Genomic DNA, 54754 nt, shown 5'->3' with positions numbered 1-54754 from the left:
TGTGCCCGGTTCGATGGTGAGCTGGTAGAGCGACAGATGCTCGGTCCCGAACGCGAGCGCGCGCGTCAGCTCCGCTTCCCACGCCGCAAGGTCCTGGCCGGACCGGGCGTAGATCAGGTCGAAGCTCACCCTCGCGAACGCCCGCTGCGCCGTATCGAGCGCCGCCAGCCCCTCCGCCACGTCATGCGCCCGGCCGAGGAAGGCGAGCGCCGCATCGTCGAGCGCCTGCAGCCCCAGCGAAATGCGATTGACCCCGGCCCGCGCCAGGTCACCGAACCGCGCCGCCTCGACCGAGGAGGGATTGGCCTCCAGCGTGATCTCGGCACCGTCCGCGAATCCCCAGGCCGCATCGGCCGCCTCCAGCACCGCCGCCACCGTCTCCGGCGGCATCAGCGAGGGCGTGCCGCCGCCGAAGAACACCGACCCCAGCCGCCGTCCCGGCAGCAGCGCCGCCTCATGGGCGAGGTCGGCGAGCAGCGCTTCCCGCCAGCGCGTCTGATCGACCTCGTCGCGGACATGGCTGTTGAAGTCGCAATAGGGGCATTTCGACACGCAGAACGGCCAATGGACGTAGAGCGCGAGCGGCGGGGCGGGGATCATGTCACGCGCGATAACGATCGGGCAAAGATCGGGCAAAGCCGATCCTGCTACCGGCCGGCACCGACGTGTCCGTTCGGGAGTATCTCATGCGTTTTCGTCCAATCCTCATCGCCGCCGCCTTGGCCGCAGCCAGCCCGGCGGTGGCGCAGACCGACCACGATTCGGCGGTCTGGGTCAACGTCACCGCGATGGGATCGATCGACGACCGGCTGGTCTATTTCGCGGAGGTGCAGCCGCGCGTGACCGACGACGTCTCCCGCCTGTCGCAGCTGCTGCTGCGCGGTGCGATCGGCTACAAGCTCACGCCGGAGATCACCCTCTACCAGGGCTATGCCCATATCGAGGAGCCGAGCGGCGCCGGCATCCCCGGCCGCAACGAGGAGCGCAGCTTCCAGCAGCTCAGCTGGTCGTTGCACAAGGCGGGCCGCTCCGACCTGTCCTCGCGCACCCGGTTCGAGCAGCGCTGGCGCTCCGATGGCGGCGGCATGGCGCTGCGCCTGCGCGAGATGCTGCGCTATGAGCACGCGTTGAGCGATCGCAAGCGGGGTGTCGCCGCGCTGGTGTGGGCGGAAGGCTTCTGGGGGCTCAAGTCGGGCGGCTGGGCGGTGGAGGAATTCGACCAGCTGCGCAGCTTCGTCGGCGCGGTCATTCCATTGCCGGGCAAGTCGACGCTCGAGGCCGGCTACATGAACCAGCTCCGCGATGCTCCCGGCGGGCGGACCAACGTGGCGCACATCGCCTCGCTGACCGCCTTCATTCGCTATTGAGGAGTTGCCGGACGTTCATGCGGCCCCGATTAGGGTCGCGGTGATGATCGGGCGGAAGCTGACCCTTGTCCTGACCGCACTGCTGGCGGCCTGCTCGTCGGAAGCGCCGCCGCGTGTCGTCGAGCCGCGTCCGTTCGAGGGCAATGCGCCGCGCGGGCAGGCGCTGCTGCAGCGCGCGGTGATGACGATGCACAACGCCGCGCGCGCCTCGGTCCGCCAGCCGCCGCTCGCGTGGGACGACGGGCTTGCCGCCGATGCCGCCGCTTATGCGCAGGAGATGGCGCGCACCCGCCGGTTCGAGCATTCGCCGCAGCCGCGCGGGAACCCCAATCAGGGCGAGAACCTCTGGACCGGCACGCGCGGAGCCTATCGCTATGACGAGATGGTCCAGCACTGGCTCGACGAGCAGCGCAACTTCGTGAACGGCCCGATTCCCAACGTCAGCCGCACCGGCCGGTTCGGCGACGTCGGCCATTACAGCCAGATCATCTGGTCGCGCACCACCCGCGTCGGCTGCGCGATGGCGTCCAACCGCCGCGACGAATATCTGGTCTGCCGCTATCTCCCCGCCGGCAACATCTACGGCGAGCGGGCGCTGCCCTGACTCGAAGCTCCTCCCCGGCACGGGGAGGGGGACCGCCGCCGAAGGCGGTGGTGGAGGGGGCCCACCTCGACGGAATCGCTTGCGGAGAGCCCCCTCCACCAGCCTACGGCTGGTCCCCCTCCCCGTGCCGGGGAGGAGCTTGATTCTAGAACACCGCCGCCACCAGCTGCCGGAACGCGTCGGCGCGGTGGCTGATCGCGTGCTTGGCGTCCGGGTCCATCTCCCCGAAGGTCTGCTCATGGCCGTTGGGCACGAACATCGGATCATAGCCGAAGCCCTTGTCCCCCCGCGGCGGCCACACCAGCGTGCCGTCGACGCGGCCCTCGAACCACTCGACATGCCCGTCCGGCCAGGCGAGCGCGAGCGCGCAGACGAAATGGGCATCGCGCGGCGGATGAGGCCCGGTCGCGGCGATGTTGCGCTCGACCAGCTCCATCGCCACCCGGAAGTCGCGGTCCGGCCCCGCCCAGCGGGCCGAGAAGATGCCGGGCTCGCCGCCCAGCGCCTCGACGCACAGCCCGCTGTCGTCCGCCAGCGCCGGCAGCCCCGACAGGTCGGCCGCCTGCAGCGCCTTCAGCTCGGCATTGGCGACGAAGGTCGTCCCCGTCTCCTCGGGCTCCGGCAGGTCGAGCGCCTTGGCCGAGACCGGCTGCACGCCATAGGGCCCGAGCAGCGCCTCGATCTCGCGCACCTTGCCGGCATTGTGGCTGGCGATCACCAGCTTGCCCGGCCGGAGCTTGCGGATCGCCTGGGGGGCGTCGCCTTCGCCGCTCACCGTCCGGTCGCCTTGTCCTGGGCCGCGAAGATCTGCGTGCAGCCGATCCGCGCGAGCCGGAGCAGCCGCAGCAGCCCCTCCTCGTCGTAGCAGGCACCCTCGGCGGTCGCCTGCGCCTCGGCGATCTTGCCGTCGTCGAGCAGCACGAAATTGGCGTCGGCCTCGGCGGTCGAATCCTCGGGATAGTCAAGGTCGAGCACCGGCACGCCCTGATAGATGCCGCAGCTCACCGCGGCGACCTTGTGCTGGATCGGATCGACCGCGATCAACCCGTTCGCCAGCAGCTTGTCGACCGCGAGCCTCAGCGCCACCCACGCGCCCGAGATCGAGGCGGTGCGCGTGCCGCCATCGGCCTGGATCACGTCGCAGTCGAGCGTGATCTGCCGCTCGCCGAGCAGCTTGAGGTCGGTGACGGCGCGCAGGCTGCGGCCGATCAGCCGCTGGATCTCCTGCGTGCGGCCCGACTGCTTGCCCTTGGCCGCCTCGCGCTGGCCACGGGTATGGGTGGCGCGCGGCAGCATGCCATATTCCGCCGTCACCCAGCCCTCGCCCTTGCCGCGCAGGAACGGCGGCACGCGCTCCTCGACGCTGGCGGTGACCAGCACCCTGGTGTCGCCGAAGCCGATCAGCACCGATCCCTCGGCGTGGCGGGTGAAGTTCGGCTCGATGGTGATGGCGCGCATCTCGTCGGGCGCGCGGCCGGAAGGTCGCATGGAGGTCTCCGTATCAGTTGCTGCGGCCCTAGACGGCGGGAGCGCAACGCGCCAGTGTCGGCGGATGATCCGAAAGTTGCTTCTGCTGCCGCTTGCCGCCTGTATCTCGGCGGGGGCGCGGGACGACATCGGCCCGCCTGTACCGATTACCTATTCGCGCAGCGGATGCGAAGGCACCTGTCCGGTCTTCGAGGTCACGGTCACCGATCGATCCGGCGTGTTTCGCGGCCGCTATTTCACCCGGGTCAGGGGCGAGCATCGTTTCGCCTTCACGCCGGAACAATATCGCAACTTCGCCGCGGTGCTGGCGCCGTACCGACCCAAGGGCATGCGCTTGATCCTCGCCCGAACGTCCGGTTGCCGCAACGCGCCTACCGATCTCCCGAGCGTCAACGTTCAATGGGGCGAGCGTGACCGGCTCGGATTCTACACCGGTTGCCGAGGTGCGGCGAACGCGCGCATCGGAGCCGCCCTCGGCCGGGCGGAAGCGATCCTGCCGATCGCCGACCTGGTCGGCCCACGTTGAGACCTGCGTCGAGCTATCCTAGATTCAATCCCATGACCCCCTCGATCACCGACCTCACCGATCGCGCGCGGGACGTGTTCCGGCTGGTGGTCGAAGCCTATCTGGAGACGGGCGCGCCGGTCGGATCGAAGACGATCTCGCTGCTGCCGGGGCTCAACCTCTCGCCTGCCTCGATCCGCAATGTCATGCAGGACCTGGAGGAAGCGGGGCTGCTCGCCGCGCCGCATACCTCCGCCGGGCGGATGCCGACCGAATCGGGCCTTCGCCTGTTCGTCGACGGCATGATGCACGCCGTCGCGCCCACGCCCGAGGAGCGCGCCGCGATCGAATCGCGCGCGTCGAACACCGGCCCGATCGAGGAAGCGATCGCCGCCACCACCGCCGCGCTTTCCGGCCTGTCCTCCTGCGCCGGCCTGGTGCTGGTGCCGAAGCGCGAGCCGGTGCTGCGCCAGTTCGGCTTCGCGCCGCTCGGCCAGGGCCGAGTGCTCGCGGTGCTGGTCGGCGAGGACGGATCGGTCGAGAACCGCGTCGTCGACCTGCCGCCGGGCATGACGTCCTCCGCGCTCGAATCGGCCTCCAACTACCTGAGCGCCGCGCTCGCCGGCCGCACCCTCACCGAGGCGCGGCGCCTGATCACGCGCGAGATCGCGGAGGAGCGCGCCCGGCTCGACCGCTTCACCCGCGCGCTGGTCGAGCGCGGCCTCGCCGTGTGGAGCGAGGACCCCGGCCATCGCCCCGTGCTGATCGTGCGCGGCCAGGCCAACCTGATCGATCCGGCGGCCGCCGCCGACCTCGACCGGGTGCGCGGCTTGCTCGACGAGCTCGAGGGCAAGGAGGAGATCGCCCGCCTGCTCGACAGCGCGCGCGAGGCCGATGCCGCGCGCATCTTCATCGGATCGGAGAACAAGCTGTTTGCCCTGTCGGGCTCGTCGGTGATCGCCCAGCCGGTTCGCGCGTTGGACGGTCAGGTGGTCGGCGTGGTCGGCGTGATCGGCCCGACGCGGTTGAACTATGCGCGCGTCGTGCCCATGGTGGATTTCACGGCGGCGACACTGGCGCGCCTGCTCGGTTGAATTTTTGAAAACGGACGCAATGAACGACGAGACCAAGAACCAGTCCCCGCCGAACGGGGAAGAATTGACCGCGGAAACCGTGGACCTGCGCGAGGAAACCGCGGAGGCCGCTCCGGAGGTCGCCGATCACGATCAGGTCGCCAAGCTCGCCGAGGAACTGGCGGAGGCGAAGGCGGCGGTGCTCTATGCGCGCGCCGATGCGCAGAACTCGCTGCGCCGCGCGGAGAAGGAGCTGCAGGACGCGCGCGCCTATGCAGTCACGGCGTTCGCCCGCGACCTGCTGTCGGTCGCCGACAACCTCGCGCGCGGCCTGGCGGCGATTCCCGCCGAGCTGCGCGAGGACGAGAAGCTCAAGGGCCTGGTCACCGGCATCGAGGCGACCGGGCGCGAGCTCGACAACGTCTTCGCCCGCCACGGCATCGCCAAGATCACCGCGATGGGCGAGAAGCTCGACCCCAATCGCCACCAGGCGATGCTCGAGATCCCGAGCGCGGACGCCGAGCCCGGCACGATCGTGCAGGAGATGCAGGCCGGCTATATGCTCAAGGACCGCCTGCTCCGCCCGGCGCTGGTGGGCGTGGCCAAGGCGGCGGATTGATCAAATTAGTCGTCATGCCGGACTTGTTCCGGCATCCACGGTGCCGCAAGCTCAGACATTGGCGATAGGTGGACCCCGGCCCAAGGCCGGGGTGACGCCGAACTTGTGGCGCGCATCGCGTACAATCTCTATCTCGAAGCCATGTCCCGCTTCGAGCATGTCCCGCACCGCCGCGCGATCATCGACCGTCGCGCCATCGCCGATGCGCTCGCCGCGCTGGAGGCAAAGGACACCGCCGCACTCCGCCGCGCCGCCACCGATCGCCTGAAGCAGGCGCTCGACGCCGGCCGCGCCGAGATCGCGCGGCGCTTCGCCGAACACCCCTCGCGCGGACTGGAAGCGGCGGCGGCGGGCGCTTTCCTGATCGACCAGATCCTGCGGCTGCTGTGGGACTTCACCGTCCAGCGGCTCTACCGCAACACCAATCCCACCGCCGCCGAGCGGATGACGCTGATCGCGGTCGGCGGCTACGGTCGCGGCGAGATGGCGCCGCATTCGGACGTCGACATCGGCTTCCTCACGCCGTGGAAGCAGACCGGCTGGTGCGAGCAGGTCATCGAATCGATGCTCTATTCGCTGTGGGACATGGGGCTGAAGGTCGGCCATTCCTCGCGCTCGCTCGACGAGATGGTGCGCGAGGCGAAGAAGGACGTGACGATCCGCACCGCGCTGGTCGAGGCACGCTACGTCTGGGGCGACACCGACCTCTACGAAGAGGCGGCGCGCCGCTTCAAGGCGGAGGTCGAGGCCGGCACCGCGCGCACCTTCATCGCCCAGAAGCTCGCCGAGCGCGACGAGCGCCATCGCAAGATGGGCGACAGCCGCTACGTCGTCGAGCCCAACGTCAAGGAGGGGAAGGGCGGCCTGCGCGACCTCCACACGCTCTTCTGGATCGGTAAGTACATCCACAACGTCGGGAGTGCCGCCGAACTGGTCGACAAGGGCCTGCTCACCCGCGCCGAATACCGCCAGTTCCATCGCGCCGAGAATTTCCTGTGGGCGGTGCGCTGCCACCTTCACCTGATCGCCGGCCGCGCCGAGGACCGGCTGACCTTCGACCTCCAGCGCGAGATTGCCGAGCGGATGCGCTATTCCGACCGGCCGGGGAAGCCGAAGGTCGAACGCTTCATGCAGTTCTATTTCCTGCAGGCGAAGGTGGTCGGCGACCTGACCGGCGTGTTCCTGGCGCATCTCGACGAGCAGTTCGCCGCGCGCGGCCGCCGCTTCTTCAACCTGCCGACGATCCGCCGCCGCCCGCGCAAATTGAAGGGCTTCGTCCTCGACCGCGGCCGGCTCGCGCTGCCGCGCGACACGTTCTTCGTCGAGGACCCGGTGCGCCTGATCGAGATGTTCGCGCTCGCCGAGCAGCACGGCCTCGAAATCCACCCGCTCGCCATGCGGGCGGCCGCGCGTGACGCCAAGCTGGTCGACGACGTCCGCAACGATCCGCGCGCCAATGCCCTGTTCCTCGACCTGCTGACGTCGAAGCAGAGTCCCGACATGGTGCTGCGCTGGATGAACGAGGCCGGTGTGTTCGGCCGCTTCGTGCCCGATTTCGGCCGCGTGGTCGCGCAGATGCAGTTCGACATGTACCACCACTACACCGTCGACGAGCACACCATCCGGGCGATCGGCCTGCTGGCCGCGATCGAGCGCGGCGATTCCAAGGACGACCACCCGCTCTCGACCGGCCTGTTCCCGCAGATCGTGGCGCGGCGCGCGCTCTACGTCGCGGTGCTGCTCCACGATATCGCCAAGGGGCGCGGCGGCGACCATTCGATCTTGGGGGCCGAGGTCGCCGAGCGACTCGGCCCGCGCTTCGGCCTTACGCCTGCGGAGACGGAGACGGTGGCGTGGCTGGTCCGCTATCACCTGCTCATGTCGGCGACCGCGTTCAAGCGCGACCTTTCCGACTTCAAGACCATCCTCGACTTCGCCGAGCAGGTGCAGAGCCCGCAGCGACTGATGATGCTGCTGGTGCTGACCATCGTCGACATCCGCGCGGTCGGCCCCGGCATCTGGAACGGCTGGAAGCGCCAGCTCCTCCACAATCTCTACGAGAGCGCCGAGGAGGTGCTGCGCCTCGGCCACAAGCAGCGCGGCCGCGGCGAGCGCATCGCCGCCAAGCAGGCCGATCTTGCGGCGGCGCTCGACTGGGATGGCGGACGGATGGCCGAGTTCGTCCGCCGCTTGCCCGAAAGCTATTGGGTGGCGGAGCCGCTCGAGGTGCTGGAGGCCAATGCCCGTCTCGTCGAGCGCGCCGGCGGCGAGCAGCTGTTCATCGACGCGCGTCCCGATGCCGATCAGGGCGCGACATTGGTGACGGTCTATGCCGCCGACCACCCCGGCCTGTTCTACCGCATCGCCGGCGCGATCCACGCCGCCGGCGGGAACATCATCGACGCGCGCATCCACACCACCCGCGACGGCATGGCCCTCGACAACTTCCTCGTCCAGGATCCCTTAGGCCGCCCCTTCGACGACGCTGGCCAGCTCGGCCGGATCAAGACCGCGATCACCGAGGCGCTCGCCAACCGCTTCAAGCTCAGCGACCGGCTCAAGGCCAAGCCGCTGCCGCGCCCGCGCGCCGACGCCTTCCCGATCGAGGCGAACGTGCTGATCGACAACAACGCCTCGAACCGCTTCACCGTGATCGAGGTCAACGCCCGCGACCGGCCGGCGCTGCTCCACCATCTCGCGCATGCCTTGTTCCAGTCGCGCGTGACGATCCGCTCGGCGCACGTCGCCACCTATGGCGAACGGGCGGTCGATACCTTCTATGTCACCGACCTCATCGGCGATAAGATCACCGCCGCCGGCCGCATCAAGGCGATCGAGAAGCGGCTGCTGGCGGCGGCCGAGGGCGACGGAGCGCTCGATATCGCCGCCTGACAGGGGAGAGAGACGATGCCCGTGCTCGGAATCGGTGGCTTCTTCTGGCGCGCCCGCGATCCGGATGGCCTCGCCACCTGGTACAAGGAGCATCTCGGCGTCGGCGCCGGCTGTGCCGCCGACGAGGCGGGCGAGCCCAGCGAATGGGCTTGGCAGGTGCAGGGCGGCCCGGTGGTGTTCCAGCCGTTCGGCGCGGCGACCGACTATTTCGCGGCGGACAAGCAGTTCATGCTGAACCTGCGCGTGCGCGACCTCGAGGGGATGCTCGAACAGCTCAACGCCGCCGGGATCGAGATCGTCACAAAGGACGAATGGGACTCGCCCGAGACCGGCAAGTTCGCCCGCATCCACGATCCCGAAGGCAATGCGATCGAGCTGTGGGAGCCGCCGGCCTCCTGATCCTTCCAAATCGGCCGCGGCATCCCACCTGAGGCGAGCGGCCGCCGTCCGGCGGTCCTTCCAGGTGGAGACAGGACATGGAATTCCGTCAACTCGGCCGCTCGGGCCTCAAGGTGCCCGTGCTCAGCTTCGGCACCGGCACGTTCAACCGCGACCATCAGTTCTTCAACACCTGGGGGCACACCGACGTTGCCGAGGCGACCCGGCTGGTCGACATCTGCCTGGAGGCGGGCGTCAACTTTTTCGACACCGCCGACATCTATTCGGCGGGCACTTCCGAGGAGATCCTGGGCGAGGCGCTCTAAGGCAAGCGCGACAAGGCGCTGATCTCGACCAAGGCGACTTTTCGCACCGGCGATGGCCCGAACGACGTCGGCTCCTCGCGCTACCACCTGATCCGCGCGTGCGAGGCGAGTCTCAGGCGGCTCGGCACCGATCATATCGACCTCTATTTCATGCACGGCTTCGACGCGATCGCGCCGGTCGACGAGACCTTGCGCGCGCTCGACGACCTCATCACCAGTGGCAAGATCGGCTATATCGGCGCCTCCAATTTCTCCGGTTGGCATCTGATGAAGTCGCTGGCGACGTCGGAGCGCTACGGCCTCGCGCGCTACGTCGCCTACCAGGGCTATTACTCGCTGATTGGCCGCGACTACGAATGGGAGCTGATGCCGCTCGGGCTGGACCAAGGCGTCGGCCTGATGGTGTGGAGCCCGCTCGGCTGGGGCCGCCTCACCGGCAAGATCCGCCGCGGGCAGGACCAGAGTGGCCGCATCGCCTCGGGCGGCGCGGTCGGCGGCCCGCCGGTCGACGACGAGTATCTCTATACGGTGGTCGAGGTGCTGGAGGCGATCGCCGGCGAGACCGGCAAGACCGTCCCCCAGGTCGCGCTCAACTGGCTGCTGAGCCGACCGACGGTGGCCAACATCGTGATCGGCGCGCGCAACGAGGAGCAGCTCAAGGCCAATCTCGGCGCGGTCGGCTGGTCGCTCACTACAGAGCAGATCGAGCGCCTCGACGACGCCAGCCGCCGCACGCCCGCCTATCCCTACTGGCACCAGATGGACTTCGACGCCCGCAACCCCAAGCCGACGCGGTGGTAGGGGGCCCGACGGATATCAGGTCGCACGCCGAAGCGGTCGTCGCGATGCGACGGCCGCGACCAGCAGCATCGGAACAGCCGGGTTGAAGATCTGGATCGCGATAAGGACGGTCTCGCTGATCCCGCCGGCCAGATACGCCTTGAGCGAAAGCATGAGCACGGCGTGGATCAGGATGCCGCCAAGGAGAGTCGCGGCCACGGCCAGCCCTCCGAGGTCCGGTCGGCGCAGCGCGATCCGGAAAGTCCAGATCGATAGCGGCAGGAACAGAAGGACTGCGGTAACGAGGCCCGGATTGTAGCTGCCGCTCGCTATCGCCGGCCCCAGATGCGCGACAGCGTTGACGGCCGGCACGCTCAGATAGCTCAATGCGATCGCCGGCCAGCGGCGCCCGAGCAAGGCGGAGATCGGGCCGGCCAGCCAGACCACCGGAATATTCACCGCGGCAATGAAGGCGTCCGGGATCGGGCAATGTGTCGCGTCCGCGAAGCCGAATGTGGCGCAAAGCGTGCTACGGAAGGCATAAGGCATGCCTCGCGCATCGATGCCATGCTCCTCGAACTGATGAAGCAGGTAGGCCGCGGTGGCCGCCCAGGCGAGCCAGCTCATGTCCCTGGTCCGCGGCTCTGCGCGGTCGCCGCGTAGATCGCCGAACAGCAGGGCGGCGAGCAGCGCCGCGGCGACGCCAAGCCCTAACCAAGGCCAAAGATGGGAAAGCGAAGACATGAGGCTACGGCCCGGCGTCAACGGGATGGACGGCCGAGCTCACCCCTACCGCTTCTGCCACACCCGCACGTAATCCACCTCCATCCGCGCCGGAAAGGCGGCCGGATCGATCCCTTGGTCCGCACCCCAGCCACCGACCGCGACATTGAGGATCAGATACTGCGGCTTGTCGAACGGCCAGGTCGCAGAGTCGCCCTTATGGTCGTTGTCGAAGCGCATGTAGGCGCGCCCGTCGACGCCGATCAGGATGCGGTCGGCGGTCCAGTCGAGTTGATAGGTGTGGAAGGCGGTGCACGCGTCCGGCACCTGCGCCTCGGCGGTCTTCTGCGTCTTGGCGACGTGGTTGTAGGCCTTGGTATGCACCGATCCGTGGATCGTTCCCGGCGTCTGGCCGACATGCTCCATGATGTCGATCTCGCCGAGCCTGGGCCACCCGGCGCCTGCGTCCGACCCTAGCGTCCAGATCGCCGGCCAGTTGCCCTTGCCGCAGGCGAGCTTCGCGCGGACCTCGAAGAAGCCGTAGGTCCAGTCGGCGACGCCCTGCGTGAACAGCTTGGCCGAGCTGTAGTCCTGCCCGCCATAGTCGGCCGCCTTGTCGACCCGCTCCTTGCGCGTCTCGATCACGAGATGGCCGTCCTCGACCCGCGCATTCTCGCGCCGGCCGGCCGCATAATATTGCAGCTCGTTGTTCCACCAGCCCTCGCGGTTGCGCGAAGTGTCGTAGCGCCATTTGGCGGGATCGGGCAGGCCGGGTGTGTCGAACTCGTCGGCCCACACCTGGACATAGTCCTTCGGCACCGCGATTCGCTCGTCGGTCGCCGCGGGGGCAGGGGGTGTGGCGATCGTCTGGGCGGCGGCGCCCGCGGGCGGCAGCATCGTCAGCGCCGCCGCGAGCCGCCACCGCAGCCGCATCACTTCGGCGCCAGCACCATCAGCATCTGGCGGCCTTCCATGCGCGGATAGCTCTCGACCTTCGCATCCTCGGCGGTATCGTCCTGGACGCGCTTCAACAGGTTCATGCCGAGCTGCCCGTGCGAAAGCTCGCGACCGCGGAAGCGCAGGGTGACCTTCACCTTGTCGCCCTCGCCGATGAACTTGTGGATCGCCTTCATCTTCGTATCATAGTCGTGATCGTCGATGTTCGGACGCATCTTGATCTCCTTGATCTCCTGCGTCTTCTGCGACTTGCGCGCGGCATTGGCCTTTTTCTGGGCCTCGTATTTGTACTTGCCGACATCGAGGAACTTGGCGACCGGCGGATCGGCGTTCGGCGACACCTCGACCAGGTCGAGGCCGAGCTCCTGCGCCTGCTCGATCGCTTCGCGCGTGTACATTACACCCAGGTTCTCGCCCTCGTGGTCGATCACGCGGACCTTGGGCGACTGGATGAATTCGTTGAACCGGGGGCCGTTCATCGGCGGCGCCTGCAAAGGCCGGCGCATCATGGGAGGACGGATAGGTATTGCTCCTGCATTAGTTTCCAGACCCGTAAATATAGTCGCGGACGACGGCTTTTGAAAGCCGCTCAGCCACGACCCGCATGCTTCATGTGGATGAGCGGATAGGGACGGCCCAGCGGGCCGGTCTCCGGACGCCGGAGGTGGGCGAATCTCGGGGTCTTTCCGACTTGGATTGAAGCGCCGTTCGTCCCGAGCGAAGTCGAGGGACATTTTACGTGACGGACTGTCCCTCGACTTCGCTCGGGATGAACGGTCAAGAATGGCGATTCAACCAAGTCGGAAAGACTCCAGCTCAACCTTCATCGGGCGAGGTCCGGCGCCTTCGCCTCCGCGACCAGCGCCGCGACGATGTCGTCGAGCTTGACCACTTCCTGCCGCTCACTGCCCAGCCGGCGGACGGCGATGGTGCCTTCCTCCGCCTCGCGCTTGCCGACGACGAGCAGCGCCGGGACCTTCGCCACCGAATGCTCGCGCACCTTGTAGTTGATCTTCTCGTTGCGCAGGTCGGTCTCGACGCGGATGCCCGCCGCCGCCAGCTTCGCCGCGACCTCGCGGGCATAGTCGTCGGCGTCGGACACGATTGTCGCCACCACCGCCTGCACCGGCGCCAGCCACAGCGGGAAGCGGCCGGCATGATGCTCGATCAGGATGCCGATGAAACGCTCGAAGCTGCCTAGGATCGCGCGGTGGAGCATGATCGGGCGATGCCGCTCGCCGTCCTCGCCGACGTAGCTCGCGTCGAGCCGCTCGGGCAGCACCGTGTCGGTCTGGATCGTTCCGACCTGCCACGTCCGCCCGATCGCGTCGGTCAGGTGGAACTCGAGCTTGGGCGCGTAGAAGGCGCCTTCGCCCGGCAGCTCCTCCCAGCCGAATTGCTCGGTATTGCGCCCGGTCGCCGCCACCGCGTCGCGCAGCGACTGCTCGGACCAGTCCCACATCTCCTCGCTGCCGAACCGCTTGTCCGGGCGCAGCGCCAGCTTGATCGCATAATTCTCGAAGCCGAGATCCTTGTAGACCGTGTCGAGCAGGTCGATGAACTTCGCCACCTCTTCGACCAGCTGGTCCTCGCGCACGAAGATATGGGCGTCGTCCTGCGTGAACTGGCGCACGCGCATGATGCCGTGGAGCGCGCCGTGCGGCTCGTTGCGATGGCAGCAGCCGAACTCGGCCATGCGGATCGGCAGGTCGCGGTAGCTCTTGATGCCCTGGCGGAAGATGAGGACGTGCGCCGGGCAGTTCATCGGCTTCAGTGCCATCAGGTCGGCGGTGCCGCTGAAGATCGCCGCGTCGTCCTCGGTGTTCGGGATCTCGTCGGGCACCACGAACATGTTCTCGCGATACTTGCCCCAGTGGCCCGACTGCTCCCACTGGCGCGCGTCCATCAGCTGCGGCGTCTTGACCTCGGCATAGCCGCCCGCGTCGAGCCGGCGGCGCATGTAGGCCTCCAGCTCGCGCCAGATGATGTAGCCGTTGGGGTGCCAGAACACGCTGCCCTGTGCTTCCGACTGGAGGTGGAACAGGTCCATCTCCTGCCCGATCTTGCGGTGGTCGCGCTTGGCCGCCTCCTCCAGCATATGGAGGTGCGCGTCGAGCTGCTTCTTGTTGAGCCAGCCGGTGCCGTAGATGCGCGAGAGCATCGCGTTCTTCTGGTCGCCGCGCCAATAGGCGCCCGACACGCGCGTCAGCTTGAACGCTTGCGGATCGAGCTTCCCCGTCGAGGCGAGGTGCGGCCCCCGGCACATGTCGAGCCAGTCGCCGCCCGACCAATAGACCGTCAGTTCCTCGTCGTCGGGCAGCTCGGCGGCCCATTCGGCCTTGAACGTCTCGCCCTGCTGCTTCCACCGCTCGATCAGCTGCTCGCGCGTCCACACCTCGCGGCGGAGCGGCTTGTCGGCGGCGATGATCCTGCGCATCTCCGCCTCGATCGCGGGCAGGTCTTCCTCGGTGAAGGGCCGTTCTTTCGGCGCAAAGTCGTAGTAGAAGCCATCGTCCGTCGCCGGGCCGAAGGTGATCTGCGTGCCCGGGAACAGGCTCTGCACTGCCTCGGCCAGCACATGCGCATAGTCGTGCCGCGCGAGCTCCAGCGCATCCTTCTCGTCGCGGCTGGTGACCAGCGCGAGCTGGGCGTCATGGTCGAGCGGGCGCGTGATGTCGCGAAGCTCGCCGTCGACCCGCGCCGCGATCGCCGCCTTGGCGAGGCCGAGGCCGATCGCCGCGGCGATGTCCGCCGGCGTGGTGCCGCGCGCGACTTCGCGCACCGAGCCGTCGGGAAGCGTGATCTGGAGCGTGTCGTTCATCATGTCGTCCTGCGAATCCGGCGTGCCTAATGCACTGGCGAGCGCCCGGAGTGAAGCGGCAGGAACGAGAGGATGGGCGCCGGCTCCTCCCGTTCCCCGGGCGGAGCCTTCGGCCCGTCGGTCAGCGCTGCGTGCCCGAGCCGAAGTCCCCCCGGAGAGCCGGGGTGGTGCTAGTCTCGGTCAGGGCGAGCGGGCGCTGCATGGGACTGATATAGCGGCGCCCCTCAGGCTTCGCCAGCAGTCCTGTTCTCGAGCTGCCAGCCGATGCTCCTCCACAGCTGGTCGGTATGCCCGACGATCGCCTCCAGCATCGCCTTTGCCTCGGGGGTCGAGGCGTCGAGCTTGCCGAACCCGGCAATGGTCTCGCGCCGCAACCGGTCAGCATTCTCGACGGCGTTGGGATCGGTCGACAGCAGCGACAGCCACGCGCCTTCCACCGCAACGCGCAAGGCGACGATCTGCGCATGGAGTTCGGCGATTTCATTCATGGCGGCATTCCTTTCGTTCGCTTGGCCCCGTCACGTCTGGGCCAGCGCGAGTCAAGCACGGGAGAGCGTCATAAGGCCGGCTTGTCGCACTGTCCGAAGCTTCGATTTCCTTCCGCGCGCAATCGCTGCCACATCTGCGGCAATAGAGGAGAGGCAGCATGACCGAAGGTAACGAGGTGATCCTGCGGCGCTGGTCGGCGCGCATCCGCACCGCCGACGAGCGGGCCTATGCCGACTATATCCTCGCGACCGGGCTCGACGACTATCGCGCGACGCCAGGCAACCTTGGTTACCAGATGCTGTTCCGCGCGCTCGGCGACGGGACGAGCGAGGTGACGACATTGAGCTGGTGGACCTCGCTGGCGGCGATCGAGGCGTTTGCCGGGGCGGACCCGACGTTGGCGCGCTACTATCCCGAGGACGACCGTTTCCTGCTCGACCGTCCCGAGCGCGTCGAGCATCACCGCGTGGCGGCGGGATCTGACGTGGTGACGCTGGCGGGCGGATGATAAGCAGCACTACCTGCCGACTCGACGGAGCCATGCCATGCCGGACACGCCCCCGCGGGCCAACGTCACCGCGATCATCCCGTGCAACGATCTCGACGCTGCGGAGGCGTGGTGGAACCGCCTCGGCTTCAGCCGCCCGGCGGATCAGGGCTATGACGACTATCGGATGCTCTCGGACGGCGAAGGCGGCGAGGTGCATCTCAACCAGGCGGTCGAGGGCTGGCTGGTGCCCGGCCGCAATCCCTTCGGCGTCTACCTCTACACCCCGCGCGTCGACGCGATCGCCGTGGCGATGCGCGACGCGATCATCGAACGCGAGAAGCGGCCAACCCGCAAGGAATGGGGGATGTACGAGTTCGCCCTCAACGGCCCCGACGATCTATTGGTCCGGATCGGCTGGCCGAGCGAGCTGATCGCAGCTAGGCCACCCCGAACGGCACCACCATGTTGAGCGCCGCATGGCCGATGCTGGCGCGCCCCAGATAGGGCACGCCCATTTCCTTGCACCAGCGCTCCATCATCTGCTCCAGCGTCTCGCCGAACTCGACTTCGGTGTCGCCGTCGGGCACGTCGGTCACCGCGCCGAGCCGCACCCCGGCGATGCCGCGCAACTGCGTGGCGTTGGCCATCTGGAACAGCATCCGGTCGATCCGGTAATAGGATTCCGATACCTCCTCGAGATAGAGGATATGGTCGGTGAGGTCCGGCACCCACGGCGTCCCCAGCATCGCCGTCAGGATCGCGAGGTTGAATGCCGCCGCCGGCCGCCCGTCGAGCGTCGGCTCCAGTACCTTGCGATCGCGATCGACCAGCCAACCGAGCGCCCGCCCCACCGGCACCCCGCCGCTCGCCTCGCTGACGTTGGAGGCCATCGGCCCATGCACCGGCTTGCCGATCCGTCGAGCGTAGAGTGCACCCAGCATGAAGCCCATGTCGGAAAAGCCCATGTAGCTCTTCTCGCGCGCCGCCGGCCCGAGCTGCGGCATCACCGCCTCGAGAATTCGGTTGGAGCCATAGCCGCCGCGCGCGAACCAGATCGCGTCGACGTCGGGATCGTTGGCGTATCTGAGGAAGGTCTCGGCCCTGAGCGCGTCCGGCCCGGCGAAATGCCCCTCCACCACGAAGCATTGCGGATCGAACACCAGCTCGACCTGTGGATAGTAGAGCGCCGCGAATGCCGACACGCGCGCGGCCCCGGCCTGGCTGATCGACCGTGCGGGGGCGCAGACCGCGATGCGCATTCAGGTCACCTTCCGTTCGACACCAATGCGGCAAGCCTCCCTTGCCCTTGACCGGCGGGACGGATAGCCCGCGCTGATGCTTTCCGGCAAATCCTTCTTCTTCGTCGGCGTCGGCGGCTCGGGCATGATGCCGCTGGCGATGATCCTCGCAGGCCGCGGCGCCCGCGTCGCGGGATCGGACCGCAGCCTAGACCAGGGCCGAGTCCCCGCCAAGTTCGATGCCTTGCGCACGCTCGGGGTCGAGCTGTTCCCGCAGGACGGCAGCGGCATCGTCTCGCCCGATCAGACCGTGGTCGCCTCGGCCGCGGTGGAGGCGACCGTGCCCGACATCGTCGCGGCCGAACGGGTCGCCGCCCCGCGCATGAGCCGCGCCGAGCTGCTCGCCGGCCTGTTCAACCAGGCGGCGCTCCCGATCGGCGTCGCCGGCACCAGCGGCAAGTCGACCGTCACCGGCATGATCGGCTGGATCCTCCACGCCGCCGGCCGCGATCCCACGGTGATGAACGGCGCGGTGATGAAGAACTTCGCCTCGCCGGATGCGCCCTTCGCCAGCGCGCTGGTGGGGCAGGGCGACGCCTTCGTCAGCGAGGTCGACGAGAGCGACGGCTCGATCGCGCTCTACCAGCCCAGGATCGCGGTACTCAACAACGTCAGCCTCGATCACAAGTCCTTGGACGAATTGAACGACCTGTTTGCCGCCTTCATCGCCAAGGCGGAGGTCGCGGTGATCAACACCGGCAACGCCGAGGCCGCGCGCCTCGCCATGACCTTACCGCGCAACCGCCTAATCACGGTGGCGGTGGAGCAACCGGCCGACCTCACCGCCGGCGACATCGCGGAGGAGCCGTTCGCGATCGCCTTCGACCTCACCGAAGGGGGCGAGACGGTGCGCGTCCGCCTGGCTGTCCCCGGTCGCCACAACGTCGCCAACGCGCTTGCCGCGATCGGCGGCGCGCGGGCAGCAGGCATTCCACTTGCCCATGCGGCACAAGCGATCGCCGGCTTCACGGGCCTGCGCCGTCGCTTCGAGCTGGTCGGCGCGGGCGGCGGCGTCGCGGTGATCGATGACTTCGGTCACAACCCCGACAAGATCGCCGCGACGCTGGCGACGCTCCACGCCTTCCCCGGCCGGTTGCTCCTGCTGTTCCAGCCGCACGGCTTCGGCCCGCTCAAGGTGATGCGGCGCGAGCTGGTCGAGACCTTCGTCACCGGCCTCGCCGCCGAGGACGTGCTGGTGCTGCCCGACCCGGTCTACATGGGCGGCACCGTCACCCGCGAGGTGACCAGCGCCGACATCGTCACCGACGTCGCCGCTTCGGGCCGCCATGCCCTCCACATTCCGGATCGCGCCGCCGCCGCCGCGCATCTGGTCGCCGAGGCGCGGCCCGGCGACCGTATCGTCGTGATGGGCGCGCGCGACGATACGCTGAGCCTGCTCGCGGCGGACTTGGTCGAATCGCTCCGCGGCCGCGCCGATTGAGAGGGACTCGCGCCAGCTCTTGGTCTAATCTGTTCCGGCTGGATCAGGAGGCTCACATGCGATTCCCGATACTGCTTGTTGCCGCGCTGTCGATCCCTGGCGCGGCCGTCGCCCACCATGGCTGGAGCAGCTACGATGCCACCAAGGTGGTGAAGATCACCGCCCCGCTCGCCAATGTCTCCTGGGGCAACCCGCACGGCGGGGGCAAGGTGGCGTACCAAGGCAAGACCTGGGACGTAGTGCTTGCGCCGGTCGCTCGGATGGAAGCCCGCGGGCTTACCCGCGAGATGCTGGCGAACGGCAAGCCGGTGACGCTCGAAGGCTATCCGCGCAAGGACGGCACGCCGGAGATGCGGATCGAACGCGTCACCGTCGCCGGAAAGACGGTCGAGCTGCGCTAGTTGCTCGAGAATTTCGCCGCATCGATCGAGGCCAGCGCCTTCGGCATGGCCGCGCGGGAATCGGCGTGGCTCTATCCGGCCGCCAACCTCGTTCACCTCCTCGGTCTCGTCTGCCTGGTCGGCGGCATCGGCGTGGTCGATCTGAGGCTGGTCGGCGCTTTCCGCACGCTGCCGCTCGCCACCCTCTCGCGAGCGCTGACTCCGATCGCGATTGCCGGCCTCCTGATGCTGGCGGCGAGCGGTCCCGTCCTGTTCGCAGCGGACGCTACCGCCCTGATCCGATCCCCGCGCTTCCTGACCAAGCTCACGCTGATCGCCGTCGCGCTCGCCAACGCATTGGCCTTCCGCTTCTGGTGGCGAGCCGGGGAGACGCCGTCCTGGCCTCTGCGGATGCTGGCGGGCGCCTCGCTCCTCCTCTGGCTCACCGTCGCCGCCCTCGGCCGCCTGATCGCCTACGCGTAGGCGGATTAGAGCAGCTGCAGTGCTCCTGCGAAAGCAGGAGCCCAGGCCACAAACGTGCCCATGGTCAAGGCTCCTGCTTTCGTAGGGGCAGGATTCCAACTCGACCTCGTTTTGCTTTGACGTGCAAGCTTTTCAAATTGCAAAGTGTGCTTGACATAATTCGCGCCGGTGAGTAAAGCATCCTTGTCAGAAATTACAGGATGCTTGTCATGCGCTTCTCACCCGCCCAGAAACGGTACAATCGAACGATCCTGCTGCTGAGCAGCGCCTATGCGGTGCTGCTCGTCGGCGCCGTCTATCTCCTGTCGCGGCATCTCGTGTCCGGTCCGCTGGCCTATGTAATCGGCGTCCTGCCCGCGCTGCCGGTCACCGGATTCTTCCTCGCGATGGGACGTTACCTCTTCGACGAGAGCGACGAATATCTGCGCGTGCTGCAGGTGAGGCAGCTGCTGGTCGCGACCGGCGTGATGCTCGCGGCCTCGACGATCTGGGGCTTTCTGGAAGGGTTCGCGCTCGTGCCGCACGTCGTCGCCTATACTTGGCCGATTCTGTGGCTCGGCGGCCTGCTGCTCGGCGCCTGCGTCAACAGGCTGACGCTGCGAGGCCGCGAATGAGGAACCGCCTCAAGGTGCTCCGCGCCGAGTGCGACTGGAGCCAGCAGGATCTCGCCGACCGGCTCGGCGTCTCGCGCCAGAGCGTCAACGCGATCGAGACCGGGCGCTACGATCCCTCGCTGCCGCTCGCCTTCAAGATCGCCGACGTCTTCGGGCTCGCCATCGAAGCCATCTTCGTCAATCCCGCCAAGGAGACCGACCAATGACCCCCGCCGCCAAGGGGCGCCTGATCGCGGCGATCGCGCTGCCGTTCCTGCTGTTCAACGCCTTTCCCAACCACAGCGATTCCTTGCGCCGGGCAGTAGAGGCCCTCCTCGCCACAAAGTGAGTTGACGCTTTCCCGCCGCTCGGCTCCAACGAGCGGCAAGGGGGAATCGCGATGGACATGCAGCAGGGGACCGCGCCGCACAGCGCCTTCGAATTCCACGGCGACTGGCGCGAGTTCGCGCCGATCGCCTTCACCAACCTGCTGCTGACGATCGTCACGCTCGGCATCTACGCCTTCTGGGCGCGTACCCGCGAGCGGCGCTACCTGTGGAGCCGCACCCGCTTCATCGACGATCGGCTCGAATGGACCGGTACGGGACTGGAACTGTTCGTCGGCTATCTGATGGCGCTGCTGTTCTTCCTGGTTCCGTTCGCGCTGCTCAACCTGCTGCTGCAGGGCATGGTGTTGCGCGGCCACCCGGGCGCGGCGGGACTGCTGGTCTTCCTGCTCTATCTGCTGCTGCTCTATCTGGTCGGCGTCGCGATCTTCCGCGCCATCCGCTACCGGCTCAGCCGTACCTTCTGGCACGGTATCCGCGGCGGCAGCGATACGCAGGGGCTCGCCTATGGCTGGCAGCATCTCTGGCGCACGCTGCTCGGCTTCCTCGCATTCGGCCTGATGGTGCCATGGTCGATGACCAGCTTGTGGAACCGGCGCTGGCGCGAGATGAGCTTCGGCCCCTACCGCTTCGAGGCCAACGCCGACTGGAACCACATCATCGGCCGCTATCTGATCTTCTATCTGGTGCCGATCGCATTGTTCGTCGGCCTGTTCCTGATCGGCATGATGACGGCAATGACCGTCGGCTCCAGCCGGGAGCCGAGCGTGATGGCGATCGTGCTGGCGACCGTCTTCATCCTCGGCTTCTACGGCCTGCTCGGCGCGGTCGCGCTGTTCTTCTACTCGGCCTATTACCGCGAGGCGGTCGGCGCGCTGGAGCTGGGACCGCTCGCCTTCGACTTCACCGCGCGGACCAGGGACTGGATCCTCCTGTTCCTCGGCAATATTGGCCTCGTCTTGGTGACGTTCGGCGTCGGCATGCTGTTCGTGCCCTACCGCAACTGGAAGTTCTTCATCACCCACATCGAGGCCTATGGCGAGCTCCACCTCGACGAGCTGACGCAGTCGGAGACGCGCGCGCCGACCCAGGGCGAAGGGCTGCTCGATGCGTTCGACGTGGGTGCCTTCTGATGAAGGCAGGCGATGTCGGCGCCTTCTGACGCGGCGGCCGTCTGGCATTACGACGGCCTCAGCGCCATCCGGCGTGAGGCGCTGCTGGTGCCGGACGGGGCGAGCTTCACGCTGATCGAGGGCGAGGGCGCCGTCGGCCCCTTCGCCTTCGCCGACCTGGTCGGCCACGGCCGCATCGATGGCCGCCACCAATATGGACTGAAGGGCCGCCCCGGCTGGCGCATCGCCGTCGCCGAGCCGATCCCGTCCGCGGTGCTGGTGCGGCTGCCCGGCGAGCAGCGCTACGGCGGGATCGTCGACAGACTCGGCCTCGTCTACGGCACGCTGATCTTCGCCGGCATCGCGGCTCTGGCGCTGCTCGGCCTGTCCTTCGCTCCATCGGTCGCGGCGCGGCTGATGCCGCCAGTGATGGAGCGGCGGCTCGGCGACCTGATGGTCGGCGACTTCGGCGGCCGCACCTGCAAGGCACCCGCCGGCGCCGCCGCGCTCCAGGCGCTGACCGACCGGCTCGGCCCTGCGGTGGGCGATGCCGACATCCACGTGGTCAACGTACCGATCGTCAACGCGGTGACATTGCCCGGCGGCCATGTGCTGATCTTCCAGGGTCTGCTCCGGGATGCCAGGTCGCCCGACGAGGTCGCCGGCGTGATCGCGCATGAGCTCGGCCACGTCGCGCACCGTGACGTGCTGGCGTCGCTGATCCGCCAGCTCGGGCTCAGCGTGGTGCTGGGCGGCCTCGACGGCAACGTCGGCGGCTACACCAATGCGCTGCTCTCCGCCGGCTACAGTCGCAGCGCGGAGGCGAGCGCGGACGCCTTCGCGATCGATGCGCTGAGAGAGGCGCAGGTCTCCCCCCTCGGCACCGCCGCCTTCTTCGACCGGCTCGGCAAGGGGGAGGCGAAGCTCGGCACGTCGCTCCGCGTGCTCGGCTATCTCTCCAGTCATCCGCTGTCGAGCGACCGCCAGCGCCTGTTCCGCGCCAGCGCGAAGGGCGAAGGCTACCGCCCCGCGCTCGATGCGCAGCAATGGGCGGCGCTGCGCACCATCTGCACGGCCGATCCCGACGTCAGCAAGTCCGAGATGCGATTTTAGGCCCCAATTCCTCCCCGAGCTTGCTCGGGGAGGGGGACCAGCCGAAGGCTGGTGGAGGGGAAGAATCCTGCCGTTGCGCATTTCCCCTCCACCCCGCGATTTCATCGCGCGGTCCCCCTCCCCGAGCAAGCTCGGGGAGGATTGAGCTCACGAAATCGCTGTCCTACGTGGGCACAGCCATGACCGAACGCCAGCTCGCCCATCATCACACCCCCGGCGCCGGCCCGACGGTGATGTTCCTCCCGGGCTATGCCTCGGACATGAGCGGCACCAAGGCGCTGGCGATCGAGGACTGGGCACGTGCTAAGGGCCGGGCGTGCCTGCGCTTCGACTATTCCGGCTGCGGCGCCAGCCCGGGCGCGTTCGAGGACGGTACGCTCGACATCTGGCGCGACGACGTGCTGTGGCTGATCGACCATGTCCTCGAGGGGCCGGTGGTGCTGGTCGGCTCGTCGATGGGCGGGTGGATCATGCTGCTGGCGGCGCTCGCCCGGTCGGATCGCATCGCCGGCCTGGTTGGCATCGCCCCGGCGCCCGACTTCACCGACTGGGGCTTTACCCAGGAGCAGAAGATGACCCTGCTCGCCGAAGGCCGGCTGGAGCAACCCTCTCAATATGCGCCCGAGCCGACCGTCACCACCCGCGCCTTCTGGTCCTCGGGCGAGGCCAACCGGCTGATGCACGGGCCGATCGCCATCGACGCGCCGGTCCGCCTCGTCCACGGCCAGGCCGATCCCGACGTGCCCTGGACGCTGAGCCTCGACCTCATGCGCCTGATCCGTTCACCCGACGTGCAGGCGACCTTCGTCAAGGACGGCGACCACCGCCTCTCGCGCGAGAGCGACATCGCGCTGATCCTGCGTACGATCGAAGGCCTGCCATGATCCTGCTGCCGCTGCTGCTCCAGACGGTCGCGCCGGTCGAGACGCCCGAGGCGCGCTTCGACCGCTGCGTCGATCTCGCCACCGGCAGCGATCCGGGGCAAGGCGCAGCCGAGGCGTCGGCGTGGCGTCTGGCGGGCGGCGGCTTCCTTGCCCGCCAGTGCCTCGGCATGGCCTACGCGCGCTCGGGCAATTTCGCCGGTGCGGCAGGCGCCTTCTCCGAGGCGGCGCACGAGGCCGAGGTCGCGCACGACGCCCGCGCCGCCAATTATTGGGCGCAGGCGGGCAATGCGTGGCTGGCGGCCGGTGATCCGGTGAAGGCGCGCACGGCGCTCAACGCGGCGCTTTCCAGCGGTATGCTCACCGGCCTGCCGCTCGGTGAGGCGCAGCTCGACCGTGCCCGCGCCGCCGTCGCCTCGGGGAACCTCGCTGCCGCACGCGAGGACATCGACAAGGCGCTGGCGAGCGCCGCCGACGATCCGCTCGCCTGGCTGCTCTCGGCGACGCTGGCGCGGCGCATGGGCGATCTCGACCGCGCGCGGAAGGACATCGGCGAGGCGCTCAAGCGTTCGTCGGACGACGCCCAGGTCCAGCTCGAAGCAGGCAACATCGCCGCCGCCGCGGGCGACGAGACCGGTGCAAAGGCGGGCTGGCAGAAGGCGGCCGAGCTGGCGCCGGACAGTCCGGCAGCCACGGCGGCACGAAAGGCGCTGGAGCAGTTCGGCGCGAAATAACTCCGTCATCCCGGCGAAAGCCGGGATCTCGTGTCGCATTCCTGTCTCCGCCTGAGATCCCGGCTTTCGCCGGGATGACGGCGACATTATCTGACCTCTCGAGGTCACAGGAGGCGCGCAGCGATGAAATATCTCCACACCATGATCCGCGTCGCCGATCCCGACGCGACGATCCGCTTCTTCGAGCTACTGGGACTCAAGGAGGTCCGGCGCATGGAGAACGACAAGGGCCGTTTCACCCTCATCTTCCTCGCCGCGCCCGAGGATATGAACGGCCCCGGCGAGCGCGCCCGCGCCGAGGTGGAGCTCACCTACAACTGGCCGCCCGAAAACGGCGAGCCCGAACGCTATGCCGGCGGCCGCAACTTCGGCCATCTCGCCTATCGCGTCGACGATATCTACGAGACCTGCCAGCGGCTGATGGACGCCGGCGTCACCATCAACCGCCCGCCGCGCGACGGCCATATGGCGTTCGTGCGCACCCCCGACGGCATCTCGATCGAGCTGCTCCAGGACGGTGTGCTGGAGCCGGCCGAGCCCTGGGTGTCGATGCCGAACACGGGCGAGTGGTGATGGCGCGCTGGCCCGACCGGCGCTTCCTCGACCTGACCGGCGCCGCGGTGCCGATCGTGCAGGCGCCGATGGCGAACTCCGGCGGCGTGGCTCTGGCGGCGGCGGCGCTGCGGGGCGGTGCGCTCGGGTCGCTGCCCTGCGCGATGCTGACGCCGCAGCAGCTGGTGGTGCAGGCGGCGGAGCTGCGCGATCAGGCCGAGGGGCCGATCAACCTCAATTTCTTCTGCCACGAGCTGGTGGAGGCCGACGACAGCGCGTGGCGCGAGTTGCTGGCACCCTTCTATGCCGAGGAAGGCGTGGAGCCGGGCCCGCCGCCGCCGCTCCGCCGGCCGTTCGACGCGGCGATGGCCGAAGCGGTCGAAGCCGTGCGGCCCGAGGTGGTGAGCTTTCACTTCGGCCTGCCCGCGCCCGATCTCCTCGAGCGGGTGCGGCGGGCCGATGCGGTCGTGCTCGGCAGCGCGACGACGGTGGACGAGGCCCGCTGGCTCGCCGATCGCGGCGTCGACGCGGTGATCGCGCAAGGGGCCGAGGCCGGCGGGCATGCGGGCTGGTTCCTCGACGGCCACCGCCCGACGCCGCTTGCCGACCTCCTGCGCGGCATTCTCGATACGGTTTCGCTGCCGGTGATCGCCGCCGGCGGGATCGTCGACGCGCAGAGCGCGGCTGAGGCGCTGACCGCCGGAGCGAGCGCGGTGCAGATCGGCACCGCTTATCTCGCCACGCCCGAAAGCAGCGTCAGCGCGCCGCACCGGGCGCTGCTCGGCACGCCGGTCGAGACCGTCTTCACGACGCTCTTCTCCGGCCGCCAGGCACGGGGCATCCGCAACCGGCTGATCGAGGTGCTCGGACCGACGCACCCGGCTGTGCCCCCGTTCCCCCACGCCTCCGCGGCGCTGGCCCCCCTTCGTGCCGCCGCCGAAGCCGGCGGGCGGGGCGACTATTCACCGATGTGGGCTGGCGCTGGCGTCGCCCGGGCCCGTGCCGAACCGGCCCAGGCCCTCACCGAACGGCTCGCCGCCGAAATCCTCGCGCTTCTGGAGACCGCATCATGACCGACCTCGAGATCGTCCGCGTCCCCGCTTTCGACGATAATTACATCTGGCTGGTCCATGACCCCGCGTCGAACGAGACGCTGGTGGTCGACCCGGGCGATGCCGCCCCCGCGCTGGCTGCGGCGAAGGAGCGGGGCTGGACGATCACCCAGATCTGGAACACCCACTGGCACCCCGATCACGTCGGCGGCAACCAGGCGGTCAAGGATGCGACCGGCGCGCTGGTTACCGGCCCGGCAGCGGAGGCGGCGAAGATCCCGACGCTCGACCGCACCGTCGCCGAGGGCGATACGATGAAGCTCGGTGCCCATGTCGCGAGGGTGCTCGACACGCCCGCCCACACCGCCGGGCACATCAGCTACGTGTTCGACCAGGACGGCCTGCTCTTTCCCGGCGACACCATCTTCGCGATGGGCTGCGGCCGGCTGTTCGAGGGAACGGCGGCGGACATGTACGCCGCCATGCGCAAATATGCCGCGCTGCCGCCGGAGACCCGGGTGTTCGCGGCGCACGAATATACCCAGTCCAACGGCCGTTACGCCCTCGTCGCCGAGCCCGACAACGAGGCGATCAAGGCGCGCATGGTCGAGGTCGACCGCCTGCGCGCGGCGGGCGAGGCGACGTTGCCTACCACTATCGGCGAGGAGCTTGCCACCAACCCCTTCCTGCGCGCATCATCGCCGGAGGAACTGGGCGAGCGCCGCGGAGCGAAAGATGTTTTCCGCGGTTGACTCCGTCATGGTTCACATGGGGACCATGGAGGTTGTGATGAAACCGATTGCCCTGTGTTGCTTACTTCTGGTTGCCGGCTGCACCGCCACGGCCGAGGACGTCGCCCGTGCCGATGCGGCCCAGGCGCGCGAGCAGGCACGGCTCGACAAGACGCTGGCCGGCTATGAGGCCGGCAAGCCGCAGAGCTGCATCAACCCGTTCGGCAATTCCAACGTCTCGATCTACGGCGAGACTTTGCTGTACCGCGACGGGAGCCGCTATTGGCTCAACAAGCCGACCGGCGGCTGCTTCGGCCTGAAGCGCGACGACATCATCGTGACGAAGAGCTACGGCGGCCAGCTCTGCCGCGGCGACATCGTCCGCACCGTCGATCGCAGCAGCGGCTTCCCGAGCGGCGCTTGCTCGTTCGGGGATTTCGTGCCCTACACCAAGCCGCGGAGCTAGGACGATGCGCGCCGGGTTGCTGATCGCACTCGCCCTCGCCGGCTGCGCGGGCGACCAGGAGCGCGTGGCGAAGGCCGAACGGCGCGAGGCGAGCGAGCTTGCCTCGCGCCTGGAGGGCCGCGTGGCGGGCAAGGCGGAGCGCTGCGTCGACGTGCAGCGGCTCCAGGGGCCGCAGCCCTATGGCGGCAGGACGCTGATCTACAACGACGGCTCGCGGCTGTGGCGCAACGACGTCATCGGCCAGTGTCCGGGCCTGTGGGGTGATCCGGTGATCATCGCCGACGTCTACGGCAGCCAGCTGTGCCGCAACGACCGTTTCCGCACCGTCCAGCGCGGTGGCGGCAATATCCCGTCGGCATACTGCCGCCTTGGCGACTTCACGCCCTACACCAAGCCTTAGAGGACATAGCGGCTGAGGTCTGTGTTGCGGGCGATACCGGCGAGCTGGCTGTCGACATAGGCCGCGTCGATCGTCAGCGTGGCGCCGGCGCGGTCCTCGGCGTCGAAACTCACTTCCTCGAGCAGCTTCTCCATCACCGTCTGCAGGCGGCGGGCGCCGATGTTCTCGACCTCGGCATTGACCTCGGCGGCGATCCGGGCGACGGCGCGGATGCCGTCCGGGGTGAAGTCGATCGTCACGCCCTCGGTGCCGATTAGCGCCTTGTACTGCTCGGGCAGCGAGGCTTTGGTGTCGGAGAGGATCGCGATGAAATCCTCCTCCGTCAGCCCCTTCAGCTCGACGCGGATGGGAAGGCGGCCTTGGAGCTCGGGCAGCAGGTCGCTCGGCTTGGCGACGTGGAAGGCGCCCGAGGCGATGAAGAGGATGTGATCGGTCTTCATCGGCCCGTATTTGGTCGCGACGGTGGTGCCCTCGATCAGCGGCAGCAGGTCGCGCTGGACGCCCTCGCGGCTGACCGAACCACCGCGCACGTCCGAGACCGCGATCTTGTCGATCTCGTCGAGGAAGACGATGCCGTTCGCCTCCGCGTCCGCCAGCGCGGTGCGGCTGACCTCGTCCTGGTCGAGGCGCTTGTCGGCCTCCTCCTCGACCAGCTTGGCCCAGGCGGCGGGGACGGGGAGCTTGCGGCGCTTGAGGTTGCCCTGGCCGAACGCCTTGCCCATCATCTCGCCCAGGTTGATCATGCCGACCTGGCCGCCGCCGGGGATCTCGAACGGCATCTGCGGCGCGGCCTCCAGCTCGACCTCGATCTCGGTGGCGTCGAGATGCCCCTCCTCGAAGCGCTGGCGGAAGGCAGTGCGGGTCGCCTCGCTCGCGCCCTTGCCGGTCAGCGCGTCGAGCAGGCGCGCCATCGCCGCCTCCTCGGCCTTGTCCTTGACCGCGGCGCGGCGGCGCTCCTTCTCGAGCCGCACCGCCTCCTCGACGAGGTCGCGGGCGATCTGCTCGACGTCGCGGCCGACATAACCGACCTCGGTGAACTTGGTCGCCTCGACCTTCACGAACGGCGCGTCGGCGAGCTTCGCCAGGCGGCGGCTGATCTCGGTCTTGCCGCAGCCGGTCGGGCCGATCATCAGGATGTTCTTGGGGCTGACCTCGTCGCGCAGGTCCGGCGACAGCTGCTGCCGCCGCCAGCGGTTGCGCAGCGCCACCGCGACGGCGCGCTTCGCCTCGGCCTGGCCGATGATATGCTCGTCCAATGCGCGGACGATGGCTTTGGGGGTGAGGTTGTCGTTCATTCTCTTTCCGTCGCCCCGGCGGAGGCCGGGGCCGCTATGCGATTGGGTATTCCGCGAGCAACGTGGTGCTCAGGTCTCGCTGTCGAGCGTCTCCATGGTCAACCGGTCATTGGTATAGACGCAGACGTCGGCGGCGATCGCCATCGCCTTGCGGCAGATCGTCTCCGCGTCCTGCTCGTAATCGACCAGCGCCCGCGCGGCGGCGAGGGCGAAGTTGCCGCCCGATCCGATCGCCGCGACCCCGCCCTCCGGCTCCAGCACGTCGCCGTTGCCGGTGATCACCAGCGTGACAGCCTTGTCGGCGACGATCATCATCGCCTCCAGGTTGCGTAGGTACTTGTCGGTCCGCCAGTCCTTGGCGAGCTCGACTGCGGCGCGCAGCAGCTGGCCCTGGTGCCGCTCGAGCTTGGCCTCGAGCCGCTCGAACAGGGTGAAGGCGTCGGCGGTCGCGCCGGCGAAGCCGCCGATGACGCTGCCGTCACCGAGACGCCGTACCTTCTTGGCGTTGGGCTTCATGACGGTCTGGCCCTGGGAGACCTGGCCATCGCCGATCACCACGACGCGGCCGTTCTTGCGCACGGAGAGGATGGTGGTGCCGTGCCACACCGGTGTAGTCCCGCTCATGGCGCCGGATATGGAGCGGCCCCGATTGCAATCAAGGCTTCCCACGAACGGCGTAGCGGCGCATCGTTGCTCCAGCGACTCGAACAGCAAGGGGACTTCGAGATGGCTACGACACCTCCACCTGCTCCGACACCTGCGACCGGCGGCATCATCGACCGGATCAAGAACATCCTGCTCTCGCCCAAGCCCGAATGGGACCGGATCGATGCCGAGCCTATGACCGAGAAGGGCATCTTCACCGGCTGGGTGCTGCCGCTCGCGGCGATCGGGCCTGTCGCCGGGCTCATCGGCAGCCAGCTGTTCGGCTACGGCTACGGCGTCGTGTTCAAGCCGTCGCTGCTGGGCAGCCTGAGCTTCGCGATCGTCTGCTATGTGCTGGCGGTGATCGGCGTCTGGGTGCTGGCGAAGATCGTCGATTGGCTGGCGCCCAATTTCGGCGGGACCCGCAATCCGGTCTCGGCGCTGAAGGTGGTCGCCTTCTCCTATACCGCCAGCTTCGTCGGGGGCATCTTCGGCCTGGTGCCGATGCTCGGCATCCTCGGCGTCCTGTTCGGCCTCTACAGCCTCTATCTCCTCTATCTCGGCCTGCCGCGGCTGATGAAGGCGCCGCAGGACAAGGCGCTCGGCTACACCGTGGTGACGATCCTGTGCGCGATCGTGCTCTATATCGTGATCGGCGCGATCGCGACGACGGCCACCGCCAGCTTCATGGGCCCGGCGATGCTCGGAGGCGCCACCACCGCCGGATCGGTCGAGCTGCCCGGCGGCGGATCGGTCGACCTCGGCAAGCTGGAAACCGCCGCCAAGCAGATGGAAGCGAATGCCAATGCCGCGCAGGCAGCGGCGGCCGCCGGTGCGGCGGGCGCGGCCACGGTCAAGCCGATCGATCCCAATGCGCTTCAGGCGCTGCTGCCCACTGCGGCGGCGGGCTGGAACCGCACGGCGATCGAAAGCGCCAGCGCAGGCGCGGCCGGCGTCGCCGGATCGAACGCCAAGGGCGACTACAGCCGCGGCGACGACACCGCCCAGCTGTCCGTCACCGACATGGGAGCGATGGGCGGGCTCGCCGCACTCGGCAGCGCGTTCAACGTCCAGGCCAACCGTACCACCGAGACCGGCTTCGAGAAGACCGGACAGGTCGACGGTCGCATGACCACCGAGAAATGGGACAGCGGGTCGCGACATGGCGAATATTCGACGGTGGTGGCGAACCGGTTCGTCGTGTCGGTGGAAGGGGAAGCGGATAGCCTCGATACGCTGAAGGCGCTGGCGGCGACGGTGAATTTGGGGACGCTGGAGGGAATGGCGAAGTAAAAAGATCCTCCCCGGCACGGGGAGGGGGACCGCCGGCCGCAGGCCGGTGGGGGAGGGGGCCCAGCCACGGACGAAAAACCGATGTGGCGGGCCCCCTCCACCATTCATCTGCGACGAATGGTCCCCCTCCCCGTTCCGGGGAGGATCTTTTTACTTCTCCACTCCCTTCATCTTCCCCCATTGCCGGGCCACGGTGTAGCCGAGGTAGCCGGTGGCGAAGAGCGTGTAGAGCGGCTCGGGGATGCCGCTGAGATAGCCGTTCATACCCTTGGCGATCGCCTCCGCCGTCGCCGGTCGTATCGCGGCGATCAGCCCCATCGGGATGCTCCACAAGAGCAGCGCGTACATGACGTAGAGGAAGCTCGGCCGCGCCCGGCTGGTCCAGGGGTCGGCCGACTGCGCCTCGGCGAGCACCGCCGCCATCTGCGCCTTGACCAGCTCCATCTCCTGGCTGCCTTGGAGCTTCAGCAGCTCCAGCTTGGCGGCGTCGCGCGCCTTGGGGTCGGGGATGATCTTGTCGATGAGGCCGGCGACCGGCCCGATGAGTCCTTCGAGAATGCCCATTGTCCGCTCCGAATGTTGACCGCGGTTGATCCGAAAATGTTGACTAAATTGACTCGAGTGACGGTTGTCGGCGGCACCGCGGAAAGCCGCCGAAAGTCACGAAAGTCGCGCCTGCTTCGCGTACGCGCGCGCGAGTCACGATGAACCGATCCGGTTCGCGAGCCAGCCGTAGAGGAACGCCTCATTGGCTGGCCGGCGTTCGGCGAGGCTGATGTAATATTCGCCTTGCAGCGCCTCGATCGCCTTGAGCAGCACCGCTTCCCCCGCCGCGCCGCGCGTATCGATGAAGCCGGCGAGCGCGGTCAGCGTGCGGGGGCCGATCTGTCCATCGACCGCGATGTCAGGGTAATCGCTTCCGTTGCGGTTGAGCGCGTTGAGCGCGCGCTGGAGAAAGCGGGTTGCAATCGCCGGCCCCATGTTGACGCCGGTGTCGAACAGCTCCGCCGCCACGCGCTCGGCATGATCCGCGACGCGATCGTAGCCTGGCTGGGTCCAGTAGGTGCGGCGGTAGATCGCCGCGGCCTGCTCGCGCGGGAAGCTCCGCATGTCGCCGGCGTAGCCGTGCTGCCGTGCGGTCGCCTGGGTAATGCCCCAGCGAGTCGGACCGCCGCGGTCGGCGGGGTGGTCGGAATAACCGCCCTCGCGGGCGATGACGTCGTCGATCAGTTGGTCGATATCCATATGCGCCTCCTTCGAGTCGCAGATAATAACCAAATAGGTTCAATGTAGGAAAGCTGTTTTGACATGCGGGCTCGCGGGCTGAGCGGTGCTAGCCCGTATACGCATGGAGAGGGGGAAGGTTCGGAAGGAGGAGCTTGTTCACGCAAAGGCGCGAAGGGAGGAAGAAGTGAATTGGTTCACGCGGAGACGCGGAGGACGCGGAGATACGTCGCTGGCCGCACGCTCAGCCGCGCCAGCGGCCTTCAGGCTTGGTGCTTGCCGCAGGCTGAAAGGTCTCGCTGACGCGAGACGGGGACTACAGGCGAGACATCTCTGCGTCCTCCGCGTCTCCGCGTGAACAAAACTTCTTCTCTTCGCGCCTTTGCGTGAACCAATTCCTACGCCTTGACCGGCGGCGCATCCTCCCAACCGCCGCCGAGTGCCTTGAACAGCGTGATCTGCGCGTCGGCGATCTGGGCATCGATCAGGGCGAGCTCGGCCTCGGCCTCGGCGAAGGTGCGCTCGGAGTCGAGCAGGGCAAGGCTGTCGATCTGACCCTCGCGCTGCTGGGCGCGGGTGATGCGGACCGCGACCTCGGCCTCGTTGCGCGCCGCCTGGAGGGCGGTGCGGCGGTCGAGCATGTGCGCATAGCCGGTGAGCGCGGTCTCGGTCTCTTCGAGCGAGCGCAGCACGGTGCCGTCGAAGGTCGCGAGCGCGGCCTGGGTATCGGCCTCCGCTCCGGCGATGCGGGCGCGGGCGCGGGCCTGGTCGGTGAAGGACCAGCTGATCAGCGGGCCGAGCAGCCAGCGCAGGGGGCCGGCGCCGAACACGTCGCTGATGTTAGGGCCGGTCGAGCCGATCGAGGCGCCGAGGCTGATGCGGGGATAGAGGTCGGCGGTGGCGACCCCGATGCGTGCGGTGGCGGCGGCGAGGCGGCGCTCGGCGGCGCGCACGTCCGGGCGGCGGGCGAGCAAGGCGGCGCCGTCGCCGACCGGGATCGGCTTGTCGAGGCGGAGCGTCGCGGTCCGCGCCTTGGCCACGTCGGGGAGGTCCGCCGGCGCGCGGCCGGTGAGCGTCGCCAGGCGGAACAGCGCGGCGTCGCGTTCGGCGGCGATCGAGGGCACCTCGGCCTGGCGCTGGTTGCGCAGCGCCGCGATCCGCGCGGTGTCGAGCCGGGTGGTGAGTCCGACCTGGGCGCGGCGGTCGGTGAGCTTCAGCGAACGGTCGAGCAGGCTGACGATGCGCTCGGCGACCGCGAGCCGCTCGGCGGCGCTGGCGGCGTCGGCATAGGCGCGCGCGGTCTCGGCGACGACCGAGACGCGCACCGCGTCGGCATCGGCCTGGGCTGCGGCGACGTCGCCCCGCGCCGCCTCGACGTCGCGGGTGATGCGGCCGAACAGGTCGACCTCGTAGGAAACGTCGAGCCCGCCGTCGAGCAGCCAGTCCTCGCGCTTCACCCCAGGCCCGGTCTGAATCTCGGGCAGGCGGCGGTAAGTGGGATTGGCGCTGACGCCGACCTCGGGCAGGCGATCGGTGCGCACCTCGCGCAGCGCCGCGCGGGCGCGGGCGAGACGGGCGACCGCGACGCGCAGATCGGTGTTGGCGGCGAGCGCGTCGGCGATCAGCCCGTCGAGGACGGGGTCGTCGTAGAGCCGCCACCACTTGCCCTCGACGGGCGCGGTGGTGACCGCGGGCGTGTTCGTGGAGACGAACTTGCCCGAGGCGGTCTGCGGCGGGGTGGGGGCCTTGTAGTTCGGGCCGACGGCGCAGGCGGCGAGCGCGAGTGCCGAGGCTGTTGCGAGGAAGATACGCATGGTTTGCATCCTGCTTTCTCGATCACCCTCACCCTTCCCGCCGCCTACGGCGGCGGGCCCCTTCCCTCTCCCAGCGGGAGAGGGAGGGAGGCGCCGAAGGCGCCGGAAGGGTGAGGGCGACTGCTGGTTCATTCCGCCGGCTGGAGTTCCGCACCGGCCGTGTCGCCGCCGCGCTTGCGAGCACGCGCTATACGGTCGCCGATCGTGCGGCAGACGACGTAGAAGGTGGGGGTGTAGATCAGGCCGAACACGGTGACGCCGACCATGCCGTAGAACACCGCGGTGCCGAGCGCCTGGCGCAGCTCGTAGCCGGGGCCCGAGGCCCAGACCAGCGGCACCACGCCCAGGATGAACGCGAAGCTGGTCATCAGGATCGGGCGCAGGCGCGTGCGGGCCGCCTCCACCGCCGCTTCGACCACGGTCGCGCCGCGCTCCTCGGCCTGCTTGGCGAACTCGACGATCAGGATCGCGTTCTTGGCGGCGAGCGCGATCAGCACGATCAGGCCGATCTGGGTCAGGATGTTGTTGTCCATGCCCCGGAGGTTCACGCCCGCCATGGCGGCGAGCAGCGTCATCGGCACGATCAGGATGATCGCGAGCGGCAGCATCAGGCTCTCGAACTGCGCCGCCAGCACCAGGAAGACGAACACCACCGACAGCGCGAAGATCAGCGCGGCGATGTTGCCGGCCGCCTTCTGCTGGAAGGCGATGTCGGTCCACTCGGTGGTGAAGCCGCTCGGGAGCCCGGTCGCGAGCCGCTCCATCACCGCGATCGCCTGGCCGGTCGAATAGCCGGGGGCGGTCTCGCCGTCGACCTCGACCGCGGGGAAGAGGTTGTAGCGGGTGACGCGATAGGGGCCGGTCTTGTCGACGAAGGTCGCGACCGCGCCGACCGGCACCATCTCGCCGGTGTTGGAGCGGGTCTTGAGCTGGGCGATGTCCGACGGATCGTCGCGCGCCGCCGCCTCCGCCTGCGCGGTCACGCGGAAGGTGCGGCCGAGCAGGTTGAAGTCGTTGATGTAGGCGGAGCCCAGATAGACCTGGAGCGCCTCGAACACGCGGCTCGGTGGCACGCCCAGCATGTCGGCCTTGGCACGGTCGATATCGGCATAGACGCGCGGCGTGGCGGTGTTGAACAGCGTGAACACGTTGGCGAGCTCGCGCTGCTGGTGCGCCTGGCCGATGAGCTGGCCGGCGGCCTGCTCCAGCGCCTGGTAGCCGGCGTCGCTGCGGTCCTGCACGATCATGCGATAGCCGCCGCCGTTGCCGATGCCCTGGATGACGGGCGGCGGGATCACGAACACGAACGCGTCGTTCACGTCGGCGAGCGCCGCGCGCATGTCGTTCTCGATGTTGCGCTCGGTCCGGTCGGTGCCGGCGCGCTCCGAGAACGGCTTGAAGGTGATATAGGCCGCGCCCGCGTTCGACGCCTGCGTCTGCGAGGCGCCGTCGAAGCCGGCGAACATCACCGCCGCCTCGGTGCCGGGCACCTTGAGCAGCTTGTTCACCACCTTCTTCAGCACCGCGTCGGTCTGCTGGATCGAGCTGCCGGGCGGCAGCTGGATCGCGGCGAGGGCATAGCCCTGGTCCTGCGCGGGGACGAAGCCGGCAGGGGTCGCCCAGAAGATCGCGCCGGTGGCGAGGATCAGCGCGGCATAGGTGGCGAGCGCCGACTTGGGCGCGCTGGTGATGCGGTGGGTGAGGCGCGAGTACCAGTTGCTCAGGCGATCGAAGCCCTGGTTGAAGCGGTCGCCCGCCAGCCAGGCATAGCGCCGCCAGCCGGACGCCGGCGCCTCGGTCGCGCGCGGACGCAGCAGCAGGGCGGCGAGCGCGGGCGACAGAGTGAGCGACAGGATCAGCGAGATCACGGTGGCGGTGGCGATCGTCACCGCGAACTGGCGGTAGAACTCGCCGGTGATGCCGGTGAGGAAGGTGGTCGGCACGAACACCGCGCAGAGCACCAGCACGATCGCGACCAGCGCCGCCGACACCTCGTCCATCGACTTGTGCGCGGCCTCGCGCGGCGACAGGCCGTGCTCGAGGTTGCGCTCGACGTTCTCGACGACGACGATCGCGTCGTCGACGACGATGCCGATCGCCAGCACCAGGCCGAACATCGACAGCGTGTTGAGCGAATAGCCGAGCCCGGCCAGCATCGCGAAGGTGCCGATCAGCGACACCGGGATGGCAACGATCGGGATGACCGCGGCGCGCCAGCTCTGGAGGAAGACGATGATGACGATGACGACGAGGATCATCGCCTCGAGCAGCGTCTCCTGCACCGCGTGCATCGATTCGCTGATGAACTCGGTCGGGTTCCAGATGATGCGGTATTCGAGGCCCTTCGGGAAGCTCTTAGCGGCTTCCTTGAGCTGGGCTTTCACTCCCTCGGCGGCGGCGAGCGCGTTGGTGCCCGGCCGCTGGGTGACGCCCATGATGATCGAGTCCTGGCCCGAGAGATAGGCGTTGACGCCATAGTCCTCGGCGCCGAGCTCGACCCGGGCGACGTCGCGCAGGCGGGTGATCGCACCGGTGGGATCGGTGCGGATGATGATGTTGGCGAACTCGTCGGCGGTCTTGAAGCGGCCCTGCGTCTCGACGTTGAGCTGCTGCGCGGCGCCGGTGTCGAACGGCGGCTGGCCGACCACGCCGGCCGCGACCTGCACGTTCTGCGCACGCAGCGCCGAGACGATGTCGCCGCCGGTGAGGTTCAGCTCGGCCGCGCGGCCGGGATCGATCCACACGCGCATCGCGAAGTCGCGCGCGCCGAACACCTGGACGTCGCCGATGCCGTCGACGCGGGTCAGCCGGTCCTTGAGCTGGGTCAGCGCGTAGTTGGAGACGTAGCTGCGGTCGAGCGAGCCGTCGGGCGACAGCACGTTGATCGCCATCAGCCACGACGGCGAGGTCTTGCGGACCACGACGCCCTGGCGGCGTACCTCCTCCGGCAGGCTCGGCTCGGCGAGTGCGACGCGGTTCTGCACCAGCACCTGCGCGGTATCGAGGTTGGTGCCGAGCTTGAAGGTGACGGTGATCGTCAGCCGCCCGTCGCCGGTCGACTGCGACGACTGGTAGAGCATGTTGTCGACGCCGTTGATCTGCTGCTCGATCGGCGCGGCGACGGTGTCCGCGACGGTCTCGGCCGAGGCGCCGGGGTAGTTGGTGGTCACCGTCACCGTCGGGGGGACGACGTTGGGGAATTGCGAGATCGGCAGGCCGAAATAGGCGAAGGCGCCGATGATCGTGATGATGATCGCGATCACGCCTGCGAAGATCGGCCGGCGGATGAAGAAATGACTGAGACGCATGTCGGGTCTCCTCGGCCCGTCGCGGGCCGGAAAGGGGCGTAATTGGGCGCGGGCGGGACGGCGTTCCGAGCGCAGTCGAGGCGGACGTAGGGCGCCGTCCCGACTGCGCTCGCCGCGGACGGCCGGGTGGGTGGGCCCGGCCGTCCGCTATCCCGTGCCGCTAACCCGCGAGCGTCGCCTGCGAGGCGGCGGGCTGCTCGACCGCGGCGTCGGCGCCGGCGGGCGCCGGCTGCGGCTTGATCGTGGTCGGCTTCACCGTGACCTTCGCGCCGGGCTGGGCGAACTGGATGCCCTGCAGGATCACCTGGTCATTGGGGGTGAGGCCGGAGCGGATCACGCGCAGCCCGGCGACGACCGGGCCGGGCTCGACCGGCTTGGCGGCGACGGTGCCGTCCTTGCCGACGACGAACACGACCTTGCGCGCCTGATCGGTGCGCACCGCCGAATCCGGGATCAGCAGCGCGCGCGTCGTCCCGCCCTGGGCCAGGCGCATGTTGCCGAACATGCCCGGCGTCAGGAAATAGTCGGGATTGTCGATCACCGCGCGCACGCGGACCGTGCCGGAGTGCGAATTGATCGCATTGTCGGTGAAGTCGACACGACCGTTCCAGCGATAGGTCGGCTCGTCCTGCAGCCGGACCTGCACTTCCTGCGCGGCCTTGCGGTCGGCCTGCCGGTCGCGCTGCGCCTTGAGGTACAGGGCTTCCGAGCTGTCGAAGGCGAAGTAGATCGGGTCGAGCGCGTTGATCGTGGTCAGCATCGTGCCGCCGCCGTCGCTCGCCGAGACGAGGTTGCCCGGATCGATGCGGCGGTCGGAGATGCGGCCCGTGATCGGCGCGCGGACCTGGGTGAACTCGAGGTCGAGCGCGCGGCTGCGCACCCGGGCCTGCGCCCCGGCCAACGCCGCGCGGGCGGCGCGGACGCGGGCATTGAGGCGGTCGATGTCGCTCTTCGACACCGCGTCGTCGGCGAGCAGCCGGTTGGCACGGGATAGGTCGGCCTCGGCGAGCGCGAGGTCGCTCGACGCGCTGGCGACGCCGGCGCGCGCCTCGGCGAGCGCCGCCGCGAACGGGCGCGGGTCGATGGTGAAGAGCAGCTGCCCCTGGCGGACGATCGCGCCGTCGGTGAAGTGCACCGCGGTGACCTGGCCGGAGACGCGCGGACGCACCTCGACGCTGCGGCTCGCCTCGAAGCGGCCGACATAGTCGTCCCACTCGTTGACGTCGCGTGCCAGCGGCGTGGCGACGGTGACGGTGGGCGGGGGCGGCGCCGCCGCGGCGGGCGGGCTCTGCTCGAAATAGGCCACGCCGGCGCCGACCACGGCGACGGGGAGCGCGATGATCGCGAGCCGCTGCCACAGCGGCCGGTCGGCGATGCGGCGCGCCGGCAGCGGCTCGCCCTCGGTGGTGTTGATCGGGGAAACCATGTTCATCGGTGAGCCCTTCGGTTGCGCGCGGCGCGCGCGACGCTGATGCTGTCGACCAGCAGTTCGTAGTGATCGAGGGTGAAGCCGGCGGCGACGAAGTCCCGGACGTCCTCGCCGGGCACGGTGTAGCCATAATGCCAGCTCAGCACCGCCATGCGGCGCAGCGCCTCGAGGCGGGGATCGGCGAGCTGCGGGTTGGGCCGCTCGCCGAATAAAGTGCCGAGCGCCGCCGCGACGCGCCCTGGGGTGCGCAGCGTCGACAGGCTGTCACGCTCGGCTAACGCCACCACCGACCATTCGAGCGCGGAAAAGCCCGCGCTGCGGTCGACCGGCTTGGGGGAGGTCCGGTCACGGACGGTGGTGACGAAATCGGTGCCGCCGGTTTCGGCGAAAGCGACATAGGCCATGCTCATGTCTCCCTTGTCCTTGTTCGAGGCGCGCAAACGCCTCCCCATCGCCGCGGCGAGGCCGGCGGCGTCAGTTGCCCATGCGAATCTGTGCGGCGAGAGGCGCAGCTTCCCCCTGCGCAGACAGGCTCGAAGCCTGCCGGTCAGCCGACTAAATCAATACCTGACGAGCGATTGCGTCGGGTCCGTCAGGGTCCGGCGCGAACCGCGAGAATATGGCAGTAGCGCATCGCTTGTCCCTTTGTCGGGGCGTTCCCCTATCAGGAGGGGCCGGCCCGAAGGGACAGCTCCACCTTCTATACTGTGCAGTATAGAAATCCCGCTGCGCTGCGTCAACCGCTTTTTATACCGGTCGATAAATTTTGTCGAGGGGTGGGGTGAAGGTGAGGTTTTTTCCCCTCCGTCACCCCGGCCTTGGGCCGGGGTCCACTCATCCGCGAACACTGAAGAAGAGGAGCTTGCTGCACCGTTGAAGCAGGAGCAGCTACAACGTCAGCTGAGGCACTGTGGACCCCGGCCCAAGGCCGGGGTGACGGAGGGAGGGAATGGTGGGCTGGGATATCACGTCGCTGTCGGCGGAGGATCGTTGCACGGCCACATCGCCATGCTGGTCTCGACGAGCTTCTCGAGCTCGGCGCGGGTGGCGCCGGCGCCGGCTTGCACCGCCATGCCCTGCATGATCGCATAGAGATGGCTGGTGATGCCGGCCGGGTCGATGTGGGCGGGAAGGTCGCCTTCCTCCCGGGCGCGTTTCATACGCTCGACCAGCGCCAGCTTGGCGATGTTGCCGCGCTCCAGCACCTCGTGGCGGATCGATTCGGCTTCGGCGCCGCAGGCCACCGAGCTGATCACGCCCAGGCAGCCGCGCGGCTCACAGCTGCTGGTCTGGTTCTCCAGGCTTCCGCGCAGCATCGATTCGGCGACCTCGCGCGCGGTCGGCTTCTCAAGCGACTGGCCGACATAGGCCATCTTCTCGCACTCGTAGAGATCGAGGGCCTTGCGGAACAGCGATTCCTTGTTACCAAAGGCGGCGTAGAGGCTGGGGCGGGTGATGCCCATCGCCTCGGTCAGATCGGTGAGCGAAGCACCCTCATAGCCCTTGCTCCAGAACACGCGGAGCGCGGCGGCCAGGGCCTCATCGACGCAGAATTCGCGAGGACGGCCTTTGTGCGGCGTGCTCTGCGGCGTCGCGGGCCGGTCAGCGGTGATGGTTTCCATAACGAGCGGTATATAATGGAAACCATAAAGAAAGTCCAGCGCTTACCCGGATTCGGGACGAACCGGGAACGATAGCTTCCTAATGAACCACTGGACGCTACGGCACCGCAGCCCCCGTAAGGGAGCTGCGCGCCGTAAGGGCTTATATAATCAGAAGCTGAAACCTGCCGAGACCTTGATGGTGCGCGGCGGACCATCGGTGCTGTAATCGTTGGCATCGAACGCGCGACCGGGCAGATTCTGCAGGCGCGTGCCGGTGAGCGCATCGAATCGGTTGTAGTTGCGGTCGTTCAGCAGGTTGATGACGTCGACGCGGAACCGCAGCCGGGTCTGGTCGGTGATGAAGCCCAGCGGAACGTATTTGGTCAGCGACACGTCCAGCTGACGATAGCCCCAGCGGTCGCCGTTGCCGTCGACCTCGGTAGCGACGACGTCGCGCTGCGGCGGCGTGCCGACGGTATCGACGAAGGTCTTGAGGACCATCGGCGAGGCGATCTGGAACTTGGCCGCGAAGGTCATGTCGAACGGCAGGTCCGCAGTACCCGCGACGACGATGCGATGCTTGCGCACGCCCGACGAGGCGGTGAACGGATAGTCGTCCATGCTCGGGTAATCGAGGCTGAACAGCTGGCCGAACTCGCGGTTTTCCTCCGCCTTGGTGTAGGTGTAGGTCGCGTCCAGGCTCCAGGGCGACTCGCGCGTGTAGCGCTTGGTCAGCTTGAGATAGGCGCTGTCGGCGCGCGTCTCGAGGCCGTTGGTGCCGATGATGATCGAGCCGTAGCCCGGCGGCGCGAAGCCGAACGGCGATTCGGGTGATCCGCTTGCCGGGAAGAAGGTGCCGTCCGGCCGCCGGTTGCCGAGCAGATAGACGAAGCCGTCCTTGCTCGAGACATGGCTGTAGCCGGTCTCGAGGTCGAGCAGGTTGAAGCGGCCGCGGATGCCCAGGCTGAACTGGTCCGAATAGGGCATCTTGAGGTCGTTGTTGATGAAGCGCAGCTCGCGGGCGCCGCCGCCGGGAACGCCGGCGAGCAGCTGCGCGCGGCCCTCCGCGGTCAGGTAGACGGGGTTCCATGGCAGGCAGGTCGGGCTGGGGCTCGGCGAGCAGGTGTTGTCGGGATCGCCCGTGTTGAAGTTGAAGGTGCGGGTGGCGTACAGGCCCTGCGCCAGCTCCTGCTGGATGAAGTCGAACTGGGTGCGGTCGTAGGACCGGCCGTAGCCGCCGAAGATGGCGAAGCGGCCGGCATCGTCGAGCTCATAGGTGAAGCCGAGGCGCGGCTGCCACGCCCCCTTGAACGCCTTCCGCTCGCTGCCGGTCGAGATATAGTCGCGGATGTCGTAGTTGGTGTTCAGCAGGTTCGGATAGAGCGGCTGGCCGTCCGCACCGGTGGTGACGCCGGTGACCAGCGCGGCGATCGCCGGGTCGGTGACGTAATTGAGGTAGGCGGGCGTGCGCTCGTAATCCCAGCGCAGGCCGAGGTTGAGCGTCAGCCGGTCGGTGACGTCCCAGTCGTCCTGGATGTAGAGGCCGAGCTGGAAGTTCTTCGACCGGATATGCGGATCGCCGTCGCCGACCGGCGCGGAGAACTGCAGGCGGTAGGGGACCTGGTCGTTGAACGCGGTGCCGCCGTTCGGGTCGTAGGTGACGTTGTAGTAATAGAGCGGGTTGAGCCCGCTTTGCTCGAAGGTGTTGAGCGTCACCCACTTCGCCTTGACGCCGACCTTGAACGTATGCCCCTGAAGGCCGGTGTAGGTGAAGTCGTCGGAGACCTGCCAGCCCTTCTGACCCTTGTCCTGGAAGTTGTTGCCGCCGCCGAAGCGCAGGATCTCGCCGGTTCGTACGATCGAGCCGTTCGTCGGGTCCGGAACGCGCGCGTTGAACAGCGTGACGATGCCGTCCTGAGCGGGCCGCGGATTCCACGTCACGTTCTCATAGGCGACCTTGAAATCGTTGATCCAGGTGTCCGCCGTGTGCTGCCAGCGGGCGAGGCCGCGCCATTCCTTGACCTTGGTGATGCTGCGCGTGTCATAGGCGTTGAGGCCGCTGTTGAACTGCTCGTCGTCCTCGTTGCGGTATTTGAGCGAGAATTCGAGCAGGTCGTTGCTCGTCGGCTCGACGTCGATCTTGCCGAAATAGAGATCCTCGTTGAACTCCTTGTTGTAGGAGCCGAAATAGCCGCGATACTCCTCCGGGAAGAAGGAGACCGGCAGCGACATGCCGGGCGACACGTCGCGCGGCTCTACGCGGCGCTTGCCTTCATAGGTCACGAAGAAGTGCGCGACGTCCTTGACGATCGGACCGCCCAGCGCACCGCCGAACTGCATGTCCTTGCTCTTCACCTTTGCGGGATTAGCGCCGAACAGCTCGATCGGGCGGTAATCGCGCAGATCCTGGTTGGTGAAGTCGATGAAGCCTTCGCCGTGGAATTCGTTGGTGCCCGACTTGGTGGCGGCGGTGATCGCGACCGAGCTGACCTGGTCGAACTCGGCCTTGTAGTTGGAGCTGATCACCCGGTACTCGCCGATGGCGAGCTGGGGGAAGGGATTACCCGAGCTGGTGTCCTGGCCGGTGACGCCGTTCTTGAGGACATAGTCCTTCTGCCCGACGCCGTCGATGAACACGTTGACCGAGTTGCTGCCCTGCGCGCCGCCCTGGACGCGCGAGTTGCCGCCGGCGTCGGTGATGAACTGCACGCCCGGCGCGAGATCGGCGAAGGCGAGGAAGTTGCGGTTGATCTGGGGCAGCTGGTCGATGAGGCGCTGGGTGATGGTCACGCCGACTTCGCCGCCCTCCATGCTGCGGATACGGTTGCCGGTGACGATGATGTCGTTGGCGCCGGCCGGGGTTTCGGGCGTTCCAGGCGTTTCCGCGGCGGGCGGCGGCGCCAGGTCGAAGTCGAAGCTGGCGCTCTGCCCGACCGCGAGCGTGAACTCGTCGGTGGAGCGGTTGCCGCTCGGCGTCACCACCTCCAGCCGATAGCGGCCGGGGCGCAGCGACGGGAAGTTGTAGCCGCCGTCGGGCGTCACCGCCGCGGTGCGGCGGAAGCCGGTGGCGACCTCGATCGCGACCACCTGGGTCGGGGCCGCGCCCTCGGCGACGCCGGTGATGCGGCCGCGCAGCGAAGCGTTGTTGACCTGGGCGTGCACGGGAACGGCCGAGACCGCCGAAAGCGCGCTGCCGACCAGCAGCGCCGCCGCGAACCGCGTCAGTCCCCCGCGCGCCGCGCCGCCGTTGCACCGAAATCCGATCATGGTCTCTCCCCTTTGATGTCCGGCCTTGAAACCGGTTACATGTCGTGGCTGTCATCTGCTTGGTCGGCGTTCGCGTCAAGACGCAATTTGGCAACAGGCCGCTGCGCCGCCACGCTCTGTGCCGCGTGCTGGCGCGGCCGGTCCGGCAGGATCGCGAGGAACTTGCCGAGGCGGCCGCGGCGATAGGTCAGCGCCTGGTAAAGGGCGAGGCTCGCCTTGGCCCAGAGCCGATAGCCCGCGAACCAGCCCGTGCGCCTGGACAGGGCGAACAGGCGACGGCTCCAGCGGCTGATCGCGGCGCGCATCCGATAGACGAGCCTGCGGCGGAGCGGGAGGCGGCTCTTGGACGGTGCGACACGTTTGCGCGGGACGAGGCCGGTGCGGTGCCAGGTCAGGCGATAGGCAAGGCCCTCGCGCCGGTGCCTGAGGCCGGCATCCTGGGTCGCGATCACGAAGGCGGCGTCGACCGGTTCGAGCCGCAGCCGGCCGGCGGCGCGGCCCTGCTCGATCATCCTGCGCAGCTTTGGCGTGCGGACCACTACGACGTTGGTACCGCGCCCGTCAGATGAATAGGGCTCGACCCAGGCGTCGCCGAAGGCGATGTCGGCGGTCTCCGCCGTCACGTCGTCGCAAAAGTCGCAGGCCGAGTTCTGGAAGAAGCCGGCGCCCCAGTCGCCTTCGGCCAAATGCCACCAATCGCGGTTGACGCTGCGGCCGTCGCGGAGCGTCAGCTCGGCGTTGTACCAGTTCGCCGGGCGCTCAGGCCATTTGCGGCGATAGTCGATGCCGGCGACCTCCGCCGGCTCGACGCCCATCTGCCGGGCGAAGCTCTCGACCATGCGCGCGCTCTTCATGTGGCCGCAGAACAGGCCGAGCGTTGCGGCGATGCGATCGGCGAGGACGGGATCGGCGGCGCGCTGGAGGTGGACCGCCTTGATGAAGCAGGGGATGCCGACGACGGCATAGCGGCCGGGCACCTCGCGGATCTCGCGCAGCACCCCGGAGAGCTCGATCGGATAATAGCGCGACTTGGCACCTTCGCGGACCGCGTTCTCGGTGCGCGAGATGCGATAGCGGAACAGCCGGCCCTGGGCCTCGGGATCGGCCGCGACGACATGGGCGACGCCGTCGACGATGCCCTGCCGGAGCAGCTCCGCCGCGACCCAGCTGACCAATCCGCCCGAGCTGCCGTTCATGCGGAACTCGCCCTCGCCGGCATGGCCGACATAGGCCGCCTCGAACCGGCCGACCGCCGGATCGTGGACCAGAGCGGAGGGGAAGCGATCGGCGGCGATCTCGTCCTCGTTGCGGGCGGCGGGGGAGAAGGGGCAGGTTCGTGCCAATCGTTCGCTCGGCGATCGCATTATCGATCGTGGAGCGCGAGGCTTCAGCTGGCCGTAGCGGTCCCACCCCATGCGCGCCTCGCCCGCCGCCGCGCAGCCGCCGCAGCCGATGCACAGGCCCGATGCGACGATGTCGTGACGGCTGACAGGGGCGGTCACGCCTCCCCCAGGGCGAGGTCGAGGAAGCGATCGGACCGCTGCCGTGCCTCGCGGATGCGATCGGCGAGATGCGCTGCGAGAGGCGTAGCGAGAAGCTCACCTATCCTACCCGGAGCTGCGTCGGCTTCGACCAGGCGATGTTCTGCACCGAGGCGGCGAGTCAGGTCCCTGAGCTTGATCGAGCGATAGTCGGACGCGACGCAGGCGAAAGGCTTGGCGTTGACCAGCGCGAACACGCAGCCGTGGAAGAAATTGGTCACCACCGCCGCCGATGCTGCGATCAGCCGGCGGAAGTCGTCGGGACCGGCCTCGATCCGCTGCTCGTCGGCCCAGTCGTTGCGATAGCCGACGCTGACGAGGCGATACCCGGCCTTCTCCGCCCAGGTGCGGGCCGCGCTCGCGAACCAGGCGGGAAAGCTGTGGCCGTAGACGGCGACTTCGCGCCGGGGCGGCTCGTCGGTGGGGGGCGGGGGGAATTGCAGGCAGGGATCGAGCACCACCTCCGGCGCCTCGCCGAGCGCGCCGGCCAGCAGCGCGCGGCTGTTGTCGTCGCGCACCGAGATCGCATCGAAGGCGCCAAGACGCTCGGTCCAGCTCGCGTCGATGCCGTCGTTCGCATCATGGTTGCCGAAGCTGGCGGCATAGGCGGCGAGGCGGCCGGCGCGCAGGCCCTCGCCGAAGAAGATCGGCTTGGCCGAATACCAGGGGTGGCGGAAGTTCCACACCTCGTCGCTGCCGACCAGCACCAGGTCATAGTCGCCGGCCAGCGCGGGCATCTCGAGCGGGAAGCAGTGCGAGCGCGGCAGCCGCTCGAAGGCGCGGAGGAAGCGGCGCGCCTTTTCGCCGTAGCGGCCGAGGTCGCGGCGCTCGGTGCGGCGGGGGAGCTGCGGCTGGAAGGCGCAGCGCCATTCGGCCTGGCGGACGCTGCGGCTGTCGTGGTCGAGCAGCACCGCGTCGTGCCCGCGCGCGCGGAGGCCATCGACCAAGCAGCGCGCCTGCCAATAGGAGCCGTAGTTGATGCAGCGGTGGAAGGTCAGCACGCCGATCCTCATGCCGCCCGCGCTTCCTCGATCAGGCCCGCGGTGTAGATGCGGTCGAGCACCTCGGCTGAGGCGATGAACCGCTCGGCGGCGGGGTCGAAGCGGGGCGAGGCCGCAAGTTGGATCGCCCAGGCGGCGGCGGAACGGGCACCCCAGTCGTCGGGCGGGTCGGCGAGGCGTTCGGCACTGGTGCCGGCGAAGCGATCGGCGACGAAGTCGTAGAAGGAGCCGCCGACGTTGCGCAGCGCCGCGCCGCCCTCGGTGCCGTAGAAGGCCGCCTCGATCACCGCATCGCGACCGGCATGGAGGCGCCAGGAGCAGGCGAGCCGCACCGACACCTCGCCGGCGAGGAAGCTGGCGACGGCGAAATCCTCCACCTCGTCCGCGCCGGCCGGTGCTCCGCCCTTGCGCAGGTCCGCCTCGACCGCGATGACGGGCGGGAAGCCGAGCGTCCACAGCGCGAGGTCGACCAGGTGGACGCCGAGGTCGATCACGCACCCGCCGCCCGAGAGCGCGCGGTCGTAGAACCATGGTTTGTCGGGGCCGTAGGCGTTGTGGAAGGTGAGGTCGATCGCGAACAGCCGGCCGAGCTCGCCGCGCTGCACCAGCGGCGCGATCGCCTGCATCGCGGCGGTGTGGCGGTAGGAGAGGTCGACGCCGAGCAGCCGGTCGGCGGCGCGCGCGGCCTCGACGACGCGCTGCGCCTCGGCGGCGGTGCGGCCGAGCGGCTTCTGGCAGAACACCGCCGCGCCCGCGTCCAGCGCCGCCACCGCCTGCTCGGCATGGAGCGCGCTCGGCGTTGCGATCACTACGCCGTCGAGGCCCAACACCAGCATCTCGCCAAGCGAGCCGGCCTGCCGCGCATCCGGTGCGAGCTTCAACGCCTCGGCGGCGCATTCGGGAGAAGGGTCGCAGACCGCCGCCGCCTCGACCGCGCCGGTGGCGAGCATCGCTGCCATCCGGTGCCGCCCGATCCAGCCGGTGCCGAGGAATCCGATGCGCGGTATCATGTCATCATCACCAGCGCCTTGACGAAGCCCTCGGGCTTGTCGCGGGTGGCGTCGAGCGCCTCGCCGAGCCGTTCGAGCGGGTAGCGGTGGGTATAGAGCGGCTCGGGATCGAGCCGGCGGCTCGCCACCGCGTCCACCGCCTCGCGCAGGCCCTGCATCTGCACGTCGGGATCGCGCTCATGGGCGTTGATCACGTCGATGCCCTTCCAGTTCCACATCTGCATGTTCACCTGGCGCGGTCCGTCCTGGTGATAGCCGGCGACGATCAGCTTTCCGCCGAACGCGACCAGCTCGCCGGCGAGGTCGAGAGGCCATTGCTTGCCGACCGCCTCGATCACGCGGTCGCACAGACGATCGCCGGTCAGCGCCTTCACCGCGTCGATGATCCTCCAATGATCGTCCATCGCGATGGTTTCCGCGGCGCCGTATCGGCGGGCGAGTTCGAGCGATTCCGGGCGGCGCGAGATCGTGATCACGCGCGCGCCGGCCGCGCTGGCGAGGCGGGTGAGGATCGCGCCGAGGAAGCCGATTCCGACGATCGCCACGCTCTGCCCGGCGCGGATGTCGCTGCGGCGGAAGACGTTGAACGCACAGGCGATTGGCTCGCCGGGGAAGGGCTTGCCGGCGAGGCCGGGCGGGAGCTTCACGACCATGCCGGCCTCGGCGAGGTCGTAGTCGGCGAAGCTGCGGTAGGAGACGGCGGCGACGCGGTCGCCGGGCGCCAATCCTTCCACGCCTGGCCCAACCGCGTCGACCGTGCCCCAGCCTTCGTGGCCGAGACCGCCCGGATCGCCGGGATAGGTCATCCACGGCAGGCCGGCCCAGGGCTCGAGGTTGGAGGCGCAGACGCCGCAGCCCTCCAGCCGGATGCGGACCTCGCCCGGGCCGGGCTCGGGAACGGCAGCCTCCTCGATGCGGATTTCGCCGGGAGCGGCGAGCACGGCGGCGCGCATCAGGTGGCGCTCCACTGCAACCAAAGCGCTTTCCGGCGATTGGCCTCCCGGAGATAATCGCAATGCCCGATCCGGCCATGCCCGAGATGACCGCGACGCTGCGCGACAACATCGCTCGCCTGACCGAGCGACAGCGTGCCGAGGCGAGCTCGGCCCCATTCAGCCAGCAGCTGGCCGACCGGATCACGCGGTTTACCGGATCGATGACGTTCGTGGCGATTCATCTGATCCTCTACGGGGCTTGGATCGCGATCAATCTCGGCTGGATTCCGGGGGTGCCGCGCTTCGACCCCAGCTTCGTCGTGCTGGCGATGGAAGCGTCGGTCGAAGCGATCTTCCTTTCGACCTTCGTGCTGATCAGCCAGAATCGCATGGCCACGGAGGCAGACCGCCGCGCGAACCTCGATCTCCACATCAACCTGCTGGCGGAGCACGAGCTGACACGGCTCGCGGGGCTGATCGAGCGCATCGCCGAGCGGGTCGGCATTCCCGTCGACGACGCCGAGCTCGAGGAGATCAAGCGCGACGTGGAGCCGGTCGAGGTGCTCGACGCGCTGGACACGCGCAAGCGCGCCGAGGGGCTCGAGCCGTAGCATCGCCGCTCAATCCGCGATGAAGGCTTCGAGCGCGGCGAAGGCCTCGTCGTCGGGCATCTGCCGGGGCGGGTGCTTGCAGAAGAAGGCGGCCGCCGGCTCGATCGGGCCGGCAAGGCCGCGGTCCTTCGCCAGCTTGGCGCAGCGGATCATGTCGATCGCGACGCCGGCGCTGTTCGGGCTGTCCTCGACCGACAGGCGCAGCTCCAGGTTCATCGGCACGCCGCCGAACAGCTGGCCCTCCATCCTCAGGAAGCAGACCTTGTTGTCGTTCTGCCAGGCGACATAGTCGCTGGGGCCGATGTGGATGTTCTCGTCGGCGATGCGCTCGGCGGCGACCGACTGCACCGCCTCGGTCTTCGAGGTCTTCTTGGAGGCGAGGCGCTTCCTCTCCAGCATGTTGAGGAAGTCGGTGTTGCCGCCCGTGTTGAGCTGGTAGGTGCGGTCTAGCTTGACCCCGCGCTTGCGGAACAGGTCGGTCAGCACTCGGTGGACGATGGTCGCGCCGAGCTGCGCCTTGATGTCGTCGCCGATCACCGGCACGCCCGCGCGGCGGAAACGCTCGCCCCAGGCGGGATCGCTGCCGATGAACACCGGCATGTTGTTGACGAAGGCGACCCCGGCTTCCAGCGCGCATTCGGCATAGAACTCGCTCGCCTGCTGCGAACCCACCGGCAGATAGTTGACCAGCACGTCGGTGTCGGTCTCGCGCAGCGCCGCGACCACCTCCTCGCGCGTCGCCTCGGGCTCGTCGGCGGGCAGGAAAGTGCGGTCGTCGGGGAACTCCGCCATATGCTCGGCCACTCCGTCGAGGATGCGGCCCATCCGCACCTTCGTACCCGTCGGCGTGACGCGGTCGGCGAAGACGGCGGTGCAGTTGGGCTTGGCAAAGATCGCCTTGGCGACGTCGCGGCCGACCTTGCGTCGGTCGACGTCCCAGGCCGCGACGACGCGGATGTCGCCGGGGCGGTAGCCGCCGATCTCCCAATGCATCAGGCCGACGGTGTCGTTGGCGCCGGTGCGGTAGTGTTCGAGGCCCTGCACCAGCGAGCTCGCGCAATTGCCGACGCCGACGATCGCGAGGTTGATGCCGCGCGGATGGGGGGAGAGCATGCGGTCCTCCTTTCAGGCGTTGGCGACGGCCGGCCGGTCGGCGACCGCCGGGGCGTAGCGGTCGATCATCCAGGCGCAGAAATCGGCGAACTGCTGAGGGTCGTGCGGCGGGCTGGTGTGATGCTGCCCGGCGCCGAGATGCTCGGGGGTGAAGCAGAAGGTGAGCGTCACCTCGAAATCGGCGAGCGCCTCCATCTGCCGGTCGAACCAGTCGAGTGCATCGGGGCGGAAGCTGTCGGCCCAGCTGAGGCCGGTCCGCAGCTTGCGCGTGCCGAGCCGCTTCATCCACTGGACCGCCTCGTCGAGCCGCGGGTCGTGGAAATGGAACCATTGCATCAGGCCCATCTCGCCCGCGACCTTGGCGTACTCGTCGAGGGCAGGCTTGGGCGTCCCGTCCTCGCGGATCAGGCCCATGTAGAAATGCCGATAGTAGCTCGATCCTTCCGCCTCGCGGTGGCGCGTCTCGGCGCCCCAGGCCATCGGCAGGTCGAACAGCGAATACCAATAGATGTTGGGCACGCGGCCGATCAGCAGCTCGGCGGTGCGCCTGAGGCCGAACACCTGCACCTCCTCGGCGCCGAACGAGCCGACGCCGACCTCGGTCACCCACACCGGCTTCTCGGGCGCTGCCGCCTCGATCTCGGCGATCCGAGCGGGCCAGGCGTGGATCGGCCACAGGTTCCAGTCGAGCGGGAAGCCATGGACCGCGACCACGTCGACCGCGTCGAGCGCGCCGTGCCCGCGCATCCGGTCCAGCCAATGCGGGTCGATCGGGGACATGCCGCCCAGCACCCGCGTCACCGCCGGGTTGATCTCGCGGATCGCGGCACCGGTACGGATCACCGTGTCGGCGTAGATCGCCCAGTCGGGGTCGAGCTCCGGGTCCCAGTGCGACTTGTTGTTGGGCTCGTTCCAGATCATCGCGGCTTCGATCATTCCGCCGCTCCCCGCGCTGGATAGACCGCGGCCGGGCCGTATCGGTCGTAGGGCACCGGGGCCACGCGGCAGAGATAGACCTCGGGCTCCGGATTGGCCTCGATCGCGAAGCCGGCGGCGCGCAGCATCGCCTGGCTGCACGCGGCGTTGGGCGCCCACCAGTTGGTCCAATCGTGCGCGAAGGCGCGCTCGATGAAATGCATCCTGGGATAGGCGGGGTTGTCGAAGAAGCTCGGCGGCTGGGTCGTGCCCGGAACGTGGAAGGGGTGGTCCTCCGGCACCTGCAGCACGTCGGGCGAGCCCTGCTGCATCGTCTGGAACAGCATGAGGTCGCCCGCGACATGCTCGCGGATCAGGTCGAGGGCGAGCAGCGGGTGGCGCAGGTGGTAGAGCACCCCCATGAAGATCACGAGGTCGAAGCGCTCGCCGAGCGCGGCGACGTCGTAGACCGAGAGGTTGCGCAGCTCGATATCGTCATAACCGAGCGTCTCCGCCACCAGCCGCGCCTGGGCGAGATAGCGCTCGTCGGTGTCGATGCCGAGCACGCGCTCGGCGCCGCGCCGCTTCATCTCGACCGCGTAGAAGCCGGCGTTGCAGCCGATGTCGAGCACCGACTTGCCGCTGAGGTCCGCCGGCAGCGCATCGGCGAAGCGCTGGAACTTGAACGCGGGATAGTCGCCCAGGAAATGCTCCGGCGCAGTCGGGATGCCGTCCAGGTCGATGTTCTGGAACCAGGGCGCGAGCGCCTCGATCCGCTCGCGCAGGGCCTCTTTCGCGGAATCGATGCGGGCGATGTTGCTTCTCCTCATGCGTGTCCTCGATTGAGCGTGTGGAGGCGTCCGCCCCAGGGGCCGACGATGAGCGTGCTGACCGAGCCGGGGTCGACGTCGAAGCGCAGCAGGTTGTCGAGCCCGAGCCCGAGGTAATGCGCGACGACGCCGCGGATGATGTCGCAGTGGCTGACGCACAGCACCGCAGCCTTGGGATTGCCGGAAGCGACCGCCTCGACGTGCTTGACCGCCCGTCCGACCGCGGTCGCCATGGTCTCGCCGCCGGGCGGGCAGGCGGTGGAGCGGGTCGCGTTCCAGGATTGCCACGCCTGGTCCGCCTCCAGCTCGGCGAAGCTGCGGCCGGTCCAGGTGCCGAAGTCGATCTCGTCGAGCGCGGCGACGACGCGGACGGTCAGGCCGAGCCGGTCGGCGACCTCCTTCGCGGTCTCGCGGGCGCGTTGCTGCGGGCTGGAATGGATCGCGGCGATCGGCTCGCCGCGCGCGATCTCGCCGGCCAGCCAATGCGCCTGGGCGCGTCCCTCGGCGGTGAGGGCGCCGCCCGCCTGCCGGCCGCTCAGCACTCGCCCGACATCGGCGTGCGCGCAGTGGCGGACGAGATGGATGCGCGCGCTCATGCGCTGCGAAAGGGCCGGGGAAGGATCAACATAGATGCTTCCCAACCGGATCGCGCCGGAAAAGTTCCGAATTAATCCATGTTATATCAATAGCTTAACATAAGTTATCGAAAGCCGGAATCGGGAACAAGATGAAGAAGAAGGTGTTCGGAAAGCCACCTGATCGACACCATCCACCGCTGCCGAGCGCGGCGATTCAGCGAGAGGAACGGCGTGACCGAACATGTCCTGATCACCGGAGGCGCGGGCTTCATCGGCCGGCAGGTGACGTCCGAACTGCTCCGCCGCGGCTATCGCGTGCGTATCCTCGATTGCCTGCTCGAACAGGTCCACGGCGATGCCGGGCGACCCGAGGACCTCGACCCCGAGGCCGAGCTCGTCCGCGCCGACGTGCGCGACGGCGATGCGGTCGCGCGTGCGCTGGACGGGATCGACAGCGTCGTCCACCTCGCCGCCGAGGTCGGCGTCGGCCAGTCGATGTACGAGGTCGAGCGCTACACCTCCGCCAACGACCTCGGCACCGCGGTGCTGTTCGAGCGGCTGATCGACCATCCGGTGCGGCGCGTCGTCACCGCCTCGTCGATGAGCATCTACGGCGAGGGGCTGTACCGCGACATGGCCGGCAACCTGATCGAGGATGCCGAGCGCGGGCTGGTGCGCGACGGGCAGAAGATCTGGAACCCGCTCGACATCGCCGGCCATCCGCTCACCCCGCTGCCGACGCCCGAGTGGAAGCGGCCGAGCCTCGCCTCGATCTATGCCCTGAACAAATATGTGCAGGAGCGCACCACGCACATCATGGGCGCGCCCTACGGCATCGAGAGCGTGTGCCTGCGGCTGTTCAACGTCTACGGTCCAGGCCAGGCGCTCTCCAATCCCTATACCGGCGTGCTCGCGATCTTCGCCTCGCGGTTGCTGGGCGGCCAGCGTCCCCTCGTGTTCGAGGACGGCGAGCAGCGGCGCGACTTCGTTCATGTCGGGGACGTGGCGCGCGCCTTCGCCGATGCGCTGGAGAAGCCCGGGATCAGCGGCCAGACCTTCAACATCGGATCGGGCAAGGACCGCTCGGTGACCGAGGTCGCCATGGCGCTCGCCCGCGCGATGCACCGCAACGACGTGGCGCCGGAGATCGTCGGCAAGGCGCGGGTCGGCGACATCCGCCACTGTTTCTGCGACGGCGCGCTGGCGGCGGAGAAATTGGGCTTCACCGCGCGCAAGGACTTCGACGAGGGGTTGGCCGAGCTCGCCGAATGGGTCGGACGGCAGACCGCGGTCGACCGCGTCGGCCAGGCGCGCGCCGAGCTCGAGGCGCGGGGGCTGGTGGCATGAGCGGCGCGCCGATCCTCGTCACCGGCGGCGCCGGCTTCATCGGCTCGAACATCGCCGACCGGCTCGCCGCCGAGGGGCATCGGGTGATCGTCTACGACGCGCTGCTGCGGCCCGGTGTCGAGACCAACCTCGCCTGGCTCAAGCAGAGCCATCCCGGCCGCATCGTCGAGGTGATCGCCGACATCCGCGACCGGCGCGAGCTCGCCCGCGCCGTGCGCGAGGCGGGGGCGGTGTTCCACATGGCCGCGCAGGTCGCGGTCACCACCAGCCTCGCCGATCCGCGCGAGGACTTCGAGGTGAACGTGCTCGGCACGCTCAACCTGCTGGAGGCCGTGCGCGAGAGCGGCCGGCGCATCCCGCTGGTCTTCGCCTCGACCAACAAGGTCTACGGCGATCTCGGCGACCTCGCCTTCACCCGCACCGCGCGCGGCTATGTGCCCGCCGATCCGGCGATCCGCGCCAACGGCATCGGCGAGGACCGGCCGCTCGACTTCCACACGCCCTATGGCTGCTCGAAGGGCGCGGCCGACCAATATGTGCTCGATCATGCCCGCAGCTTCGGCCTGCCGACCGCGGTGCTGCGGATGAGCTGCATCTACGGCCAGCGCCAGATGGGCACCGAGGACCAGGGTTGGGTCGCGCACTTCTTGATCCGCGCGCTGGAGGGCCAGCCGGTCACCATCTACGGCGACGGCTATCAGGTGCGCGACATCCTCGACGTCTCCAATGCCGTCGAGGCCTATCTCGCCGCCTGGCGCCGGATCGACCGCGTCGCGGGGCGCGCCTTCAACCTGGGCGGCGGGCCCGGCAATGCGGTGAGCCTGGTGACGCTGCTCGACCATATCGCGAGCCTGGTCGAGCGTGACGTCGCCTGTGACAACGCCGAGTGGCGCGCGGGCGACCAGCGCTACTTCGTCGCCGACACCGGCGCCGCGCAGCAGGAGCTGGCGCTCGGGCCCAAGGTGCCGTGGCGCCGGGGCGTCGCCCGGCTTGCGCAATGGCTGGCGGAGCAGCGCGGCATCACCCTCCCGAACGAGGAGCCGCGCGTCGTCCCGCTCCGCACGGCGGCGGCGCTGTGAGCGGGCGGATGCGCATCCTGCTCACCGCCGATGCGGTTGGCGGGGTCTGGCAATATGCCACCGACCTCGCCCGTGCGCTCGGCGGCCGCGAGGTCGAGACGGTGATCGCGCTGCTGGGGCCTCCACCGTCCGCAGTGCAGCGTGCCGAGGCGGCGGCCATTCCGGGCGCGCGGCTGGTCGAGACCGGCCTGCCGCTCGACTGGCTGAGCGACGGCCCCGCGCCGATCCTCGCCGCCGGCGCGGCGATCGCCGAGCTGGCCGGTGACGAGCATGTCGACCTCGTCCAGCTCAACATGCCCTCGCTCGGCGCCGCCGCGCCGCCGCCGGTGCCGGTGCTCGCCGTCGCGCACGGCTGCGTCTCGACCTGGTGGCAGGCGACCTGCTCCGGCGAGCCGCTGCCGCGCGAATTCCACTGGCACCGCTCGCTGACCGGGGAGGGGCTGCGCGCCGCCCATGCGGTGGCGGCGCCGAGCGCCGGCTATGCCCGCATGGTGGCGCGCCTCTACGGACTGCCGCGCGTGCCCGCGGTGGTCCACAACGGCCGCGCCTTCGCGCCGATGGCCAATGGCGCGATGCAGGACTGCGTCTTCACCGCCGGCCGCCTCTGGGATCGCGCCAAGAACGCCGCGCTGCTGGATCGGGTCGCGGCGCGGCTGGCGGTGCCGTTCCACGCGGCAGGCCCGATTGCCGGTCCGCATGGCGAAGCCGCCGACCTCCGGCACCTCCACCTGCTCGGCTCGCTCGATGCCACCGGCATGGCACGGCAGCTCGCCTGCCGGCCAGTGTTCGTCTCCGCCGCGCGGTTCGAGCCGTTCGGGCT

General features: G+C 68.7%; 56 protein-coding genes and 1 pseudogene (2 of these 57 running past the window's edge). 30 read left to right on the top strand and 27 right to left on the bottom strand.

The features are described 5' to 3' along the window. Positions 1-600, bottom strand: the 5' portion of a protein-coding gene (gene hemW / locus LZK98_RS18960; RefSeq protein ID WP_233784067.1) for a radical SAM family heme chaperone HemW. 519 nt of this gene lie to the left of the window's left edge; only the first 600 of its 1119 coding nucleotides appear in the window; the start codon lies at positions 598-600; its stop codon lies off the left edge, out of view. A gap of 86 nt (positions 601-686) precedes the next feature. Between hemW and LZK98_RS18955 the strand changes: the two genes are divergently transcribed. Then, complete coding sequence (locus tag LZK98_RS18955; RefSeq protein ID WP_233784066.1) at positions 687-1367, top strand: DUF2490 domain-containing protein; 681 nt, start codon at positions 687-689, stop codon at positions 1365-1367. A 43-nt stretch (positions 1368-1410) separates the two neighbouring features. Next, positions 1411-1971: a CAP domain-containing protein gene (locus LZK98_RS18950; protein WP_233784065.1), complete on the top strand. Its 561-nt coding sequence runs from the start codon at positions 1411-1413 to the stop codon at positions 1969-1971. A gap of 145 nt (positions 1972-2116) precedes the next feature. Here the strand turns inward: LZK98_RS18950 and rdgB are convergent, their stop codons facing one another. Both rdgB and rph read right to left on the bottom strand, forming a co-directional pair. Further along, positions 2117-2746 carry an RdgB/HAM1 family non-canonical purine NTP pyrophosphatase gene (gene rdgB, locus LZK98_RS18945; protein ID WP_233784064.1) on the bottom strand — a complete coding sequence of 210 codons (630 nt, stop codon included), beginning with the start codon at positions 2744-2746 and terminating at the stop codon, positions 2117-2119. Then, positions 2743-3459, bottom strand: a complete 717-nt coding sequence (gene rph / locus LZK98_RS18940; protein WP_233784063.1) for a ribonuclease PH — start codon at positions 3457-3459, stop codon at positions 2743-2745. Before rph ends, rdgB begins: the two co-directional genes overlap by 4 nt. Between rph and LZK98_RS18935 the strand changes: the two genes are divergently transcribed. From LZK98_RS18935 to LZK98_RS18910, 6 genes and pseudogenes are all read left to right on the top strand, one after another. After that, positions 3458-3985, top strand: a complete 528-nt coding sequence (locus LZK98_RS18935; RefSeq protein ID WP_233784062.1) for a DUF6438 domain-containing protein — start codon at positions 3458-3460, stop codon at positions 3983-3985. The two genes, rph and LZK98_RS18935, sit on opposite strands and share 2 nt — an antisense overlap. Positions 3986-4017: 32 nt before the next feature. Further along, complete coding sequence (hrcA, locus tag LZK98_RS18930) at positions 4018-5058, top strand: heat-inducible transcriptional repressor HrcA (protein WP_233784061.1); 1041 nt, start codon at positions 4018-4020, stop codon at positions 5056-5058. A gap of 19 nt (positions 5059-5077) precedes the next feature. Further along, positions 5078-5656, top strand: a complete 579-nt coding sequence (grpE, locus tag LZK98_RS18925; RefSeq protein ID WP_233784060.1) for a nucleotide exchange factor GrpE — start codon at positions 5078-5080, stop codon at positions 5654-5656. Between the two features lie 141 nt (positions 5657-5797). After that, entirely contained in the window at positions 5798-8548 is a 2751-nt protein-coding gene (locus LZK98_RS18920) for a [protein-PII] uridylyltransferase (protein ID WP_233786639.1), read from the top strand. Positions 8549-8563: 15 nt separating this feature from the next. Then, complete coding sequence (locus LZK98_RS18915; protein ID WP_233784059.1) at positions 8564-8947, top strand: VOC family protein; 384 nt, start codon at positions 8564-8566, stop codon at positions 8945-8947. A gap of 77 nt (positions 8948-9024) precedes the next feature. Beyond that, positions 9025-10053, top strand: a pseudogene (locus LZK98_RS18910) (aldo/keto reductase). Positions 10054-10068: 15 nt separating this feature from the next. Here the strand turns inward: LZK98_RS18910 and LZK98_RS18905 are convergent. The 5 genes from LZK98_RS18905 to LZK98_RS18885 form a co-directional block, all read right to left on the bottom strand. Further along, positions 10069-10659 carry an HXXEE domain-containing protein gene (locus LZK98_RS18905; protein ID WP_233784058.1) on the bottom strand — a complete coding sequence of 197 codons (591 nt, stop codon included), beginning with the start codon at positions 10657-10659 and terminating at the stop codon, positions 10069-10071. Positions 10660-10821: 162 nt separating this feature from the next. Beyond that, positions 10822-11688 carry a glycoside hydrolase family 16 protein gene (locus tag LZK98_RS18900; protein ID WP_233784057.1) on the bottom strand — a complete coding sequence of 289 codons (867 nt, stop codon included), beginning with the start codon at positions 11686-11688 and terminating at the stop codon, positions 10822-10824. Continuing rightward, complete coding sequence (gene infC / locus LZK98_RS18895) at positions 11688-12221, bottom strand: translation initiation factor IF-3 (RefSeq protein ID WP_233784056.1); 534 nt, start codon at positions 12219-12221, stop codon at positions 11688-11690. The genes LZK98_RS18900 and infC overlap by 1 nt, the downstream gene beginning before the upstream one ends. A gap of 314 nt (positions 12222-12535) precedes the next feature. Further along, positions 12536-14533 (bottom strand): threonine--tRNA ligase, encoded by a 1998-nt coding sequence (thrS, locus tag LZK98_RS18890; RefSeq protein WP_233784055.1) that lies wholly within the window; start codon positions 14531-14533, stop codon positions 12536-12538. Between the two features lie 224 nt (positions 14534-14757). Then, on the bottom strand, positions 14758-15021 hold the full coding sequence (locus tag LZK98_RS18885; RefSeq protein ID WP_233784054.1) for a hypothetical protein: 264 nt from the start codon (positions 15019-15021) through the stop codon (positions 14758-14760). A gap of 158 nt (positions 15022-15179) precedes the next feature. On the opposite strand from LZK98_RS18885, the gene LZK98_RS18880 reads away from it, so the two are divergent. After that, complete coding sequence (locus LZK98_RS18880; RefSeq protein WP_233784053.1) at positions 15180-15530, top strand: antibiotic biosynthesis monooxygenase; 351 nt, start codon at positions 15180-15182, stop codon at positions 15528-15530. 37 nt (positions 15531-15567) lie between these two features. Continuing rightward, positions 15568-15981: a VOC family protein gene (locus tag LZK98_RS18875; RefSeq protein WP_233784052.1), complete on the top strand. Its 414-nt coding sequence runs from the start codon at positions 15568-15570 to the stop codon at positions 15979-15981. Here LZK98_RS18875 and LZK98_RS18870 read toward each other — a convergent pair. Further along, positions 15950-16771: an LD-carboxypeptidase gene (locus tag LZK98_RS18870; RefSeq protein WP_233784051.1), complete on the bottom strand. Its 822-nt coding sequence runs from the start codon at positions 16769-16771 to the stop codon at positions 15950-15952. The two genes, LZK98_RS18875 and LZK98_RS18870, sit on opposite strands and share 32 nt — an antisense overlap. 76 nt (positions 16772-16847) lie before the next feature. On the opposite strand from LZK98_RS18870, the gene LZK98_RS18865 reads away from it, so the two are divergent. The 15 genes from LZK98_RS18865 to LZK98_RS18800 all read left to right on the top strand — a co-directional run bounded on the left by LZK98_RS18865 (position 16848) and on the right by LZK98_RS18800 (position 27095). Next, a complete protein-coding gene (locus tag LZK98_RS18865; RefSeq protein WP_233784050.1) occupies positions 16848-18251 on the top strand; it encodes a glutamate ligase domain-containing protein in 1404 nt (467 codons plus the stop codon). A gap of 56 nt (positions 18252-18307) precedes the next feature. Continuing rightward, positions 18308-18652, top strand: a complete 345-nt coding sequence (locus LZK98_RS18860; protein ID WP_233784049.1) for a DUF6152 family protein — start codon at positions 18308-18310, stop codon at positions 18650-18652. Next, a complete protein-coding gene (locus tag LZK98_RS18855; protein WP_233784048.1) occupies positions 18653-19114 on the top strand; it encodes a DUF6644 family protein in 462 nt (153 codons plus the stop codon). It begins immediately after the preceding gene. A gap of 209 nt (positions 19115-19323) precedes the next feature. After that, entirely contained in the window at positions 19324-19728 is a 405-nt protein-coding gene (locus LZK98_RS18850; RefSeq protein WP_233784047.1) for a hypothetical protein, read from the top strand. Further along, positions 19725-19934 (top strand): helix-turn-helix transcriptional regulator, encoded by a 210-nt coding sequence (locus LZK98_RS18845; protein WP_233784046.1) that lies wholly within the window; start codon positions 19725-19727, stop codon positions 19932-19934. The genes LZK98_RS18850 and LZK98_RS18845 overlap by 4 nt, the downstream gene beginning before the upstream one ends. Further along, complete coding sequence (locus LZK98_RS20585; protein WP_264757859.1) at positions 19931-20056, top strand: hypothetical protein; 126 nt, start codon at positions 19931-19933, stop codon at positions 20054-20056. Before LZK98_RS18845 ends, LZK98_RS20585 begins: the two co-directional genes overlap by 4 nt. Before the next feature lie 51 nt (positions 20057-20107). Next, entirely contained in the window at positions 20108-21187 is a 1080-nt protein-coding gene (locus LZK98_RS18840; protein ID WP_233784045.1) for a YjgN family protein, read from the top strand. Between the two features lie 12 nt (positions 21188-21199). After that, entirely contained in the window at positions 21200-22279 is a 1080-nt protein-coding gene (locus LZK98_RS18835; protein WP_233784044.1) for a M48 family metallopeptidase, read from the top strand. Positions 22280-22458: 179 nt separating this feature from the next. Further along, positions 22459-23163 carry an alpha/beta fold hydrolase gene (locus tag LZK98_RS18830; RefSeq protein ID WP_233784043.1) on the top strand — a complete coding sequence of 235 codons (705 nt, stop codon included), beginning with the start codon at positions 22459-22461 and terminating at the stop codon, positions 23161-23163. After that, complete coding sequence (locus LZK98_RS18825; protein ID WP_233784042.1) at positions 23160-23894, top strand: tetratricopeptide repeat protein; 735 nt, start codon at positions 23160-23162, stop codon at positions 23892-23894. The genes LZK98_RS18830 and LZK98_RS18825 overlap by 4 nt, the downstream gene beginning before the upstream one ends. 123 nt (positions 23895-24017) lie before the next feature. Then, the gene (locus tag LZK98_RS18820; protein ID WP_233784041.1) at positions 24018-24467 is read left to right on the top strand and encodes a VOC family protein; all 450 of its coding nucleotides are present in this window, start codon (positions 24018-24020) and stop codon (positions 24465-24467) included. Next, on the top strand, positions 24467-25519 hold the full coding sequence (locus LZK98_RS18815; protein ID WP_233784040.1) for an NAD(P)H-dependent flavin oxidoreductase: 1053 nt from the start codon (positions 24467-24469) through the stop codon (positions 25517-25519). The genes LZK98_RS18820 and LZK98_RS18815 overlap by 1 nt, the downstream gene beginning before the upstream one ends. After that, a complete protein-coding gene (gene gloB, locus LZK98_RS18810; RefSeq protein WP_233784039.1) occupies positions 25516-26250 on the top strand; it encodes a hydroxyacylglutathione hydrolase in 735 nt (244 codons plus the stop codon). Before LZK98_RS18815 ends, gloB begins: the two co-directional genes overlap by 4 nt. A 37-nt stretch (positions 26251-26287) precedes the next feature. Next, positions 26288-26695, top strand: a complete 408-nt coding sequence (locus LZK98_RS18805) for a hypothetical protein (RefSeq protein ID WP_233784038.1) — start codon at positions 26288-26290, stop codon at positions 26693-26695. A gap of 4 nt (positions 26696-26699) precedes the next feature. Then, the gene (locus LZK98_RS18800; protein ID WP_233784037.1) at positions 26700-27095 is read left to right on the top strand and encodes a hypothetical protein; all 396 of its coding nucleotides are present in this window, start codon (positions 26700-26702) and stop codon (positions 27093-27095) included. On the opposite strand, the gene hslU is transcribed toward LZK98_RS18800, so the two are convergent. Next, complete coding sequence (gene hslU, locus LZK98_RS18795) at positions 27092-28390, bottom strand: ATP-dependent protease ATPase subunit HslU (protein ID WP_233784036.1); 1299 nt, start codon at positions 28388-28390, stop codon at positions 27092-27094. The genes LZK98_RS18800 and hslU overlap by 4 nt on opposite strands. A gap of 69 nt (positions 28391-28459) precedes the next feature. Next, positions 28460-29014: an ATP-dependent protease subunit HslV gene (gene hslV / locus LZK98_RS18790; protein ID WP_233784035.1), complete on the bottom strand. Its 555-nt coding sequence runs from the start codon at positions 29012-29014 to the stop codon at positions 28460-28462. A 102-nt stretch (positions 29015-29116) separates the two neighbouring features. On the opposite strand from hslV, the gene LZK98_RS18785 reads away from it, so the two are divergent. Beyond that, positions 29117-30328 (top strand): Yip1 family protein, encoded by a 1212-nt coding sequence (locus tag LZK98_RS18785; protein WP_233784034.1) that lies wholly within the window; start codon positions 29117-29119, stop codon positions 30326-30328. Between the two features lie 150 nt (positions 30329-30478). Here LZK98_RS18785 and LZK98_RS18780 read toward each other — a convergent pair whose 3' ends face one another. The 12 genes from LZK98_RS18780 to LZK98_RS18725 form a co-directional block, all read right to left on the bottom strand. Further along, positions 30479-30892, bottom strand: coding sequence for a holin family protein (locus tag LZK98_RS18780; RefSeq protein ID WP_233784033.1), 414 nt, complete (start codon positions 30890-30892; stop codon positions 30479-30481). A 135-nt stretch (positions 30893-31027) separates the two neighbouring features. Continuing rightward, positions 31028-31573 carry a glycoside hydrolase family 108 protein gene (locus tag LZK98_RS18775; RefSeq protein ID WP_233784032.1) on the bottom strand — a complete coding sequence of 182 codons (546 nt, stop codon included), beginning with the start codon at positions 31571-31573 and terminating at the stop codon, positions 31028-31030. Between the two features lie 377 nt (positions 31574-31950). Then, on the bottom strand, positions 31951-33375 hold the full coding sequence (locus tag LZK98_RS18770; protein ID WP_406693514.1) for an efflux transporter outer membrane subunit: 1425 nt from the start codon (positions 33373-33375) through the stop codon (positions 31951-31953). Between the two features lie 119 nt (positions 33376-33494). After that, entirely contained in the window at positions 33495-36674 is a 3180-nt protein-coding gene (locus tag LZK98_RS18765; RefSeq protein ID WP_233784030.1) for an efflux RND transporter permease subunit, read from the bottom strand. Positions 36675-36834: 160 nt separating this feature from the next. Next, on the bottom strand, positions 36835-38106 hold the full coding sequence (locus LZK98_RS18760) for an efflux RND transporter periplasmic adaptor subunit (RefSeq protein ID WP_233784029.1): 1272 nt from the start codon (positions 38104-38106) through the stop codon (positions 36835-36837). Next, on the bottom strand, positions 38103-38507 hold the full coding sequence (locus LZK98_RS18755) for a hypothetical protein (protein ID WP_233784028.1): 405 nt from the start codon (positions 38505-38507) through the stop codon (positions 38103-38105). The genes LZK98_RS18760 and LZK98_RS18755 overlap by 4 nt, the downstream gene beginning before the upstream one ends. Positions 38508-39068: 561 nt before the next feature. Continuing rightward, complete coding sequence (locus tag LZK98_RS18750; RefSeq protein WP_233784027.1) at positions 39069-39725, bottom strand: TetR/AcrR family transcriptional regulator; 657 nt, start codon at positions 39723-39725, stop codon at positions 39069-39071. A gap of 150 nt (positions 39726-39875) precedes the next feature. Further along, positions 39876-42974 (bottom strand): TonB-dependent receptor, encoded by a 3099-nt coding sequence (locus tag LZK98_RS18745; protein WP_233784026.1) that lies wholly within the window; start codon positions 42972-42974, stop codon positions 39876-39878. Positions 42975-43009: 35 nt separating this feature from the next. Beyond that, positions 43010-44476 carry a Coenzyme F420 hydrogenase/dehydrogenase, beta subunit C-terminal domain gene (locus LZK98_RS18740; RefSeq protein ID WP_233784025.1) on the bottom strand — a complete coding sequence of 489 codons (1467 nt, stop codon included), beginning with the start codon at positions 44474-44476 and terminating at the stop codon, positions 43010-43012. Next, positions 44473-45528 carry a polysaccharide pyruvyl transferase family protein gene (locus tag LZK98_RS18735; RefSeq protein ID WP_233784024.1) on the bottom strand — a complete coding sequence of 352 codons (1056 nt, stop codon included), beginning with the start codon at positions 45526-45528 and terminating at the stop codon, positions 44473-44475. Before LZK98_RS18735 ends, LZK98_RS18740 begins: the two co-directional genes overlap by 4 nt. Further along, complete coding sequence (locus LZK98_RS18730) at positions 45525-46526, bottom strand: Gfo/Idh/MocA family protein (protein WP_233784023.1); 1002 nt, start codon at positions 46524-46526, stop codon at positions 45525-45527. Before LZK98_RS18730 ends, LZK98_RS18735 begins: the two co-directional genes overlap by 4 nt. Further along, the gene (locus LZK98_RS18725) at positions 46523-47479 is read right to left on the bottom strand and encodes an MDR/zinc-dependent alcohol dehydrogenase-like family protein (protein WP_233784022.1); all 957 of its coding nucleotides are present in this window, start codon (positions 47477-47479) and stop codon (positions 46523-46525) included. The genes LZK98_RS18730 and LZK98_RS18725 overlap by 4 nt, the downstream gene beginning before the upstream one ends. 62 nt (positions 47480-47541) lie before the next feature. On the opposite strand from LZK98_RS18725, the gene LZK98_RS18720 reads away from it, so the two are divergent. After that, positions 47542-48072, top strand: a complete 531-nt coding sequence (locus tag LZK98_RS18720; RefSeq protein ID WP_233784021.1) for a DUF1003 domain-containing protein — start codon at positions 47542-47544, stop codon at positions 48070-48072. Positions 48073-48081: 9 nt separating this feature from the next. Here the strand turns inward: LZK98_RS18720 and LZK98_RS18715 are convergent, their stop codons facing one another. Genes LZK98_RS18715 through LZK98_RS18700 form a run of 4 tightly spaced genes read right to left on the bottom strand, consistent with a single transcriptional unit; the run spans position 48082 to position 51526 of the window. Then, positions 48082-49185 carry an inositol-3-phosphate synthase gene (locus LZK98_RS18715; protein WP_233784020.1) on the bottom strand — a complete coding sequence of 368 codons (1104 nt, stop codon included), beginning with the start codon at positions 49183-49185 and terminating at the stop codon, positions 48082-48084. 12 nt (positions 49186-49197) lie between these two features. Next, on the bottom strand, positions 49198-50121 hold the full coding sequence (locus LZK98_RS18710; protein WP_233784019.1) for a glycosyl hydrolase: 924 nt from the start codon (positions 50119-50121) through the stop codon (positions 49198-49200). After that, positions 50118-50930, bottom strand: a complete 813-nt coding sequence (locus LZK98_RS18705; protein ID WP_233784018.1) for a TIGR04290 family methyltransferase — start codon at positions 50928-50930, stop codon at positions 50118-50120. The genes LZK98_RS18710 and LZK98_RS18705 overlap by 4 nt, the downstream gene beginning before the upstream one ends. After that, positions 50927-51526 (bottom strand): histidine phosphatase family protein, encoded by a 600-nt coding sequence (locus tag LZK98_RS18700; RefSeq protein WP_233784017.1) that lies wholly within the window; start codon positions 51524-51526, stop codon positions 50927-50929. The genes LZK98_RS18705 and LZK98_RS18700 overlap by 4 nt, the downstream gene beginning before the upstream one ends. A gap of 213 nt (positions 51527-51739) precedes the next feature. Here LZK98_RS18700 and LZK98_RS18695 point away from each other — a divergent pair, with 213 nt between their 5' ends. The 3 genes in view from LZK98_RS18695 to LZK98_RS18685 are tightly spaced (at most 8 nt apart) and all read left to right on the top strand, a layout consistent with a single transcriptional unit that may run on beyond the window. Beyond that, positions 51740-52855, top strand: a complete 1116-nt coding sequence (locus tag LZK98_RS18695; RefSeq protein WP_233784016.1) for an NAD-dependent epimerase/dehydratase family protein — start codon at positions 51740-51742, stop codon at positions 52853-52855. Then, complete coding sequence (locus LZK98_RS18690; RefSeq protein ID WP_233784015.1) at positions 52852-53934, top strand: SDR family NAD(P)-dependent oxidoreductase; 1083 nt, start codon at positions 52852-52854, stop codon at positions 53932-53934. Before LZK98_RS18695 ends, LZK98_RS18690 begins: the two co-directional genes overlap by 4 nt. An 8-nt stretch (positions 53935-53942) precedes the next feature. After that, positions 53943-54754: the 5' portion of a glycosyltransferase family 4 protein gene (locus LZK98_RS18685; RefSeq protein WP_233784014.1), read on the top strand. Its footprint extends 289 nt past the window's final position; the window shows 812 of its 1101 coding nt (coding positions 1-812); it begins with the start codon at positions 53943-53945; the stop codon falls past the right edge of the window.

The sequence above is a fragment of the Sphingomonas cannabina genome (assembly GCF_021391395.1).
Taxonomy (GTDB): Bacteria; Pseudomonadota; Alphaproteobacteria; order Sphingomonadales; family Sphingomonadaceae; genus Sphingomonas; species Sphingomonas cannabina.
This window is presented reverse-complemented; position numbering and strand designations above follow the sequence as displayed.

Excerpts from the sequence above, each read along its gene's own strand:
- LZK98_RS18900 (WP_233784057.1), bottom strand. The coding sequence starts at position 11,688 with ATGCGGCTGCGGTGGCGGCTCGCGGCGGCGCTGACGATGCTGCCGCCC.
- LZK98_RS18710 (WP_233784019.1), bottom strand. The coding sequence starts at position 50,121 with ATGATCGAAGCCGCGATGATCTGGAACGAGCCCAACAACAAGTCGCAC.
- LZK98_RS18955 (WP_233784066.1), top strand. The coding sequence starts at position 687 with ATGCGTTTTCGTCCAATCCTCATCGCCGCCGCCTTGGCCGCAGCCAGC.
- LZK98_RS18720 (WP_233784021.1), top strand. The coding sequence starts at position 47,542 with ATGCCCGATCCGGCCATGCCCGAGATGACCGCGACGCTGCGCGACAAC.
- LZK98_RS18770 (WP_406693514.1), bottom strand. The coding sequence starts at position 33,375 with ATGCAAACCATGCGTATCTTCCTCGCAACAGCCTCGGCACTCGCGCTC.
- LZK98_RS18805 (WP_233784038.1), top strand. The coding sequence starts at position 26,288 with ATGAAACCGATTGCCCTGTGTTGCTTACTTCTGGTTGCCGGCTGCACC.
- LZK98_RS18875 (WP_233784052.1), top strand. The coding sequence starts at position 15,568 with ATGCCGGACACGCCCCCGCGGGCCAACGTCACCGCGATCATCCCGTGC.
- LZK98_RS18825 (WP_233784042.1), top strand. The coding sequence starts at position 23,160 with ATGATCCTGCTGCCGCTGCTGCTCCAGACGGTCGCGCCGGTCGAGACG.
- LZK98_RS18715 (WP_233784020.1), bottom strand. The coding sequence starts at position 49,185 with ATGCTCTCCCCCCATCCGCGCGGCATCAACCTCGCGATCGTCGGCGTC.
- LZK98_RS18920 (WP_233786639.1), top strand. The coding sequence starts at position 5,798 with ATGTCCCGCTTCGAGCATGTCCCGCACCGCCGCGCGATCATCGACCGT.
- LZK98_RS18700 (WP_233784017.1), bottom strand. The coding sequence starts at position 51,526 with ATGAGCGCGCGCATCCATCTCGTCCGCCACTGCGCGCACGCCGATGTC.
- LZK98_RS18775 (WP_233784032.1), bottom strand. The coding sequence starts at position 31,573 with ATGGATATCGACCAACTGATCGACGACGTCATCGCCCGCGAGGGCGGT.
- LZK98_RS20585 (WP_264757859.1), top strand. The coding sequence starts at position 19,931 with ATGACCCCCGCCGCCAAGGGGCGCCTGATCGCGGCGATCGCGCTGCCG.
- LZK98_RS18735 (WP_233784024.1), bottom strand. The coding sequence starts at position 45,528 with ATGAGGATCGGCGTGCTGACCTTCCACCGCTGCATCAACTACGGCTCC.
- LZK98_RS18755 (WP_233784028.1), bottom strand. The coding sequence starts at position 38,507 with ATGGCCTATGTCGCTTTCGCCGAAACCGGCGGCACCGATTTCGTCACC.
- hslU (WP_233784036.1), bottom strand. The coding sequence starts at position 28,390 with ATGAACGACAACCTCACCCCCAAAGCCATCGTCCGCGCATTGGACGAG.
- LZK98_RS18935 (WP_233784062.1), top strand. The coding sequence starts at position 3,458 with ATGGAGGTCTCCGTATCAGTTGCTGCGGCCCTAGACGGCGGGAGCGCA.
- LZK98_RS18905 (WP_233784058.1), bottom strand. The coding sequence starts at position 10,659 with ATGAGCTGGCTCGCCTGGGCGGCCACCGCGGCCTACCTGCTTCATCAG.
- LZK98_RS18830 (WP_233784043.1), top strand. The coding sequence starts at position 22,459 with ATGACCGAACGCCAGCTCGCCCATCATCACACCCCCGGCGCCGGCCCG.
- LZK98_RS18750 (WP_233784027.1), bottom strand. The coding sequence starts at position 39,725 with ATGGAAACCATCACCGCTGACCGGCCCGCGACGCCGCAGAGCACGCCG.
- LZK98_RS18745 (WP_233784026.1), bottom strand. The coding sequence starts at position 42,974 with ATGATCGGATTTCGGTGCAACGGCGGCGCGGCGCGCGGGGGACTGACG.
- LZK98_RS18780 (WP_233784033.1), bottom strand. The coding sequence starts at position 30,892 with ATGGGCATTCTCGAAGGACTCATCGGGCCGGTCGCCGGCCTCATCGAC.
- LZK98_RS18880 (WP_233784053.1), top strand. The coding sequence starts at position 15,180 with ATGACCGAAGGTAACGAGGTGATCCTGCGGCGCTGGTCGGCGCGCATC.
- gloB (WP_233784039.1), top strand. The coding sequence starts at position 25,516 with ATGACCGACCTCGAGATCGTCCGCGTCCCCGCTTTCGACGATAATTAC.
- LZK98_RS18950 (WP_233784065.1), top strand. The coding sequence starts at position 1,411 with ATGATCGGGCGGAAGCTGACCCTTGTCCTGACCGCACTGCTGGCGGCC.
- LZK98_RS18705 (WP_233784018.1), bottom strand. The coding sequence starts at position 50,930 with ATGAGGAGAAGCAACATCGCCCGCATCGATTCCGCGAAAGAGGCCCTG.
- LZK98_RS18850 (WP_233784047.1), top strand. The coding sequence starts at position 19,324 with ATGCGCTTCTCACCCGCCCAGAAACGGTACAATCGAACGATCCTGCTG.
- LZK98_RS18860 (WP_233784049.1), top strand. The coding sequence starts at position 18,308 with ATGCGATTCCCGATACTGCTTGTTGCCGCGCTGTCGATCCCTGGCGCG.
- LZK98_RS18845 (WP_233784046.1), top strand. The coding sequence starts at position 19,725 with ATGAGGAACCGCCTCAAGGTGCTCCGCGCCGAGTGCGACTGGAGCCAG.
- rph (WP_233784063.1), bottom strand. The coding sequence starts at position 3,459 with ATGCGACCTTCCGGCCGCGCGCCCGACGAGATGCGCGCCATCACCATC.
- LZK98_RS18760 (WP_233784029.1), bottom strand. The coding sequence starts at position 38,106 with ATGAACATGGTTTCCCCGATCAACACCACCGAGGGCGAGCCGCTGCCG.
- LZK98_RS18815 (WP_233784040.1), top strand. The coding sequence starts at position 24,467 with ATGGCGCGCTGGCCCGACCGGCGCTTCCTCGACCTGACCGGCGCCGCG.
- LZK98_RS18785 (WP_233784034.1), top strand. The coding sequence starts at position 29,117 with ATGGCTACGACACCTCCACCTGCTCCGACACCTGCGACCGGCGGCATC.
- LZK98_RS18820 (WP_233784041.1), top strand. The coding sequence starts at position 24,018 with ATGAAATATCTCCACACCATGATCCGCGTCGCCGATCCCGACGCGACG.
- LZK98_RS18690 (WP_233784015.1), top strand. The coding sequence starts at position 52,852 with ATGAGCGGCGCGCCGATCCTCGTCACCGGCGGCGCCGGCTTCATCGGC.
- infC (WP_233784056.1), bottom strand. The coding sequence starts at position 12,221 with ATGATGCGCCGGCCTTTGCAGGCGCCGCCGATGAACGGCCCCCGGTTC.
- thrS (WP_233784055.1), bottom strand. The coding sequence starts at position 14,533 with ATGAACGACACGCTCCAGATCACGCTTCCCGACGGCTCGGTGCGCGAA.
- LZK98_RS18840 (WP_233784045.1), top strand. The coding sequence starts at position 20,108 with ATGGACATGCAGCAGGGGACCGCGCCGCACAGCGCCTTCGAATTCCAC.
- grpE (WP_233784060.1), top strand. The coding sequence starts at position 5,078 with ATGAACGACGAGACCAAGAACCAGTCCCCGCCGAACGGGGAAGAATTG.
- LZK98_RS18885 (WP_233784054.1), bottom strand. The coding sequence starts at position 15,021 with ATGAATGAAATCGCCGAACTCCATGCGCAGATCGTCGCCTTGCGCGTT.
- LZK98_RS18800 (WP_233784037.1), top strand. The coding sequence starts at position 26,700 with ATGCGCGCCGGGTTGCTGATCGCACTCGCCCTCGCCGGCTGCGCGGGC.
- LZK98_RS18765 (WP_233784030.1), bottom strand. The coding sequence starts at position 36,674 with ATGCGTCTCAGTCATTTCTTCATCCGCCGGCCGATCTTCGCAGGCGTG.
- LZK98_RS18915 (WP_233784059.1), top strand. The coding sequence starts at position 8,564 with ATGCCCGTGCTCGGAATCGGTGGCTTCTTCTGGCGCGCCCGCGATCCG.
- LZK98_RS18870 (WP_233784051.1), bottom strand. The coding sequence starts at position 16,771 with ATGCGCATCGCGGTCTGCGCCCCCGCACGGTCGATCAGCCAGGCCGGG.
- LZK98_RS18865 (WP_233784050.1), top strand. The coding sequence starts at position 16,848 with ATGCTTTCCGGCAAATCCTTCTTCTTCGTCGGCGTCGGCGGCTCGGGC.
- LZK98_RS18725 (WP_233784022.1), bottom strand. The coding sequence starts at position 47,479 with ATGCGCGCCGCCGTGCTCGCCGCTCCCGGCGAAATCCGCATCGAGGAG.
- LZK98_RS18730 (WP_233784023.1), bottom strand. The coding sequence starts at position 46,526 with ATGATACCGCGCATCGGATTCCTCGGCACCGGCTGGATCGGGCGGCAC.
- hrcA (WP_233784061.1), top strand. The coding sequence starts at position 4,018 with ATGACCCCCTCGATCACCGACCTCACCGATCGCGCGCGGGACGTGTTC.
- hslV (WP_233784035.1), bottom strand. The coding sequence starts at position 29,014 with ATGAGCGGGACTACACCGGTGTGGCACGGCACCACCATCCTCTCCGTG.
- LZK98_RS18835 (WP_233784044.1), top strand. The coding sequence starts at position 21,200 with ATGTCGGCGCCTTCTGACGCGGCGGCCGTCTGGCATTACGACGGCCTC.